The organism is Acinetobacter sp. 809848 (assembly GCF_000581275.1).
In the GTDB taxonomy this organism is placed as follows: Bacteria; Pseudomonadota; Gammaproteobacteria; order Pseudomonadales; family Moraxellaceae; genus Acinetobacter; species Acinetobacter pittii.
Window position 1 is genome coordinate 57,672 of sequence record NZ_JEXG01000010.1, and the last position, 53,692, is coordinate 111,363.

The following is a 53,692-nucleotide window of genomic DNA, read 5'->3' on the forward strand; positions in this document are numbered from 1 at the left end:
TTACAGAGCAGGCGTTGATAGTTATTTTACAGTTTTAGATGCCCAACGTTCTGCTTATGCAGCACAGCAGGGTTCACTTGCACTTGAGCAAATGAAACTAAATAACCAGATTGAACTCTATAAAGCTTTAGGGGGAGGAATATCTAAAGGCTAATATAATTTCATTTCGATCTTAAAAAAATAAGCTGCTGTATGTTTCCCAATCAGCTTATTTTTTGCTTTAGATGATGAAATTATGCGGGAAGCGATAGGTGATATTTTCCGCATGTACCCAGACATTGAAGTCATAGCCACGCAGACTTGCGTAAGCTCGACTGATACGCAAGTCGAGTTATGTTACTTAGGATACTCAGCAACGTGAATCTCTACGATTATAATTCACGTTGCTGAGCTGTAGCTACATACAGTGTTGTGTAGGCTACAGTCTTTAGACATTCTATTTAACTTATGTTCACCTAGAATCTAGTTCACAATTAAATTTATGTTTAATAAACAATAAATTTAATTATTTAGCACACTAAAGTGATAGCTTATAAAATATTTGGTTCATGAACCTAGCTATGAATACATATTTTCCTACTAAAAAGTTCTTAAGAATAGACTAAATTTGTCTAGGAGAGTGGTGTCAGTCCACCACTAATAAAAATGCTGAGGCTAGGCTCTTGATAGCTACGATTTCTGTTTGGCTTTTTGGCGTAAGACATACAAATATAAGTTTTCTACTTTTTCACGTGCCCATGGTGTGGTACGTAAGAATCGTAATGACGATTTAACACTTGGATCTATGCAAAAACATCTAATTTCAATTTTACGATTTAAGCCTTCAAAGCCACCGTAGTAATCCAATAACTCATCCAAAATATCAGCAATTTTTTTGCCATGTAAAGGGTCATTGGAGGTGTTCATAATAGATCAACCATATTTGGGGAGACCATCATTATAACCTGAGCTAGTTGAAAAATGAGGGGGTTGGAATTTAAACGCAATTAACATAGAAAATTACAGCTTATTTTGCTATCGATGTTTGCTGAAAATAGCAGGAAACATTCACTTGGGAGATTCTAGGCAGCCTTTTTGTGGAATGAGACCTCGAAGAAAACTTATTTAACTGAAGCAAACATAAAAGTGCATTACTAATTTGATAAATAATAAAACCTAATTTAATCTATATCAGAAATAATAAATAATATGACAGATGTTATTTATTTAACTTGTGGTTACCTAGAATAAAATTTATAAAGTAAAAAATAACCACATCCATTTAATTAAGGTATTTAGTTTATAAAAATAAAAATTAACTTCATGAACCAATAGGAAAATACTTGATAACTATCCAATTGAAAAAATAAGAACTTTAATTGTTCAAAAAATAAGGTTTTAAACTAATTGAATTAGTTAGTTTTGAACCAATTAGTAAAAAATAGAGTTTGTTCAGATAGAATAAATGATTTTAACCAACAATATAATAGCTACTTAAGTCTTACTAGAAAATAAAGAGTTACTCTCTTTTATACAAAGCAACTCTTTATAATTTAACTCAAGTATTCTGCTGTAGTCTTTATTTCAGCATAAGCAAAACCTAATGCAGCCATAAAAGCTGAATGTACTTGTTGTGCAGAGACTTTAGTCTCACCAAATTCCAAGTGCATGCGACCACATGCATCTTCAATTACTGTACATTTAAAGCCAAAATCTGATGCAGCACGTGTAGTAGCATCAATACAGATATGGCTCATTGCTCCAATAATAGTTATTTCTTCGATACCGTTTTTCTTTAAGGTATCTAGCAACTCAGTTTTTAAAAAAGAATTGGGATAATTCTTGGTAATGATAATTTCATTATCAAGTGGGGCGACTTCTTCAATAATTTTAACGCCATCTGTATTCGGTGCAAAAAAAGGTGATTCGGCCTCTAATGCTTCATGGCGAACATGAATAATAAAAGTATTCTTTTCACGAGCGTCAACAAGAATTTTTTTGGCGTTTTCAACAGCCTGATTAATATTCACTAAAGGAAGTTGACCCGTTGCCAAATATTCATTTTGTAAATCAACAATTACTAGAGCATGACTCATGTTATTTCTCGCTTTGAAAGGGGGATTAGAGAGGAAAGATTTAAAGTAAGTGACTTGCATGAGCAATTGCACCGCCAGCTCGCATTGCTCCGGCTAACATTGCTGCTTCTGCAATTTCTTCATCAGTTGCACCCGCTTGTTTTGCGCGTATTTTATGATCTTCAATGCAATATGGACATTGAGTTGTTAAGGCAAGGGCAATTGCCATCAGTTCTTTATATTTTGCAGGGATATGACCGTCTTTAAAAACAGCTTCATTAAAAGCTAAAAAAGTAGTAAATGCTTCAGGTGTTAGCTTACCTAATTGTTTAAGCTTTTCTAGATTTTTCATGTCGTACATAATCTATTCCTATTTTATATGTAGATCTCGATATAGCACAGAGCTTGACAAATTTTGTTAATTTGATTAATAGTCATTAATGACAAATTTATGGGGAAAAGTGACATATGGGGAATTTGGTTGAAATTGCTATATTGCTTTATCCAACTGCACATCTATCTTCAGTTGGCGGGCTTACAGATTTATTTAAATTTATAAATAATCAAGTTCCTTCTTCTCAAAGCCCTCAAGTCAAAGTAACTCACTGGCAAAGTGAAAATGACCAGATCATTAAAGTCTTTGATTCTCATGAAAATCATAAAAGCCAAATAAGTTTTGTTATTATTCCTCCTAGTTTTGAAGAGCCAGTTTCCCAGCAAGATGCTCAAATCTATGTTTTATGGCTCAAAGAGCTTTATCAACGCGGAGTAATACTCTGTTCAATATGTTCAGGTATTTTTATTCTGTTAGAAACAGGAGTGCTACAAGGGCGTACTGTTACAACACATTGGTCAAATATTACGACGCTAAAAACAAGGTCAACTCATCTGAAAGTGGATTGTAATAAGATGGTGGTTGATGAAAACGATATCATTACCACGGCAGGTCCAATGTCATGGATTGATATGGGATTTACACTAACTGAGCGTATCTACGACACTTCTTTTATGGTCAAGATGGCTCAATATCTCTTGCTTGATCCGCCCATACGAAAGCAATCATATTATAAAAATTTTGTTCCAAGCTTTGATCATGGAGACGAGGTAATTGTGAATGCACAACATTGGTTGCAAACACATTATAATGAGACGATTACAGTCGATATGCTGGTTGAGTTGACTCATTTAGAAAAGCGAACCTTATTAAGGCGTTTTAAAAAAGCGACTAATTTAACTATTGTTGAATATTGCCAAAATTTGAGAATTCAAAAAGCACAAGATCTTTTAATAACTACCAATTTGAGTTTTGATTCGATATCTTGGCAAGCGGGATATAAGGACAGTTCTTCATTTAGTAAAATGTTTTGCAAAAATATAGGCTTATCACCTATCGAATATCGAAAGAGATTTAAGTAGTTAGTTAAGGCTTTACTCTAAAAATATTGCTGTAACATAGGTTATATGAGTATTTACTTACAGCATATTCCGATAACTTAGTAAGTTGTTTTTTTATCAAGACCCAACTCCATCTCAATTCTCTGTTTATATTGTAAAAGTTGTTCAGAATACTGGTCACAATTCTTTTGAAAACGGACGGTTGGTACAGGTAATGAAATTGCAAAATTACCTACAATACTCTTGATGGCAATTGCAATTGTCATAATTCCTTCCAGAGAAATATCATCACTAATTGCAAAACCCTTATCTTGGATGAGATGGATCTTTTCCAATAAAGCTAGAATATTAGGTTTAGGATATTCAGAGCTATAATCCTGCACTGTTTCACTTTTTAAAATCTCAATAATTTGCTCATCACTTTCTAATGATAGTAAGGCAAGGCCTGCCGCAGAACCATATAGTGGAATGTTTGCTCCTAAACGTGGTGTGACTTGTAGTTCTCTGTCAGAAATGAGTCGATTAATAATTAAGAGTTGTGACCTGCTATTTATAGAAAGAACCACAGTTTCATTTGTATCGTCTTTTATATGGCGCAACCAAGTTCTAGTAATAGAAATTAATTCTGAATGACTTGAAGAAATTAAACGTAATAGTGCGGAACCTAAAGAAATGCCACGTTCACCCTCTACTCGAATATATTGAACGGATTCTAAAGTATTGACTAAACGCTGCACTGTAGAGCGAGGTAAATCGATTTGTTGAGCAATTTCCCCTAAGCTCATTCCTTCTGAATTTTTACCTAGCAAATTGAGAATATTTACAGCTTTTATAAGCGCCTGCACATTTCCATTTTTTTCTTCATCTTTTGGATTTACCACCTCATTCATAAACAACCTCTATTATTAATCTTTTAGTATTGGTACAGCATACCACATTGCGGTACAGTGAAAAAGGGTGTAGTATTTTTGGTACAGTGTACCGAAATTGAGTATTTTTTATGATTACAAATGATTTAACTCACTTTCCTTTAGTGATTACAGTTTTTGATTCAGCACCAACCATTGAGCAACAAAAGGTTTTTTTTACTCAATGGACGCGTTGGTTTAAGAAGAAACAAAAATTTGTCACCTTAAGAATATATAAAAATGAAAATGCCCTACAACGACCTGATGGAAGCGGTCAAGAGACAAAACAGTGGATGGAAAATAATCGTGAAAATATCCAACAATCCGTTGTTGCGATGGCGAATGTCCTACCAGAAACTACGGAGAATCAGCGGGGAAGTAAGTCTCGACTGGGAATCCCAAACGATAACTTCACTCAGATTGAAGAGGCAATGGATTGGTTGTTTGATCATTTAGCATTAGCAGATATCAATATTGACCGCCAATCAGTACTAAATACGATTGCAAAGTTATGATTTTTTTTATTAATTGCAATCTATCCGCAGTTTATATTTTCAAAGTGGTGTTAGCTCATGCTTAAAGAGTTTGCTATGGGCGACCTGTTATTTACTCCTATGGCGATTTTTACCATTATGGCATTGATCGCCACTATCATCACCCACTTTATTCTGCCTGAGCATGTTATTGCTCAATTTCTAGTTCAGCGAGCATGGCTCAATATTCTGTTTTTTATCTGCTATCTCGCCTTATTCATGTATGTCTTTGGAGCATAATTTCATGGCTTTCAATATACGCAGAATATTAATTACGATCATGTTGATTGTAGTTGCGGCTTTTGCACTGATGTGGATCTGGAACCATTATCTACATTCTCCATGGACACGAGATGGCAGGGTTCGTGCCAACATTATTACGATTGCACCTGATATTTCAGGTTGGGTAACACAACTTCATGTACAGGACAATCAGGATATTAAAAAGGGTGACCTAATTTTTACCATGGATAGCAAACGCTATGCGGCAGAAGTTACAGAGCGGCAGGCAAAAATGCAACATGCTTTAGAGACATGGAATTTAGCCAAGGCACAATATCAACGACGTAAATCTTTAGGTAGTGCTATTAGTGCGGAAGAATTGGATAACGCCAGAATGAATATGGCGTTAACCAAATCTGAGTATGAGTTGAGCCAGGCTGAACTTGCTACGGCTAAAATTAATCTTGCCCGTACTAAAGTTTATGCGCCAGTTAACGGTACAATCACAAATATCAGTTTAAGTCAGGGAAATTATGTTACTCAGGGAAAGGCAGCATTATCTATCGTTGAAAAAGATTCATTTTATGTGACAGGATATTTTGAAGAAACCAAGTTGCCCCTAATTCATGTTGGACAGAAAGCCAAACTTACCCTAATGAATCATACTGATCCCTTAACAGGTACAGTTCGAAGTATAGCTAAAGGAATTGCAAATAATAATACAAATACCGATCAACAATTGTTGCCAAATGTTCAACAAGCTTTCACATGGGTGAGACTTTCACAAAGGATTCCAGTCGATATTAAGTTAGACCATTTTCCTAAAAACACACTAATCAGTGCAGGGATGACCGTCTCCATAGAATTGGAGAAAAATCCATGAATAGGCAAATGCTATCTCCGACTTTAGAACATTTTTTAATGCCTAATAAAGCAACCCTTTTGTTTGCATTAAAGGGGATCGTTGCAATTGGCATGGCGTTAAGCATTGCAATGTATCTAGCTTTAGATAATCCATTTTGGGCTGCGATTCCTGCGGTGATGTTGCAGGCCAGACCCCATTCTGGTTTTGTTATGGAAAAGGCATTGTTCTTGGTAGCTAGTTCACTGGTGGGAGCAGTGTTGGCTTTTCTTATTCTGGATTATTTCATTCATACCCCTGTTTTAGCAATTGGTCTATTAACATTGATAGTTGCTATCACTTCCTATTTTGGAGTAACGGTCAGGCATGCCAATTTTGTTTTCGGTCTAGCCCTAATTCCAATTACAGCCAATATGATTGTTTTATTTGCAATTTCGCATATTGAGATGATCAGCAGTCAAACTATTTTTAATATCGCTTTTGCCCGAGTTAGTGAAGTAATGGTAGGGGCTGGGTGTGCTATATTTTCCAGTGCTTTGCTTTTTCCATTGCGCATGAAAGATATTCTAGCTTCACATACAAAGTTACTAGTCACTCATTTACAAACTTACTTAATTTTGAGTTTTGATCCCGAAAAAAATCCAGAAGATAAAGAACAACAGTTGAAAATATTATTGGGAATAATAATTCTTATTAATGATGATTCTAGCCCCAGTTTTTATGAACATCGCTCTAATATGCGACGTGCATTATATATGATTAATCAGAGTATGCAGCTAATTGCTCTGACAAAATCATTGAATGTTATTTCTAAACAACAGAAAATTAATCCTTTATTGGGTCAATTTAAAAAAGTATGCTTACAACAAAACTTAATTGCCCATCATAATGGAATTCAACTCATCAAATTACAGCTGGATCATTTAGAAGATCTATATCTAAAAAATACCCTTCATAATATATTTGAAATTTATGAAAATATTCTGTTGGCTGAGCTCGAAAGTCAACGATGGAGCTCAGATGCATCAAAGTATTATGCTCAACGTTTAAAAAGCCATCGTGATATATTATTTGGTTTTGTATCATCATTTCGAGTTGTTGTGACTTATCTGATGTGTGTTGCAATTTGGGTTGTAAATGATGGAGCTTCAAGTTTGTTAATGATGGTAATTTTACCTATTTTATTTTCCCAAATGTTTGTTCATGCTCCTAATCCAAGTCTTATTGTTATAAAACTTTGTAAAGGTGCTTTATTATCAATTCCTTTTGCTTTGTTAATAGTATTAGGAAGCGCAGCCAGTATGACTGGTTATTTAGAAATATTTTTACTGATTTTTTTACCCTTTTTATTTATTGGTTTAATGGCAATGACTAATCCATCAATAACACCTTATGGATTAGGATTTTGTTTTTCAATGATTACATTAGTTCAACCGAGTAACCATATGAAATTTGCCATAGATCAATCTTTAGTAATGGGGTTATCAATGGCTTTAAGTATGCTGATTACTGCACTCTTTTTTCAATTAATTCCGAAAATATCACCTTTTATATTGCAGAAAAGAATTATCCATGATATTGCTGAGGAAATAAAAAAAATTGGAGAATATAAAAGATATAGTCATGAGAAATTTAATAAAAATATTGGGGAAAAACTATTTTTCTTAAGTGCTTATCAAAAAAATACGATTGAATCCAACCAATTATTTAAATTGGGTATTTTGGAATTATTGGCAGCTTACATCCTATTAAATATAGAGCAAGAATTAAGACTTGAGAAACAGTCTAATATTTTTAATAACATTCGTGATTATACTTGTCAGATATTTCAACTTTCTATTGAGAATAAATATTCCTATAGACAACAAGTGATACAGGAACTTGAGAATATATTGGAAAAATTATCTGATGAAAGCTTAGGAAAAATGCAAGCCAAAAACCTAGTCCAGTATTTTAAAGAAATTTAAAAATGGTAGTAAAATTATTTTTAAAATAAAAAATATATTTAGGCTTGCCCTCATGTTCCTTTTAAGGTTCATTATCTCATTAATAGTAATTTTTCTGAAAGCATCTTGTAAAATTTATTCCCCTTCAGATAAATCTGCTGATTTTGAATGTCTAAAACCAGTAATTGGGTAGCCATATGGAGGCCCAGAGATGCAAGCTTTTCTCAGACTCTCTACTAAATCGTCATAACTTAAATTAAAAGAATTTTCACTTTTAAAAATATAAACCCTATTGTTACCTGCTTTATGTTTCGATTAGTGTAAAGGCAATAAAAAAGCTCTCAATTTGAGAACTTTTTTATTAAATAAACAATTAGGCTCTACTTTTACAAATAGACATGAAACCATTTACTTATTCATTTAAGAATATAACTAACGCATCGTCACGAACTCTTCAGATGATGTAGGATGAATAGCAACGGTATTATCAAAGTCTTTTTTAGTTGCCCCCATCTTTAGAGCGACTGCAAAGCCTTGTAGAATTTCATCCATATTCAAACCAATCCCGTGGATACCAACAATTTTTTCCTCTACACCAACACATATAAGCTTCATTTTAGTGAGTTGTTTATGTTGTGCCACTGCGTCGTACATTGCTGTAAATGAAGATTTGTATACTTTAACCATATCTTTGCCAAATTCTTCAATCGCTTGTTTTTCGGTTAATCCAACTGTTCCAATAGGCGGGTGACTAAATACTACAGTGGGGATATTGTTGTAATCTAAGCATTCATTAGGCTTGTTATTAAATAACCGTTCTGAGAGCCTACGTCCGGCAGCAACTGCAACAGGTGTTAATTCAACCTTTCCAGTAATATCTCCAACTGCATAAATACCAGCGTGTGTTGTATTTTGGAACTTATCAACTTTGATAAACCCTTGTTCATCCAATTTTATATTTGTTAATTCAAGTTGGAGAGCTTTGGTATTGGGTTTCCTTCCAACAGCCCAAATAAGACAATCTACAACTTGTTGAGTTCCATCTTTTAAATGCAACATGATAGAACCGTTTTCTAATTTTATTACTTTACTGATTTCAGCATTTTTATGAATTTTAATATTCTCACTCTGCATATTTTCTAATAATGCTTCTCCTAAGAACTGATCTAGATTACGTAGGAGTTTTTCGCGTCGAATAAAAAGCTGGACATCTGAACCTAATGATTTGAGGACACCAGCTATTTCTACTGCAATATATCCTGAACCCACAATAGCGGTACGTTTTGGTAATACTTCTAAATCAAAAAAGCCATTTGAGTCGATACCATGTTCAGCACCTTCAATTGCAGGCCAACTCGCTTCTGTACCAGTAGCTATGAGAATGTGATTAGCTGTTAATAAATCTCCGTTTACTTCAATTGTGTTTTTATCAATAAATTTTGCAAACCCGTGTATGACATCAACATTATTTTTACTGAGGATATTGTTATAAGAGGTGTGAATTCTTTCGATATATGCCTGTCTATTTTTAATAAGTTTCTGCCAATCAAATGATTTTACTTCCGTAGTGAAACCATATGACGGCGCATATTGACGAATTGCGTCAGCAATATGAGCAGCGTACCACATCACTTTTTTAGGGACACAGCCAACATTAACGCATGTGCCACCAATATCTCCCGCTTCAATTAATGCACATTTTTTTCCATACATGGCTGCTCGATTTACAGAGGCTATACCGCCACTGCCTCCACCAATTGCAATATAATCGTAATGTTTAGACATGGATAACTCCTTTATTTGCTGAATAGTAGAATCCAGCAACACCTAGAATGGGGCCAATCAATAATATCCATGCTGAATCCAAGCCAATTATTTCAAAGGCATAGGTTGTCAATGCAATAGATATGATAGTCAGTGTAAAACCAATTGAATTTTGAATAGCTAATGCCGCACCAACTTTTTCGGATGGACAAGATTGGGCGGAAAGCGCAGAGAATTGCGGTGAGTCTGCAATAACAGAGGCTCCCCAGATCGCAAATAAAACCAATAAGAACCACGCAGGTAAAAAACGCCAGCCTAGAGCAAATACCAAGCAACTAAAACCTGAGATAGATAAAGATCCTATAGCAACATATCTATTACCTATATATTTAGAAAGATATCCGCCCACCAAGCAACCAATTGCTCCACATGCCATTACAAAAAAAGTAAGGAGCGAAATGTTGTTGTATCCCAATTTTTCTGGAATACCTGATTTAGCAATAAATAAAGGAATAATCGTCCAAAAGGCATATAATTCCCACATATGACCAAAATAGCCTATAGCAGCTGCACGAAATTTTCGAATTTTGAAAACCTGAAAAGTACCACCTGATGACACTATATTTTGTGGTTTTGGAGAGACTGTTGGGTCTCCTAGCCGGTAAATTAATAAGGCTGCAATCAATGCAAGACTTGAAGAACAGATCATGACTGTTTGCCAAGCAAAATGAGTGGGGAAACTATTAATAAAATAGGGAAGAGCCGTGCCTAATGTCAGCATAGCAACTAATTTTGCTAGTGCTCGCCCAGCCTGATGAGGTGCCCATAGAACGATAAGTTTCATTCCGATTGGATAGATCCCTGCAAGACATAATCCCACGAGAAAACGATATATAAGGGCATCAATAAGTCCATGAGCGAACCATGCAAAGCAGAAATTAAAAAAGGCGCCTAATAGTGCTGAACAAACAAAAATATGGCTGGCTTTAAAGCGGTCTGCTATTTCTGTATAAGCAAATACAAAAGTTCCAATGATAAATCCTGCTTGAACAGCGTTGGTAATCCAACCAATATCTGCAACTGTTATTTGCCATTGTTGCATTAAATCTATTGCTGCACTATTTGCACTAAACCACAATGATGTGGCCAATAATTGAGCCAAACTAATAATAGTAGTGGCATGTAAGCCATAAATTTTTTTATTATTCTGAATGTTGTAACCTACCATATAGGGGCACTCCCATTTAGGTAGACTAATATTTAAAGTACTACCATAAAATTAGAGATTGTCCGATGGATATTTCATCTGACATAAAAATTAAACTAATTTTGTTGGGATAGTCATAGCGGGTGCTATATATGGACGAATATAAAGGGAATGCTTTATTTAAAGCATTCCTATATTTATTTACTTTTATTAGAAATAGATTAGATATTTGAATTAAAAAGATTTAAATATCTGAGCTAATCTTAAGAAAGCACGCCAACAATTTTTCCTATTACCTTAGGATCAAGCTCTGTCCCTTTATTCATTGCCCATCTTACAAAACTACTTCCTTCCATTAAACTCAATAATTGAAAGGCTTGCTGATTTGCATCACCTTCGGCAAGTTCTCCATTTTCTACACCTAAATGGATGATTTTTTCTATCCAAGATAATTGGATTTCAAAATACTTTCGAGTTAACTCCTGCATGCTCTCTGGTAAAACAGCCATTTCAGCAGCAAGAGCTCCACATAACGGTAACATTCCTTCAGACATTGAGCTTCTAAATAAGGAAGCAAAGGCACAAAGGCGTCCGAATGCATTAGGAAAATCACGTTCGATTTTTTCAAAATCTTGAATAGTCTGTTCAATATATGTTTCGACTATTAAAATTCCTAAATCTTCTTTTTTGGGAAAATAATGATGAATACTGGCTTTTTTAATTCCAACAATCTTCTCTAAATCAGCATAACTAAAAGCAGCATAACCTCTTGATCTCAACATAAGCTCTGCTGAGTTAATTAAACTTTGGCGAGTATCAATGGTCATATTCGTAGTTCCCAGATTAGAGAGATTTGGCGGCATACTATAGCATTGTTGTTAAAGATGAATCATCAGATTAACGAGTATGCCACCCATCACATATTATTTGTTTGCAATCACTAATTGCGGTTTCATTTGAATTGATCGTGAAAAATTGGCGAAATTTGGTGAAGTTTTAAGAACAGCACTATGTATTTCATCCAATTGTTCTTGTGTCCCATCTGTATCAATAACTACAGTGTATTGGACTTCATCATATCCAGGATTAATTTTTTCATCTAAGCCTAAGAAACCTCTGAGATCCAGCTCTCCAGAAGTATCAATTTCTAATGAATTAATCTTGACACCTTTAGTAGCAGCAATAGCTACATAAGCAACTGTAAGACATGCATTAAGTGCCGCCATCAATAATTCTTGTGGGTTAGGTGCACTATCTGTTCCTAAAATTTCATGAGGTTCATCAGCAGCTATATGGAAGTTACGTTCATAAGTCTTACCAAAAAGTTCATAAGATTTCACAGTGGAAACAGAACGTGTTTGACCCGCCCATCTTGTTTGTACGTTAAAACGAGCTTTTGAAGTGGTAGGATTCTGGCTTACTCTATCTGCAAATTGTTGAAAAGCATTTAGATCAATTTCATTCACTACATTGTTCATTATAGAACTCCAATTAAGATATAAATTTTGGTGAATGGAGAATAATTTCCCCATTACTAAGCTTGTTTATGTAACCTCTAGTGAAGTTACATTTCGTCATAAGCATCTAAAGTTCGTGCTGAGTAAACATAGGCTGCACCAGCATTTAAAGCGATAGCAGTTCCTAAAGCTGCCGCAACTTCTTCTTTTGTAGCGCCTGCTTTTTTAGCTGCGCCCGCATGAGCTGATATACAACCATCACAACGCGTAGTAACTGCTACTGCCAACGCAATTAACTCGTGAGTTTTTGCGTCGAGTACTTTATTTTCACGCGTCGCAACTTCTAAGTTGTGAAAAGCAGTGGCAACGGGTTTATTTGCTTTTGCAAAATTACCAATATTTTTAACTAATGCAGATAATCTGTTAGTCCATTCACCGTTCATTTTTGAAACCTCATCATTTATTAAATATTATTTGCCTAGTTTTCTTGATGCCATGACACCACCATCAACATCCCAAATAGCACCAGTTACCCAAGATGTTTTTTCGGAAAGAAGGAATACGATAGTTTCTGCTACATCATTTGGGGTACCATTTCTTCCTAAGGGATGAAAACTATTGAAATCTTGAAGTGCATTATCTAATTGATCTGAAGGAATAAATCTTTCGAAAATACGGGTTTCCACCATTCCAGGGCTAACAGCATTTACTCGAATTCCATGTTCTGCTAGCTCTGCAGCCACATGGCGAGTCATAGCTTCTAAACCCATTTTTGCCATTGAATAGGCAGATGCTGTGACAGTTTCGATAGCTTGGCGAGCTGCAACGGCAGAAACATTTACAATTGATCCTTCTTTATTTTGTGCAACCATTGATGAAGCAACTTGTTGAGTAATAAAGAAAAATGCGCGGTTCAGGTCTAGGAAATTGTTATAGTCACTTAGCGAATGCTCTAGGAAGCTTTTAGGATAAAAAATTCCTGCTGAATTAACTAATAAGTTAATGTCTTTATGTTCACTATCCAATTTGCTAATTAACTTTTGAACACTATCAAAATTTGTTAAATCAGCAGTCAGTGCAAAAACTTGTTCTTCACTTGTTATAGCAACTAATTGTTTACGGGCTGTCTCGGCTTTATCTGCGCGATTGCCAACAATTACTACAGTCCCACCTTGTTCAGCAACTTTCTTTGCTGTTTCTAAACCAATGCCACTAGTGCCACCAATGACGAGAAGTTTCTGGCCTTTAAATTGTTGCTCACTCATAAGATCACCTAATCATTAATATCGATTAAAAGTAGCCTACCTACTAGTTGGTTTGTAGATTATATGGGCTAATTTTAAATGTCAAGTACTAACAGAAAATAGTTTAGAAAATTATTCAGCTTTAATCTCAGATTTCGTTAAACAAAGAGTACCAATGGAACTCTTTGCTTCGTTTTTCTCATCATTGTTTGATTCAGATTTTATGAGTTCATCTAAAGCTTTTTGATAATCGGATATAGGTTTTACTCCAACAATACGATGGATTAATTGCCCATCTTTGAACATTAAAACAGATGGTAAACCCCATATATTATAACGGGTTGTTAAAATAGGTGCCTGATCAACATTAACTGTTCCGACAATTACATTATCTTCAATACTTTCCACAAAAGTATTAAATAATTTTTCGCTATTGTGGCACGGTGGACACCAAGGAGCATAAAAACGGACTACTGCTAAACCTTCTTTCCATTCAATTTCATGAAAGGTATCTTCATTAAAAGTGTGTAATTTACGCATTATAAAACTTCCTCTTTTCTGTATTTACAGATTCAGAATTCAGTTAAAGGATAGTATTCAATCAATTGCTAACCGACATTAAATTCAGGTTAAATTAAAAATACTATTGCCTACCTACTAGTTGGTTGATATAGTGGCATCAACTTGTCATTTGTGCAATAGGAATGAGGGAGTGCAAATCTTGTACTTCACAAACAGGTCATTACCTGAGTCATTCATTGATTGATGAGTGTGGTTAAAGAAATTTCTTAATTATCTGTAAATCTCTCTAGAGGTCTGTGATGAATAAATTATTCACTCCCCATAATTTGGTGGATATTCAATTAAAAAACCGAGTAGTAATGGCGCCTATGACTCGTACGCGAACATTGAACGGTGTTGCAGATGAACTTACTGCGCTTTATTACTCCCAGCGAGCTTCCGCAGGTCTAATCATTACTGAAGGCTTGCCTGTTTCTGAAGAAGGGCGTGGTTATTTATATACGCCTGGTTTATATAATGATGAACAAATGCAAGGATGGAAAAAAGTTACTGCAGCAGTGCATGCAAAAGGTGGTCGTATTTTTGCTCAGCTTTGGCATGTGGGAAGAATGTCGCATGTTTCAGTTTTACCTGATAATCAAGTACCTGTATCTTCTGGAGTTATTCCAGCAACCAACACTACAGTATTTGCATATACTGATTCGGGTGAACCCGGTCCGGTTGCGCCAAGTAAACCTAGAGCTTTAGAAACTGAAGAAATCAAACGTGTTACTCATGATTTTGTTAAATCTGCACAATTAGCAATTGAAGCAGGATTTGATGGCATTGAAATTATGGCTGCAAATGGATTCATCTTTGACCAGTTTCTCAGTACTGAGTTAAATAACCGAACAGATCAATATGGCGGAACTGTTGAGAATCGCCAACGTTTTCTTCTAGAAACTATTGATGCTATTTCCCAAGCAATTGGCCATGACAAAGTGGCTGTGCGAGTTTCTCCTTTTGGTCGTATTTATGACTTGGCGCCTTATGAAGGAGAGGTTGATACTTGGGCAAATATTGCGTCAGCTCTTGGTAAACGTAAATTGGCCTATGTGCATTTGTACTATCAACCAACTTATGAAACAGCACCTTTAGAAGCCCAAAATTTTAAAACTTTATTCAGAGAAACTTTTTCTGGAACTATTATCGCAGCTGGTGGTTTTAATCAACAAAGTGCTGAGGCGGCATTAGAAAAAGGTGAGGTCGATTTAATTGCTTTTGGTGTCCCTTATATTGCTAATCCCGATTTAGTCGAGCGGATGCAGAATAAATGGCCCTTGGCGGAAAGTGATCGCACAACATACTACGGCGTAAGTGGATCTCCAGCAAAAGGCTATACAGATTATCCAGATTATAACGGCAAATAAACAATGGGGTGCCTAGTTAATTTTTGACACTAGGCATTAAAACTTCTTTGTTTTTAAACATCTAATGAATTTACTGAGATATTTATGAAAACTCTACCTTCGCAAATTACCGTAGATATATGGTCAGATTTTGTTTGCCCTTGGTGCTGGATTGCTAAAAAAAGATTTGAGAAAGGTTTGGATGCCTTTGAACATAAGAATCAGGTAACTATCCAATATCATAGTTACCGTCTAGCAAGTGGCCTTACACCACAGCCTTTTAAAGATGCATTGTATAAAAAATTTGGTGGGAAAAGTGGCGCTGATGCGATGATGAACCATGTAAAAAGTGCAGGTGAGCTAGAAGGTCTGATCTATAACTTTAATAGTATGCTTTTTGGCGATACTTTAGATGCCCATGCCATTGTAAAGTTGGCGCAACAGAAGGGTGTTGGTGAACTATTAACAGAAAAGTTTTTTAAGGCAAGCATAACTGAAGGTAAGTCTATTTTTGATCATAAGGGGTTGGTTGAGCTTGCTAATGAAGTTGGAGTTCCTCGTGAAGAAGCTAACAGTGCCTTTAGTAATATTTCGTTGAAACAAGAAGTTTTAAAAGATGAAGCCAGTGCACATGCGATGGGTGCTAGTGGAGTGCCGCTTTTCATTATAAATAATAAATATTCAATCAGTGGTGCTCAGCCTATAGAAACTTTTTTAAGTGCATTAGAGCAGGTATGGGAAGAAAAGCAGAATGAATTAGTGATCACAGAGGGTCAAAGCTGTGGCATTAATGGTTGTAGTATTTGATTGAGTAAATTGATAGGGGTAACTTATTTGTCCCCCTATCAATTTTTAAACGCATGACTAACTTTTTTATGATTTACAGCAATACAAATTTTAGGATCAGCAGCAGAAAAAGTTTTCAGAATCGGTAAAAAATCATAAGTTTTAGAAATACATTCCGTTAATAGAAAGAATGGCCTGATTTCATCGATGAATGACCCTGTTAATATGGAATGATTGATTATGATTAGACATACTTACTCTAACGACCATAAGTTATTTCGCATAGTCCTCCTGCAGAAGCGAGACTAAAAACAATAACTTATTAATCATGGAATAGCATTGTTAAAAAGTCTTTCTATTTAACAATATCTATTTGGAGTAAGAAATGAAATTGCTTAATATATTTACCACTGTTGTTCTGAGCTCTGCACTTATTTCTACCGCATTCGCTAGCGATGGCTATCAACAAATTCGAAATGCCACTGGTAAGGTTGAGATTGCGAATAAAAAATTCCTCATTGACCCAATGTTATCAAAAAAAGATACCTATCCTGGCTTTGAGGGATCCCATAACAGTCAATTAAGATTCCCATTAATTGAACTACCGATGAGTGTTAAAGATGTCTATAAAGGTGTAGAGGCAGTTATTGTCACACATACGCATCTGGATCACTGGGACGACGAGGCACAAAAGAAACTACCGAAGGATCTTCTAATTATCGCTCAACATGAGGATGATGCGAAATTAATTCGTAGCCAAGGCTTCAAAAATGTGAAAGTCCTAAATGAGTCAATGCAGTTTGGTGATGTCACGCTTACTAAGACTCACGGTGCACATGGTACCGATGAAATGTACGCTTCACCGTTAAGTGAATTGCTAGGGGAAGCCATGGGGGTTGTGTTCAAAGCAAAAGGTCATAAAACAGTATATTTAGCTGGTGATACTGTATGGAATGCCGATGTCAACAAAGCAATTACTAAATACAAGCCAGATGTTATGATCCTGAATACTGGCGATGCCCGTAGCTTAATGTTCCCTGATACAGGGATTATTATGGGAACTAAAGATGTTCGCCACGCTTACGAAATGTCACCGAAAGCAAAAATCATAACCGTACATATGGATGCCGTGAACCATACGGCAGTGACTCGTGCTGAGATGCGTGCATATGTCAAAGAAAACAAACTTGGTGACCGTGTCGTAGTGCCGAACGACGGAGATGTGGTTACATACTAAATAGTATGGTCACCCAAGCTAAAAACCAGTCATAGATGACTGGTTTTTTTATTCCCCGTTATCAAAACAAGTAAAAAATAACACCAATTCCCATGATGCTTATAAAAACGCATAACAAATTTACCCCTTGCCCCATAACTTATGACATACAGCCATAATATAACGCCTCGCTCGCTGCGTGCATTTAAGACAATTGCTTTCATCAGCTAATTCAAACCTACTGGATTTACAGCTTCATGGCAGTGCTGAATGCGCTTGATCCCGTTACCTGCAGGAGGAATTATTCAGAGTTCCATCAAAATGAAAAGCATGAATTGCTAGAAATTGGTCGTTGCAGGTTCTCATGCTAGAAACAATCCACAAGCTGTTATTATTTAAATTATTTTCAGTGAATGGATTGCAATACAAAAAAGCCGCACAGCTAAAAACAAACTGGCTCAATACTATCGTTTCTTGTCCTTCATTAGCATCACAGTAAAAACTCTCAACATGTAATTTATATTAATCCAAAAAAACCTATAACCTCTAGGTGAAAAATGAAGTTAAATATTTTTGTTTCAAGCTTAATGCTGCTTTCTCTCCCATTTTATGTCAATGCTTCATCAAGTTGGGTAGATACCCGTTATGCCCACATTACTGGTGCTGAGACAAATCAGTATAAAATCGGTGTTGGGCATGAATTTGATAGTGGAGCGGTATTTCTTGCTTCATCACTTTATGACATGGGAAAAGACTTTAATCAGTTTAAAAGTAGCTTTCAGGAGTTTGAAGGGTGGTACCCTATTAGGCTTAGCGACAACTGGTCAGTGGTGCCCGGTGCGCTCATGGATGTCAATTCAGCAGGGACGAAAATCGCAGGTTCTGTGATGCTTAATCATATACTCTCGAATAAAATATCTATTGCAGAACGCTATCGCTATAACCATATGACGCACAGAGAAAATGATCTCAATCAGGTAAGGTCGTATAATGATGTTCATCAACTGGACCTCTTTATAAATTATCAGGCCGCCAATAATTTTAAACTTTTTTTAAACTCTCAATATAATGTTAATACTGGTAATTTTAAGGCACCTAATGGCCGAAAGGCTCACTGGGAAAATAACTTGGGCGCTCAATACTGGGTGAGTAAAAAATGGATGCCTTATACTGAACTTGCTTGGCTTGATCGGGATAAAAACCATGATAATCAGTTCCGCATACGTATAGGTATTAAATATTTTATTCCCTGAGCCTTCGGTTTATCTTTCAGCATAGTCTCAATTCCTTGAACTACTTAAACAATCTTAGGTAAAGCCTTCTGAATTTTTATTCGTAATAGTATAGGTTTTATCGAATTCTCCTAATTTTGAAAGCATTCTGCCGCCTTAGCTACCATGTATTCGTGCTTTAGCCATATCTGCTTTTGTTGATATTTATCTAATCTGAATAATATGACCCGTTTTCATTGATAATTGGCTGCTAGCCTTCTCACACATGAATGCCCACTTTTCTTATATTCCTTACCTAAACAGATTGTAGGTTCAGTTGTAAATAACATGGCTGGTGTATCTGCCTATCACTTAAACCCAGCCAATTTCTGCGTAATTAATTTCCTTGGAGCAGGCTGATGAGGATTTTACACTCTGCTCGTCTCTAATTTTGTTCCGGAGCTTAATAAAATGAGTAATATGCATCGGCAGGTCTTGATACTTGCAGGTTCGCAGGCCATATTTCAGTCGATATCAGTTCTTATAATGACAATCGGCGGACTTGCCGGAGCGCTCTTGACGCCTAACGCTTCACTAATTACTGTCCCCATTTCAATGGCAAGCCTAGGAACCGTACTTGTGATGTTTCCTGCATCTTTATGGATGAGTCGGGTAGGCAGAAAAGCGGGGTTCATTACTGGTACTCTAAGTGGAGTCGTGGCAGCCATCATTTCTATAGTGGCAATGATCCAGCATTCGTTCATGTTGTTGTGTCTCGGAATGCTCTTTCTGGGTATATATCAGGCATTTGCGCAGTTTTATCGTTTTGCTGCGGCTGAAATTGCTCCTCCAGTATTTCGCACCAAGGCTATTTCACTAGTTCTAGCTGGCGGGGTCATCGCAGCCCTGTTAGGCCCATTTCTTGCTAGCATTGGAAGTACACTATTAAGCGTGGCTTATATGGGTTCCTTCCTCTTTATGGGTATACTGGCTTCGCTGGGTTTACTTCTATTGTCACGTTTACAAATACCCATGCAGTCAAATGATTTAACTGAGCAGGTATTAAGTCGCCCGTGGATAAAAGTTATTTCTCAGCCAGCTTACCTTGTCGCCCTTTTTTCTGGTGCTTCGGGATTTGGCATTATGGTGTTGGGTCTGACAGCGACACCTATTGCAATGAAGCATTATGGTTTTGACCTCTCGCAAATCGCTGCTGTCATCCAGCTACATATATTAGGTCGGTTCATCCCTTCCTTTTTCACAGCAAAACTCATCGACCGATTTGGTGTTATTAAAATTATGCTGGTAGGAATCCTGCTTCTGATTGCATATATCATTGTGGTGCTTTCAGGAGTTACGTGGGGATTTTTTGCTGCTGCGCTAATCCTGATGGGAATAGGCTGGAATTTTCTCTACATTGGGGGTACTAGTCTACTAGCAACAACTTACTCTACAGGTGAAAAGGGCGTTGCTCAGGCGGCAAATGATATGAGTGTCTTCATCTTCAGCGTTATTTGTTCGCTGGGTGCTGGTCCTCTGCTGAATCTATTTGGTTGGAAAACCATGCACCTTATTCTAGTTCCTTGGATCATCTGTTTGGCTGTGCCGATGTTGTGGTTAACTTGGAATCAAAAGTTTACGATTAGGCTGATGCAAAAATAAGGCCGTTAGGAGTCCAATCAGCTGCAGACAGTACAGCCGAGTACTAGATTCTCTTTATTTGGCCTGATTTCATCGACTAGTGTCTCATAAGCATGTCACGATTTCCCGAGCTTACATCCTATATTAGATCCCATGCTTAGCCACGTTGCTCGTTAAAAGTGAACGGGCTGGTTGTGGCTTAAAACCTAATGAATCACTGGAGTAAGAAATGAAGTTAACGCAAGTTCGTAATGCTACTCTTCTGTTGGAATATGCTGGTAAAAAATTTTTGATTGATCCTATGCTGGCAGAAAAAGACGCTTGGGATGGTTTTGCTGGAAGTGCTCGTCCATATCTTCGTAACCCCATGGTAGCGTTACCTATAGCGGTAAAAGATTTGCTGAATGTTGATGCTGTGGTCTTAACGCACACACATGCTGATCACTGGGACGAAGCAGCACAGCAAGCTGTGCCTAAAGATATGCTTATTTATGTACAGGATGAAAGTGATGCAGTGTTGATCCGTTCTCAGGGTTTTCTCAATATTCGTGTGCTGAAAGATGAAAACCATTTCGTGGATGGGATGACAATTTACAAAACTGATGGTCAGCACGGTAGTAATGAGCTTTACACTGATGCTGAATCCGGCGATTTACTGGGGGATGCATGCGGGTTAGTATTTATGCACCATAGTGAGAAAACGCTTTATATTGCAGGGGATACCATCTGGGTAAAACCTTATGTAAAAAGTTTAAAGCGTTTCCAGCCAAATATAGTGGTGCTAAATACTGGTTATGCTGTTAACGAACTCTATGGTCCGATTATCATGGGGAAAGAGGACACACTGCGCACGCATAGGATTCTGCCAACAGCGACTATTATTGCTTCGCATATGGAGGCGGTTAATCACTGCCTGCTTACCCGTGCAGAGTTACGTGAGTTTACGCTTGAGCACGGTATCGAAGATCATGTGCTTATTCCAGCAGATGGAGAGACTCTTGCTTTCTAATAGATCATATGTATGACTTAAGGGAAATGTTATAACCGCTGGCTACCTGTTCTACGTGGTCAGTTAAAATCAGCATACCAACCACCGAAGCTCTGGTGGCTACCATTTATGGAAAGGTAAACATTATGTCTGCTTTGACAGTTGCCGTAATTGCCACGGCCGGATTCAGTCCATTTCACTTTTCAGTGCCCTGTATAATTTTCGGACCATCAATGCCAGAGCCAGATATGTTTCGCGTCGAAATCTGTGCTGAGAAGCCAGGCATGATCCAATCTGATATAGGCCTGTCTATCAATGTGGAATTTGGACTTGAGAGACTAGATGTGGCAGACATTATTATCGTACCTTATTGGAACAATCCTGCTGAAAAACCCTCTCAGGCACTGTTGGATAAACTGATCAATTCTTGGCAGCGTGGTGCGGAAGTTGTGGGGCTTTGTTTGGGTACCTATGTACTTGCTTATACAGGTTTGCTTGATGGGCACCGCGCAGCCACACACTGGGAATATGAAAACGACTTCACTGAACGTTTTCCAGCTGTTAACCTAGACAGTAACTCGCTTTATTCTAGCGATGAACGGCTTATTACTTCTGCTGGAACAGCGGCCGGTATTGACTGTTGTCTGGATATTATTCGCAGCCATTATGGTTCGGCAATTGCCAACAAAGTTGCAAGAAGGATGGTAGTTCCCCCTTATCGAGAAGGCGGTCAGGCTCAGTTTATAGAACGTCCAGTTCCAACATCTTCTCGAGACAAAAAAATGAATGAGTTGATGGAATACTTGCGCCGCAATCTAGATAAACCTCATGATCTTGACTCACTGGCCGGATTTGTCAGCATGAGCAGACGAACGTTAACGCGTCACTTTCTAAAGGGTACGGGAATGACCCTAAGTGAGTGGATTAACACAGAGCGTCTTCATCGAAGCCAAGAGCTGCTGGAGACGACAGATTATAGTATTGAAAAAGTGTCAGAGGCGATTGGGTTTCAATCACCGATTTCATTCCGACAAAATTTTAAGTCAAAATTCAGAGTCACCCCAACAGAGTGGCGCCGAGCATTCCGAGGTCCTGATTTTATTGATCGAAGAAAAAATCATTTAAAACAATGAGGTTTGATATTTTTAACTATTCTAGTACAGTGTGTTCACTAGCAAATAGTATTAGTTCTAGGGGGCTACTTTGTGGCCCAAATAACAGTTTGAAAAGTCTTTTGCTTATCAGGGATGCAAATTCGATAATATGAGAGTCTGTTTCTTATACATAACAGTCGGTCAAGTATCGACAATGATTAAATCAGTATTTATATTCAGGAATATAATTGCTATGACTTTACTCGAAATAAGTTGCATTGAGTAAATACTATTTATGTGGAACTGTTTCCGTGATTTGCCTATGTATGAGTCGTTTTAAGTTGGAGAAAACCAGAATTGTAGTACCAGCAGGCTAACCATTACTACTGATCTCACGACGAATACCATATATAGGAATTTAAGTATATAGTTGTTGATAAGTTGCACGCTTTTATTGGTGAGGAACAAGGTAAGCAATTTTAATCCTTAATGCATCAAACCTAGTTAGCTGTGAAGCGACAAGTACTAGAAGTAGAATAATCAGCAACTCTTGGAGATATGAAGCTAGCCGCTGAGTTTTTGAGCAGTAAAAATCTGGCTCGTGTGAAAATAATTATTTCTAAGGATCAGGGGCAACTATTAAAAGTTCTTGTTAAAGGGGTTTATTCACACTATACCATTTAAAAAATGGAAATACTCAAACTGTTGAAGATTCATCATTATATGTAAATTGTCAGCAAACTATTGCTGAGCATCTCTATAAATCATTAAGGAATACAAGTAATTTTTTTCAGAATTCTCATAAAGTAGTAGAGATGTATACAGACTATCTCTGTTATTTATGTGAAATTAATAATAGCCTTAATATCTTTTGGCCTCATCAGGAATAGGTTCTAGTACTTTAGCAGGACGTAGTAATGGGTGATTTGCTAAATGTTCTTTTGTTATCGTACCTTGAGTTGCTGTAGTGGTTAGCCCAAATTGATACCGTTGATTAGCTTTTACATAAATAGGCGCAATTTGTGGATATATGTATCCCCAACATGAACTACATTAAAAATGCTACCTGTAATGAATAGAGCAGCAGTTAATGTATGAATTTTCATATTACTATTATCCTAAACTAATATTTTAAGTGCTTTATCTGGTCTATTTATAACTATAAACTAGAGAGTCATCATAAGTTACCTTATTATTTTTTTATAAGAGTATTAGACATTTTATGTATTTCAGAACATTCTATTTATAGAGTCGTGCCAAAAATAAAGACCATGCTAATGCATGGTCTTCCTTTAGTAAGCTAGTTGCAGAAGCAATCTAAATATTATTGCAATAAAAAGTAAGCTGAAGATGCCAATAAGCCAAAGTAATATAAACCATTGTGATTGAGATAATCTCATCGAATTTCTCCTAATGATAACCCTCATCGCCAACACGTACTTTATCCCTAAATACCCAATATGCCATGATGGTGTAGATGATGATAATCGGGATTAGAATCAATGCACCGATCAGTGCAAATAGTTGGCTATTGGCTGGAGCAGCCGCATCCCAAATGGTAATAGAGGGTGGAATAACATAAGGGAAAATACTGATCAGAAAACCTGTATAGGCTAAGAACACTAATGCCAAAGTATATAAAAAAGGCATGGACTCCTGATGTTTTTGACAAGCTCGAATCGTTAAAAAGGTGAAAACCACTACTAGAATCGGAACTGGACTGAAATATAAAAGTTGAGGTGGATTAAACCAGCGTTCAGCAATTATTGGATGTGCCATTGGTGTATATATACTCACCGCTATAAATATCAGTAACAATGCTATGATCAGCCTTGGCATTAAACGATACATAGCGCTTTGCAATACATCATCCGTTTTCATGATGAGCCAGCCACAGCCGAGTGCAGCATAAACAACTACCACACCTACACCTGTGAACAGTGAAAATGGTGTTAACCAGTCTAAACCACCACCTGCATAACGCCCATCGACAATATTTATTCCCTGAATGTAAGCACCAAGAATTACACCTTGTAAAAAGCTAGATAATACTGACCCGCCTATGAATGCCGCATCCCATAAGGGCTTGCTACGATTTGCTTTGAAACGAAATTCAAAAGCAACACCTCGAAAAATCAACGCAATAACCATTAATATAATTGGTAGATAAAGTGCTGATAAAACTGCGGAATAGACCATTGGGAATGCTGCAAATAAGCCAGCACCACCAAGTACCATCCATGTTTCATTACCATCCCAGACAGGCGCAACGGTATTCATCATCACATCTCGTTCTTGCTGATTTTTGATGAATGGAAACAAAATACCAATACCGAGATCAAAACCATCAAGTACAACATAAATGAAAACGCCAATGGCAATAATTACAATCCAGATTAAAGATAAATCAATCATGGAGAAGCTCCTTGATCTTTATCATCAAGATATTCATTTGCGGCACTGAGTGGTCGCATAGGTGTTTTAAAATGACCGACACCGCCAATTTCATCTTGTTGGCTATAAATAAATTCAGGGCCTTTAAGCATAAGTTTCAACATGTAATAAATGCCAATACCAAAAACAATGCAATACACCACGACAAAGATAATCAGAGTTAAACCCACTTGCTCGGCTGAAACAGGAGAAAGAGCATCTTTTGTACGCATAACACCGTAGACCACCCATGGTTGACGGCCTACTTCTGTGGTAAACCAACCTGCGAGTAATGCAATAAAACCTGATGGGCCCATCAATAATGCGAAACGATGAAACCATTTACTTTCAAATAGTTTCCCTGTTTTTCTCAACCATACTCCTGTAAATGCCAGTAATAGCATCAACATGCCTAAACCAACCATGATACGGAAACTCCAAAAAACCACGGTTGAATTAGGACGATCTTCAGGTGCGAAGTCTTTTAAGCCTTTAACTGAGCCGTTCATTGAGTGCGTAAGAATAAGGCTTCCTAGATTTGGAATTGCAATTGCATATTTGGTACGTTCTTCTTGCATACTCGGAATACCAAATAAATACAATGGCATACCTTCATCATAATTGGTCTCCCAATGTCCCTCCATAGCTGCAAGTTTTGCTGGTTGATGTTCAAGCGTATTTAAACCATGTGCATCACCAACAAAGACTTGTAAGGGGGCTAAAATCAAAATCAGCCAAAGTGCCATAGAAAATGACTTTTTAACCAACTCGTCCCGACGACCTTTTAGTAAATGCCAAGCTGCGGTGGCTGCTACAAGTAAAGCTGCAACCATAAAAGCAGCAATTGCCATGTGAGCAAGCCGATAAGGGAAAGAAGGATTAAAGACAATTGCAAACCAATCTTGTGGAACGATAATGTCATTTTCAATTGTGAATCCTTGAGGAGTTTGCATCCAACTGTTTGAAGACAAAATCCAGAACATTGAAATACAGGTGCCAATTGCAACCATAAGGGTGGCAAAGAAGTGGGCTTTTTTACCAACACGTCCCCAACCAAACAGCATAATACCTAGAAATCCTGCTTCTAAAAAAAAGGCACTAAGAACTTCATAAGTGAGCAATGGACCTGTAACGCCTCCTGCAAAGCGGGAAAACTCGCTCCAATTGGTACCAAATTGATAACTCATCACCACACCTGAGACTACACCCATCCCAAAGGCAACAGCGAAGATTTTGACCCAATATTTAAATAGGTCTTGGTAGATTGGATTATTTGTACGCAACCAACGCCATTCTAAAACTGCTAAAAAACTTGCAAGCCCAATCGAAATTGCAGGAAAGATAATGTGAAACGATACCGTAAATGCAAACTGTATTCTTGCTAGTTCAAGTGCTGTTAAACCCAGAGTCATACGCGTACCTCATCTTTTTGTTGATGAGCTAAACTTATAGCTATAGACATTTCTACCCGTTTAAGAGTATGAAAATAAGGAAAAAACATAGTGATAATCTCTTGAAAATATTAATTTTTCAAAACTAGAGTTTTGAGCTTCAAGTGGAAGATCATCAAAGAGGAGGGGCACGCCCTTGTGGAATTAGAAATAGTTGCTGGAGTTGAAAGAAAACGTGAAAATTGTTTTCAACAAAAGCAAGAAACCGGACCTGAATTCGAATAAGAATTTGTTTTAGATCAAGGTCAGGTAAGGGTACAACATGGCTGTATACCACACAGTACTGACATTGATGTCCTGTATCATGGTGATGGTGGCTTGCTACTGTAATGTCAGATGAGGTGGCGTGTGCTGCATGTTCCATGTGATGAGACATGCTGTATTGCTGTTCTGATGTACTGTGGTGATCGTTACTAGAAGGTGCAACAGAATGATGAAGTTGTAATGCTTGAGCAATAGTCTCACATACTGGAGAAATTTGATATTTCTCTGGCAGTAATGGCTGTAAGAACACAGCGATTTGTAACAAGACTGCATATAATCCTAGCAATCTTCCAAAAACCATCAACACCCAATTAATCTCTTTCTAAAAATCGGTTGCGCCCTACTATAACAAAAATCTGATTATCTCAAAGTTATAATTGATATTTCTTATAAATTGAGATTTCTATCTATTGAAAATGAAGAGGCACAAACTATTTTAATAGGGGGGGATTAAACTTCTTATTTTTATTTAGGATTTATTATAAGATCGTTGTGTCTATAGTGAGACAAACTTTTACGTATAGTGTATACACTAACAATTGCTTACATTGTAAGGGCTGTGTTAAATTGTCATCGTCTCAATATTGAAAAAGCTTATCTTGAGAGTTGCTCTAGCCCTTGCCCTTATGGCAATGTTTCTGCAATCCGTTGTATTTATACAACCATTATTGCCAGCACAATACCGTATTGCGCTGGTCTGTGTCACTATTTCCGATGCTTTTTCCAATACTATAACTACTGCTCAACAACATAATTCCCATCATTTATCTGATCATTCAGATCAGCATCACATGATGCATGAAGATCAAAAAATCTATAAAGAACAAAGTATTCACCAACATGATATTGGACATGAATGTCCATTTTGTACGGTATTTGCCAATTTAACTACTGGCTTGGACTTTAGTCTTGAAGAAGTCTTTGACCGACTTTTTGTTCGAATGTTGGCATTTGAGCGTAATTTTCAGCATATTTATTTTGCTTTACAGCGTTTATATTTATTGCCACAAGGGCGAGCACCTCCTTTATTTGCTTAAATTTCAAATGTTTTATGTTTTGAGACATCCATTGGGTGTCTTAGCGGAAATTTATGCTTAAAAGGAATTGAAATGTCTCAATTCAAGTTAAACTCATTCTTAAATGGGAACTGTTTTATTGTTTCAACTCATGACGTATCAAAATCAATTTTGATTAATTCTGCTTTGTTTTATCGACTAGGTTTTACTTTTTTGGTTTCGGGATTATTTGGAACCACTACTTTTGCCTCAGATGATTTACAACAAACAGTGCAATTACCAATATTAGTTATCGAAGCGCGAAAAGATCTAAATACCGCATCTCTTCATTTAAAACAGGTGAATACAACAGAAAGTCGATTAGGATTAACCTCTCAAGAAATGCCAGCGACAGTTCAAATAATCACTCAAAAAGAAATGCAAAAGAAAGGTTTAAGAACAGTTAAAGAAGCCTTTGGGAATGTGACAGGGGCAACCGTTGGAAATGTACCAGGTATTCCGGCAGTTCTGACGATGCGTGGCTTTTCTGGAAATATGAATACTGTTTTACAGGATGATGTTCGGATTGGTACATCTACTTTTGTTACTCGTGATTTAGATGTCTGGAAATATGAAAAAATAGAAGTACTAAAAGGTCTATCATCTGTTTTATTTGGGGAAAAGGCCTTAGGCGGTGCAGTACATGCAAGTGGTTTCTATACCGAAAATGCTAATACATATTTCGTAAAAGGCTATACGACATATGATGCATCACTTGCGTATGATCTAAAAAATATGACTTTTACGCTTTGGGGAAGAAATTTAGCCGATAAGTTTTATGGCGAATACTCTGGTTATTCATCTAAGCAAATTTATATCGGGGCACCAACAAATGTTGAGCTTGATGTGACATTTAAATCTTAAAAGCTAACAAACAGTCTATTCATGAATTCAGAGTCGTATATGTCTAAATTTTTATTTCATCCACTAGCGTGGAGTATTTTTATCATTCAGTGTTCAACAAATACAGTTGCAGCTGAAAAGCAATTGAGTGTAGATGAAAGCACAGAGCGTTTACCAACGATTACGGTTACTGCTGAGAAACAAGATGAGAGGCATACTTCCTCACAGGCGATTACTCAGTTTAATCATGATTTATTGAATGTACCTTTTACAAAATCCCATGTCTCAGAAAAAGATATTCAAAACTATAATGTTCAAGGTATTAATGATGTTTTGGCTTTTGTAAATGGCGTCGTCTATCAAGATAGTTATGGTGGCGGTTTCTGGGATAACTACTCATTTCGTGGATTTAGTACTGACCCTAATATGGGAACGATCTATATGCGTAATGGTTTAAGTTCTGTGAGTGGCATTCATAGTCCACGAGATATGGTAAATATTCAAGCGGTTGATTTCTTAAAAGGTCCTATGGCTGCGATGTATGGTCAGGGAGCAATTGGTGGAATTATGAATATCACCACTAAACAACCTGAATGGCAACGTAAGAGTACTTTAAGTCTTAGCGGTAGTATTTTAGAGGAATATCGACTCTCGGTTGATACAACTGATGCCATTAATGAGGATTTTGCTTATCGTTTAGGCGCCTCTTATGAAGATAATAAAAGTTTTAGAGATCATGTAGATAATCAGCATTATTATCTCTCGCCACAATTAGCTTGGAGAATATCAGATCAAACGCAATTAAATCTTGATACAGAGCTTGCCGAATATCAAGGTGTCTTTGATCGAGGTATTCCAATGGTTGATGACAAAATTGCTGTAAATAAGAAAACATTCTTGGGTGAACCAAGTGATGGCGATATTAAAATTAAGGATCAGATGTATCAATTACGTTTGAATCATGAGTTTGACGATAATTGGAATAATACTACAGCTCTTACTTACAGCCATGGAGAGCGTGAAGGTATATCTACCGAAATTGGTTCAATTGCTGCAGATGGAAGAACAGCAAATCGCTTCCGTCGAGCTCGTGAATTTAAAACTGACACAATAAATTTTCAGTCAATTTTACGAGGTAAGTTTGATACTGGTTCTCTAAAACATGAGTTAGTAACTAATATAGAAGCTGGGCATTATACGATTGACCAAATTCAGCGAAGAAATGCAGCAGGTACAAATAGTCCGCTTGATATTTATAATCCAGTTTATGGCCAAAATATTTTAGTTCTGACACGAGTGACTAAAAATACCAAAGAAACACAAGACATGATCGGTATTAATATTCAGGATCAAGTATTTTTAAATGATCAATGGAATATCTTATTAGGAGGGCGTTTTAACCGCTTAGAACAGCAGATTGATAACCATCAAACTTTAATTTCTTCACAACAAACATTTACACCTTTTACACCACGAGCCGGTATTAATTTTAAACCAACTGACCGTCTTTCATTTTACAGTAACTGGGGTAAAGGTTTTGAACTTAATACTGGGTTAAATAAAAACAATGAACTTTATGAACCGGAAAAAACGAACAGTTGGGAACTAGGTACTAAATATCAGTTTTTACCACAGAGTTGGTTAGGTTTAACCTATTTTGATTTGGATAAGCGTCATTTGCTTACAGAAGGTATTACTGATAGTTATGTTGACAATGGTCATGTACAAAGTAAGGGGCTTGAGGTTGAATTACAGCATCAATTTAGCGACCGTCTCCGAGTGAATGCCAATTACACTTATAATGATGCTTCAGTCATTGAAAGTGAAGTGGATAAAAAGGGTTCAAGACTTAAAAATATTCCTAAGCATACAGCAAATTTAAGTGCTGACTATCAATTGAATATCTTTGGTCATGAGACAGGACTAGTCGGGAATATTAACTACTATGGACAGCGTAGTGCGAACTATATTGATAATGGAACAACTTTACCTGAATTTACAGTAGTGAACATTGGTGGTTATTTACAGATTCGTCCTGATCTACGTGCCCAACTCAATATAGATAATCTTTTCGATAAGGATTATTACGTGGCAAGCTATACTAATTTTTGGGTACAGCCTGGTGAACCATTAAAAGCAACTTTGCGCCTTGATTGGTCTTTCTGATTTTTTAAGTGAGATAGTGAAATTAAACAGATTAAGTTGAAACGTGATGAAGAAAAGATTATTAAGCTCTTTTATTTTTGCTAGCTTAATGATGGGTTGTGGCCAAAAATAATGAGAAAGCCAATTCAGAAGTAAAAAACCCTTTAGATGCCCAACTTCAAAAATGGATAGGTCATTATATAGGTGTAATTTTGCAGACCTCAAAGAATTTCTCATTTGTAGGTATTTTTCTTAGTATATTGTCAATTAATGTCTCAATTATATTCTGGAAATTAGACCAACGCACATCTTTCCTAATAAAACAATCTGAAGCCGTGTTTAAAAGATTAGAAAGAAATTCTCCAATTGATATAGGAATTTTTTGTAATGAAGAGGCTAATCTTGAAAAGAATAATATAGATAAGTGTTTTATTACCAAAATCGTTACTTACGGATTAATTTTTAGAACAATTTTCTTCATTACGGGTATGATAGGATGCCTTGGTGTACTTATTTTTTTATCAATAATTAATGGATATATGATTTTAAAATAGATATAACTTTTAATAGCTAAGTGGTGTGGCTAAATATGAGCAATTTTCAAACTTTTATGGAGGATTTGAATGGCTACTTTGATGACTGATGATGAGCTAGAGAAATTTGAAGCAGATAGAGATATTGGAGCTGAAATTTTAGAAGGTATAAAAGATATGCTTAATAACAATGCAGCTAGAAGAACAACTGTGATTGAAACAGATATTAGCCCAGCATCTAAAAATAGATCTAATGAATAGCAGGGAAGCCTTATTGATGGTTAAACGTCTTAAAGACTGTAGCATTGAAAATAAAGCAACCCATCCAGGTAGATCATGCCAAGTTTTGAGCTTTAAAGTCCTTCACTCAAGTAGAATTTAAATTTTTGATATTTTAAGTGGTTAATTCCTTTAATAAATCATTGAGAACATTAATTTTTGATTGAATTTCGACTTCTAATTGTTGCCTCTTAAAAATTAAGTGATCCAATTTATCATAGATTAATGGAAATTCCTCTGAGTATGTATTCAATACAGAAAGTTCAACTTTATTTCTTTTAAAATCATCTGCGAGTGTTTCTATTGCTTTATAGATCTTTCTATAGGCCTCATTAAGATTGTAGGATGTAGAGGTCTCTTTAAATTGAAAAATAGATGTATATCTAAAAGGAACTTTAGATCGATCAACAAAAAAGTATTCATCTTCAAGAGTATTTCTAAAATAAAAATAAGCGAGACTAAAATTAATTTCGTTATCTGAACGTTTCCTTTTTTCTACAAAAGTATTCCAAATAGATTTAAAGTCTTGATCTATAAACCTATTCTCCTTTATAAAGCTTAAAAAAACTATCTCAAGTACTTGTTTTCTATCCATAACAATTAGCCTTAAAACCAATTATCCCATTTTGGGATAATTTTGGCTGTAGTACAACATTTGTATCTATGAGCTCTATCCATGACCCTAGATACATCAATTTAATTAAATACCTTATTTCTATCCGAGAGGAGAAGAAAATTACTCAGGTAGAGTTAGCCTTTTCTTTAAAAAAACATCAGTCTTATGTTGCTAAAGTTGAAAACCGTGATCGTAGAATTGATCTCATAGAGCTACATGATTGGTTAAAAGCTATAAATGTTGATATTGTTGAATTTATTAAAATCATAGACCTAACTTAGACTATTCCCAAAAAATTTTCTTCCTTAATAAATGAGGAGCTAGAAAATGGTCAATTTGTAAATTTGTTTCATTCTTAACTTCCTTGATAATTCTTATAAGTATTTCAGTATTTTGATGTAGTTGAGCTTCTGAAAATTCAACTTGTTTACGAAGATTTTTATTACTTTTAGTTAAAGCCTCTCTAGTTTTTTTATTTATGTATAATTGTTTTTCTTTATTTTTTAATTTTAAAGGCGCAATTTGCTCAGAAATATACCAATTAATTAAAGTCTTTCTTTTGAATGTACTTAAAGTACTTAACCCCCCTGATATAAAGTTCTTTTGTTTCAGTCTATCATGTAATAATTTATGAGAAATTGGAGACTTTTCAAAACCCTCAAGTAGCATAAGCTGCAATTCTTGCTCGATTAATTCATCTAGTTTATTACCACGTAACATGTCAATTTTCCTCTGTCTCTAATTTTTTTTGCTCAATCGCAAATAGCTCACTTAAGGTAGTAGGTAGTTTAATGTTGTTTTCGCTATAGGGAAAAATTTGTATAGGAATAAGGTCTTTTTGTCTTAATAAAGCTTTTTCTTCCAATTCTTTTAAAAATCCTAAGTTTTGGGCCAATTCATTCAACATATCACTATAGGATTCATCAGATGCTAAGCTTAGTTTTAGTTCATTATATTGATTCAATAAACTTTGATGTTTTGTATGTAATGCTTCCAGCTCACCCTTGCGGCCCGTTAAAGCAAAATTTCCACACTGACTTCCAGATTGACAAGAAAGCCGTTTAGGGCAGTTGTGGACAGCGATCTCTCTCATACATCCGCCAAATGGTAAGGGATGTAAATAAGCATGTCGCTCTATAAGTTTATCTTTTTCATGTGTTTCATCTTCTATTAGCTCATTAAATGATTGAAAAATATCATCAAAATATTCAGACATTGGATTCTGTTTAATATAATTAGCTACTTCTTTTTTCGAATCAAAGCTTTGCAAATTCATTTTAAGATTATTCTCTAGATCTAAGTCTTGAGAAAAATGCATTAGTCCATCATGCTTTACAGATTCAACTGGAGTAATTGCTGGACTAGATTCCCATGAATGTGAAGAAGCTAATTCATATTTATCAAGAATACTAGAAGCTACCCTACGGTCTTTTAAAGCTAAATGCTGGTAATATTGATTTTGTTTAATATCAACACGTCCCATTAACACTGCTTGTAAATGTTCAGAAATACCACTTAGAGCAAGAAAAGTATTAATATTATGTCTCGGTATATGGCTCGTCAACTTAGAATGTTCATCTTCATTTTCTAATAAATGATATTTTTGGAACACTGAGATATTTTCATTAGCTCCCAAAAAACTATTTATAATACGGTTACTTAATGGAAGAATAATAGCTTTGTTAATTAGTGATCGTGATAGCGTAGTAGAACCATACTCATGTAGAAATAATAAATTTTCATATGGAATATTTACTGTCTCGCCTTCGTAACTAAATATATGATTAATAGGGGAGTCTATATTAAATTTTGCACGATCAATTAAATATTTATTGATTTCATTCTTAAGATAATATTTTTTCTTACGGTAGTCTTTCCATTCTTCTTTAAAAATTTTATAGCCTTTTAAAGTTTTATTTAATAAATCTCGTCTACCAGATTGACCTCTATTTGTGTCTCTAATACTAATACAATAATCAATTAAGTTATCTACCTCAATATATTCAGTTGGAATATCATCAATAGTTTTTGGTAAAAAATCTCTACACTGCTTTGATCTTAAATAGGAAACATGCTGTCTACATTCTTTAGTCAACTCTAAGACTGCGTTAACTATTGTTTCCACTAAATTGGCTGCTAATGGTTCAACCCAATGTATTCTATGGCCAGCGCCTTTCGCTCCGTAATATTTTATACCAAGCGTATATTGCTTTATACCATCAAGAGAAAGATGCTCTTTAGTAACTGGATCAAGTATAGGCTTTTTTATAATGCAGTCAGTTTGCAGAAGAATTGCTTCAGTAGAGCGCAAACCAGTTACTATTAATAATAGTAATAGGTTTAAAACAATCTTTTCTCCAACACTCTCACATAAACTTATTAACGATACTATATTGATAAATGTACGAATTGAAATTAGTTTTTCTTTATCAAGATCATCTTCGTCAAGCTCAACACTCTCAATCAACTCTTTTGTTTTGCGGGAATTAGGTGTTCTATTTTGTCGATTGATATACTTAAAACTTTTAGAAAACTCTAAAGATTGTTCTGTAAATCCATAGTGATTTATTAGTTCTTGTAATCGTTTATAAGTGCCGGCATGATCAGGTAGATTTATTTTACTAGAGTTTTCTTCTAGAATTTCAAAAGACTTATTTAAAATTGAAGTAGACAACAAGCATGGATGTAAATTACTCAAATCTTCTGCATAAAGAGCACTATACCAACGTTTTAAAATTAAGAACTCTGCATTTAGTTTTTGGGGTGATGCTCTAGAATTTGATTTCCTATAGCTAAGAATTATTAATGCCTTAATAAACTCTTGGAAAGTGCTATTAATTGGAATGTTATTCAGGCCTTTTAACTTTTTTATCGTGCTAAAAGTAAAGTGCGTTCTACCACTTCTCGAAAGCAACCATCCAGATCCGATAGTACCTCCATACCAAACTGGATCTTCCCAACTCCCATTAAAGTTAGCTTGTAAATTTTGTATAAAGTAATCTTTTTGCTCGTTGATAAATGCATTATATTCTTTGATCTTCACAAGAACTCTCCTTATACATTTTACAACGTGCAATTACAGATTCAATTTCAAACTTTGTTGACTCGTGAATTCTGATTAATGGATTTCTAGAAACGCCTATACCATCAGATAGTTTAATTAATTCTTTGATTTCATTTTGGACACTATTTAAGACTTGAATATGTTCACCATCAATGAATGGATGAAAATATATACACCCGTAACAATTCCTCACAGGTTGAAAGAGACATTTATCTTGATAAGAACAACCCCCAATACTGTGATGTATCTTGTCTCCAATATTTCCTACAATTTTTTTCTGTGACCAATCTTTTTTATGAGTTAAACGCCCAGTAAGCATCATTGCTATCATTTGTTGATATAAAGAATTCCTACCTAATGCTTGTGCTCTAATCTGTGCAAGTTCTGGGGTAGAAAAAATATAGTATCTAGCTGTTACAACAGAGGAATGACCTAAAATATATGCTATTTCCTCAGCAGAGGCACCAGCCATAGCCAAGCTATAACCAACATGATGTCTAAAGTCTGAAAATGAATATTTTTCTTGAATCATTTCACCAGCAAGAACTGCCTGTTGGTAATCTGGAGGGGCAAAATCGAATAGCTGCGTATTAATTGCATTTGAGCAGAAACGTGCAGAATTTTCTCCCATTTCAAATAATTTACTTTCTCTAGTTAACTGAAATCGTTTTATGTAAGTTAAAATAACTTCTGCAATTTCTTCAGGAAGTTTTACAGCAATCTTTTCATGTCTAAAACGACCTTGCTTAGCGTATGGGATAAGAATGCTGTAACGATTAAATTGATCTATTTCTCTGGTGCTATCTAGCCTAATATCTTCAGCTGCCAACTTTGCTAATTGGACTGGTCTTAATCCAGATGCATATATTAGCCCTAAAATTGAAGCATTTAATAAGGTTTTATTGTCTATCTGTTCCGAATGATTTTTCAATTGTGCATTAAGTGTTGCAAATCCTTGTTGAATCATTGTGGTAGTAGGATAATCAATAACATCTTCATATTCTTGATAAAATAGGTGAGAGTTGAATGCTTTAGGTCTTGGAATTATTCCAAGTTCAAAGTCATCTTCTATCTCAAAACCAGGAAAATTTTCTAGAATCAATAAACGAAGCAAAAATTTTATGTGTGAGTAATCTTTTTGATATTTTTCATTTGGTGCCAAATCTATTAAAATTGCTTTTAAATTCTCATAATTAAACAAAAGCTTTTTTTCTTTTAAAATTTTTATTAAAAAAATAAAAGAATAATATTTCTTTTTTAAGAATGAAGGCGTGTTTTTTTGGATAAAACTTATAAGAAAAAACTTGAGCAGAATCGCATCATATTCCTCAAAAATTGAAAAGTCTAAAGTTTCTTTATTACCCGAATAAAAAATTGTCCAAATCTTATCGCTAACCACCAAAAACTTATCATCAAACTTTTCAGCTAATAAGAATTTGACTATTTGAGGCAACTTTATTTGCTTAAGCGCTAGCTTTTGATTTATACATAAAATACTAGTTTCTTTGGATGGAATATCTGAGAAAAGATCTATTTGTGACATTTATGTTCAAAATTCCAAATTTTGGGCAGATATACGTTCTAAATTTATTAAGTTGGCATTATCAACAATGAAGCGTTTAGCATAGTGACTTGGCATTACACTATTAACACTCCAACCACCTAATACCCTTAAATCTTCTTGAGCCATTGTCATGGCATCCGAGATTCTAGAAAACTTTTTCAAATTTGCTTCACTTTGATATTTTTTTATAGCATAAGAAAGTGAAATATAAGCCCATGTATGTCGACACACATGAGGCGTGATTTTTTCTATTGTTCCGAATAACTGAGGATCGAAATACTTAGGATGTAACTCCTTAAACTTAATATCAATTCTTGAAAAAATCAAGTTTATAGCCGAGTAGCTTAAAGCAGAGTAGGGAGGCTTGAGAGAGGTAAATAGAATTTCCGTATCAGTATCCTTCCTAATTTTATCTATATACATGTTTATGAACTGGAAATCTTTATCTCTTAATTGGATAACTCTATAAGATTGTTCATTTTTGATATTTGGTTTTCTGGATCGATGATCATACTCATCATCCGTATTTGTAACTATAATGTTGTATATATTAGAATTTATGGATTTTTTAAAGGATTTAGTTGTTAAAAGCATCAGCTCACCAACTCTTAAACCATAATTAATCATCAAGTGAACGATTAAGAAATTTCGAAGCTGGGTGTTTTTATCAGTAAATGGATTATTTATGTTTTTATAATCTTTATTGTTAGGCTTAATTATTTCATAAAGACATTTATACATATCATTATTTAAACTTTTGAAATCATGTTTGATTTCATTTTTTACTGTGGTACTTCGAGCTGAAAATTTATTAAAAATTCTCTTCTTAGAGTTTAAATAAATATCAATTCTTTTACGCTGAGATTCTAAGTCTTTTTGTGGGATTTCTTGATATCGGATATCCCAGTATACATCCAATAAATATTTAAAATACTTCAGTAAGGACCTCATACGTTTCGTAATGGTCCTATAATCAACATTTGAATTTAGCCGTAGTCGTACTAAATTATTTTCTAATTTTTTCTCATTTTCCAAAAAAAACATAAAATTATCTATTTCTTTAATGTAAATCTTGGGATCATATTTTGTTGATAAGAATGACTCACAGAAAGTAGTAGAGTATTTTTGATACCAGAATTCATACCAATATTTAAGTGCAAGCATATCTGACTGTTGAGTTGCCAAACTTTTATCACTAAGAGCAGCTAAAGAGAACAACAAAGGATAAAGACATGGGGAGGAAGTTGCCTCATCAAACAATAAGGCAATTTTATTATTTTTCGAATTTTCTTTAGAAAGATGAATTGTTTTTGTGAAGAACATAGAGCTTACCGCAAACTTTGTGAAGTAATTAAGATATAAACATAAGTAAAAAAAGTCTATATCAAGTTTTAGGATAAGTAGTTGAATTATGGTTGATGAAGGTAGCTTATGAACTAAATGTATCATGTACTTAATTTAACATAATATACATTATACGAACAGTTGTATAATTCAATATTGTCCCATAGCTTGGTAGCTATCTTTCATTTGTTTGTAGTGCTTATTTCTTTCTAGCTATTGCGGTACTTTTAGCTATGTGGAATGAATTTTTATTCTAATTAAATTCAGCACTAGCATCTTCTGACGTTGCTATTGATGGATAATAAATAGGATTCATAAAATCTAATTAAATAGAAATTATGATTAGGTTTGGCTAATAATCGCTTGTTTGATTTTTATTGAGCTTTTCTCTACCTAGAGCTCCTAGAAATTAAAACTATATTTCGCCAGACCATTTTCCTAAAATCTTTAAAGTCTATGCTAAATTCTAATTTATTAGCTCTGATATGCTCAAATCCGCAATATAAAGCAAATTACAGATTAGTTTAATAATGTATATTTAGTCACATTTTTATTAAAATCTATATTTTATTTCTCAGTAATAATTTTGAAATATAAATTCTAAATTAAAAAATGAATTATATTTTTATTAAATATTTTAATGTATATCATGCTGTTTTAATTTGCAGTCTGTTTTTTTATTAATCATTATTTTTTAAATTTTTAAAAATAACAATAACTTAATATTGTTTTGGTGGTTTTATTATTAATAAATTTTTAGAAATTATAACTATTGCATTATTTAAAGTATTTAATGTGATTTATATCACGTATAAATTAATAATTTTTTATTATTTAAAGCTTAATGATTGTTTTTAAATTAAAAATAAGGTATCAAATATATATAAACTATTTTATAAATAGGTATATAAAATGAAAAATAATATATTTAAACTTCTTGTTTTGATAGTGCTTTCCTCTTACACACTATTTTGTTATGCAAGTAACACAATAATGATAAGAGGAAATATTGTTGAAGATACATGTTCAAGAGAACATAGCGAGATAGAATGTGTTGAGGTAAATAATTTAAATATTAAACTTGATAGTGAATATTTAAATAAAGATAGTCTTTTTAAATTAGCTCAACATACTGAGAAAATGGACACAAGCATTGAGAGCATAAGTTCTAACCACAAAGTCGTGCTTATTAATTACCATTAATATCCAAACTTATTTCTGCAGTAAGTTTGATGAAAGAGTGATTTGTCGAATTCGTCGCATGTTTTGATGAATTGATTGATGAGTCACTCTTTTTTTATAAAAAATGACTATTTGTATATTTTTTCTGTATACATATGCATAATTTATTCTATATAATTGTATTCTATGAATTTAAGCTTATTTTTCACATAATTTGTTTAATTCTTTTTTATTTACATCGTGTTCTTATGTAACTTGCTTCTCTTCATAGCTTTTCTTTTTTATAAAACAAAAAAATGTTCATAAACAATGGTATAGGCTATTGATAGCGGCTATACATCTCAAATAATAAATGTGATTGAATTAAAATTATGAAAAAATAATGTGATCTAGTTTGCATTTTGTTTAATAAGTGTTAAGATCGCCGCATTACTTTTCAAGATGTCAAACACTGGAAAAGTAAGGAAATAAACTTTTATCCAGACTTTTGAGAAAACACTATGAAAAAACTTGCTTTGATCGCTGCTCTTTCGGTTGTAGGGATTGCTAATGCTCAAGCTGCTGATGGTACAATTACAATTAATGGTTTAGTTACAGACAAAACTTGTGACATCGTTACCCCTGCTGGTAAAGACTTCACAGTTACTCTTCCAACTGTTTCTAAACAAACTTTAGCTGTTGCTGGGGATGTTGCTGGTCGTACTCCTTTCCAAATCAACCTAGCTAACTGTTCACAAGGTAAAGTAGCTACTTACTTCGAACCAGGTGCAACTGTTGACTTTAATACTGGTCGTTTACTTAACCAAGACGCTACTGGTGCTAAAAACGTTAACGTTCAACTTTTAGGTAGCAACAACAACTTCATCCCAGTACTTGCTGCGGGTGCAAACGGTGCTCAAGCTAACTCTCAATGGGTTGACGTAGCTGATGGCGCAGGTGCTGACCTTAACTACTACGCTGAATACTATGCAACTGGCGCTTCTACTGCTGGTAAAGTAACTACTTCTGTTCAATACACAATTATCTATCAATAATTAATTGGTAGCGGGGTTTCTATGTCCGCATGGAAACCCTGTTTTGTGTAACGCTTTCCTGAATCTTTCTTGGTTGAGAACTCGAAAATGAAATTGAACAGTTATAATTTTTTGTTAGGTTTAGCATTTGCTTCAGCAGTTATTGCACCTGCTACTCAAGCAGAAATTGTAATTCATGGCACTCGTGTAATTTACCCGTCAGATGCTAGAGAAGTTACGCTACAAGTTAGCAATAACGGTTCAAAGCCAGCACTTGTCCAAGCTTGGATTGATGAAGGTGACCCAAAAAGTACACCGGACCAATCAAAAGTTCCTTTTATGATTGCTCCTCCTATTTCTCGTGTTGAAGCAACGAAAAGTCAGACTCTTCGTATTACAGCTTTACCAAATGCTTCTCAGTTAAATCAGAAGCAAGAAACAGTTCTGTGGTTGAATATTTTAGATATTCCACCAAGACCTACTTCAAAAAGTGAAGATACGACGCCTGATAATTTCTTACAACTTGCAATTCGTTCACGTATTAAATTCTTCTATCGTCCTTCATCGATTAAAGAAGATGCGAATTTAGCATCAGATAAGCTTCAATGGATTAAATCTGGTCAAAGCTTAACGGTAAAGAATCCTACCCCTTTTCATATCACAATGACTTCTGTTTACCAAAAGGCAGGTGATAAAAAGGTTGATTTATTACCTCAGGGGCTAATGATTAAGCCTTTCTCTGAAGCGTCAGTTCAGCTTAAGAATGGCAACCTTCAAGATATGAGTTTTATTAACGTCAATGACTACGGTGGTCGCGTTGAGCACCCGATAAAACTTCAGTAATCAGATTTATCTTTTTAATAAATTTAAGCACCTATATGTGTAGGCGGACTTAGCTATGCCAAAAAAAAGGCAAGAATCTTATAAATTATTAAAACGCCATATTTGTTACTACTTGGCTTCTGGTGTTGTCACAATGACAATGCCTGTATTCGTGCATGCTGAAGAAACAACTACGAGTGCTCCAGTAGAGGCTGAATTTGATTCTGCTTTTTTAATTGGGGATGCTCAGAAAGTTGATATTTCTCGTTTTAAATATGGAAACCCTGTTTTACCAGGCGAATATAACGTTGACGTATATGTAAACGGTCAATGGTTTGGTAAACGTCGTATGGTCTTTAAAGCCTTAGACCCTAATAAAAATGCAGTAACCTGTTTTACAGGGATGAACCTGCTTGAGTACGGCGTTAAACAAGACGTTTTGTCTAAACACACTACCCTTCAAAAAGAAAATAATAGTTGTTATAAAATTGAAGAGTGGGTTGAAAATGCATTCTATGAATTTGATACCTCTCGTTTACGTGTAGATATTTCTATTCCGCAAGTTGCTTTGCAAAAAAATGCGCAAGGCTATGTCGACCCAAGCGTATGGGATCGCGGTATTAATGCTGGTTTTCTGTCTTATAGTGGTAGTGCCTATAAAACATTTAATCAGTCGAATGATCAAAGTGAAACAACAAACGCATTTATGGGCGTTACGGCTGGTTTAAATATTGCTGGCTGGCAATTACGTCATAATGGCCAGTGGCAGTGGCAAGATACACCTGCTGAAAACCAATCTAAATCAGATTATCAAGAAACAAGTACATACTTGCAAAGAGCCTTCCCTAAATACCGTGGTGTTTTAACGCTAGGTGATAGTTTTACAAACGGCGAAGTATTTGACTCTATCGGTTATCGTGGTATCGATTTCTCAAGTGATGACCGAATGCTACCAAATAGTATGTTAGGCTACGCCCCGCGTATTCGTGGTAACGCAAAAACCAATGCAAAAGTTGAAGTTCGTCAACAAGGCCAACTTATCTATCAAACAACTGTTGCACCAGGTAATTTTGAGATTAATGACCTTTACCCTACTGGTTTTGGTGGGGAAATTGAAGTTTCTATTATTGAAGCAAATGGTCAAGTACAAAAATTTTCGGTTCCATATGCTTCAGTTGTACAAATGTTGCGTCCAGGTGTAAACCGTTATTCTTTAACTGTAGGTCAGTTCCGAGATCAAGATATTGACCTTAATCCTTGGGTAGTTCAGGGTAAATACCAACAAGGTATTAACAACTACCTAACAGGTTATACAGGCATACAAGCTACAGAAAATTATGCTGCTGTATTGTTAGGTGCTGCTTTTGCTACACCAATTGGTGCTGTTGCATTAGATGTGACCCACTCTGAAGCTGACTTTGAAAAACAGTCATCACAATCTGGGCAAAGTTTCCGTTTAAGCTATAGTAAGTTAATTTCTCCGACTAACACAAACTTAACTCTTGCTGCCTATCGTTACTCGACGGAAAACTTCTATAAATTACGTGATGCTCTACTTATTCGTGATTTAGAAGAAAAAGGCGTAAACACTTATGCTGCTGCTGGCCACCAGCGTAGTGAATTCCAAATTACTTTAAACCAAGGACTTCCTGAAGGTTGGGGTAACTTCTATGTAGTGGGTTCGTGGGTTGACTATTGGAACCGTAGCGAAAGTACTAAGCAGTACCAAATTGGTTATAGCAATAACTACCATGGTTTAACTTATGGTTTATCTGCGATTAACCGTAAGGTTGAGTACGGTTCAAATGATGCGACGCATGATACTGAATATTTAATGACGCTTTCATTCCCAATTAACTTTAAAAAGAATTCAGTCAACATCAACGTTACTGCTTCTGAAGACAGCCGTACTGTTGGCGCAAGTGGGATGGTTGGTGATCGCTTTAGTTATGGTGCCTCTGTTTCACATCAAGACTATGCAAATCCAACATTTAACGCTAATGGACGTTATCGTACGAACTATGCAACTGTTGGCGGCTCTTATAGTATTGCTGATTCTTACCAACAAGCAATGGTTAGCTTAAGTGGTAGTGTAGTTGCACATTCAGATGGTATTTTATTTGGACCTGAGCAAGGTCAAACAATGGTACTTGTACATGCACCTGATGCAGCTGGGGCAAAAGTTAATAATACCGTTGGTTTAAGCGTAAATAAGGCTGGTTATGCGGTTATCCCGTATGTTACACCTTATCGCCTAAACGATATTACGCTTGACCCACAAGAGATGTCGAGCCAAGTAGAGCTTGAAGAAACAAGTCAACGTATCGCACCTTTTGCTGGTGCAATTGCGAAAGTAGATTTTACGACCAAGACAGGTTATGCAGTCTACATTAATAGTAAAACTGCTGATGGCAACAGTTTACCATTTGGAGCTCAAGTCTTTAACCAAAAAGATGAAGCTGTAGGTATTGTTGCACAAGGTAGTATGATTTACTTACGTACCCCACTTGCTCAAGATAGTCTCTATGTGAAATGGGGCGACGAAAGCAATGAGCGTTGTTCGGTTGAGTACAACATCAGTAATCAGTTGCAAAACAAGCAACAAAGCATGGTAATGACTGAGGCTGTCTGCAAATGAAAAGAATATTATTAACAGGTTTTTTATTTACGGCTGGTCTTGGTGTATATGGTGAAGCCAATGCTTACTGTACACTCAGTTCTGGATTCAGCACAGTTGATATATCAATGGCTGTTGGACGAGTTGTTGTTCGACCAAGTGATCCTGTTGGAAAGGTTCTAAGAAAAGCAACTTTTCCAATCAACTCAACTGGACAGGCTTCAACAGCCAAATGCACGTCATATAGTGATAGTATTACAGCGGTATTAACTCAAAGTTACCCTTTAAGCTCACTCGGTAACAGTATTTATTCTACAAATATTCCTGGGATTGGTATTCGCTTATATCGTGAAGCTGAAAATGCAACTAACTTTTCAGGGTATTATCCATATAGTCGTAGTGTGACACCAGGTACGAGTTATTTTCTTGCTTCGGGATATTTTGTTGTCGAAATTGTGAAAACAGCTGAACAGACTGGTTCGGGCACGTTAGTTCCTGGCTTATATAGTCGATACTATGTAAGTGGTTATATGAACCGCCCTTTTTTAACCAGTACTGTTAATGGTAATGCGATTACCATTGCTTCTTCTTCATGTGAAATCCAGGGTAATATTAATAAAGTTGTACAGCTTCCAACCGTTACAAAAGCTGGGTTCAAAGGCGTTGGTTCTACTCAAGGCGAACAAACCTTTGATATGAACATCTTATGTAATGGTGGTATCAACCCTACTGGCTACGAAGAGAAAAACCTCATTAGTTTAACTTATGACTTTACCCAAGACGGAACAAACACTCAGGTACTCGCAAATACTGCTCCGACATCTGAAAAAGCAAACGGCGTAGGTGTACAGTTACTCTGGAACTATCAAAATAAGAATCAAGTCATCAAAAAAGGTGACAAATTAGCCCTAGGTACATTGTCTTCTAACCAGACAATTCAATATAACGTACCGATGACTGCCCGCTACTATCAAACAGCAACAAATGTGACTGCTGGTAAGGTCCGTGCAATGGCTACTGTAACTATTGAATATGATTAATCATATTCAATAGTTTTTAAACCCAATAATTTTAAATATTAATAATAAATTTTACTTTATCACTACTTTCAAAGAATTTAATACTTAACTTAATAGGAATATTTATGAAAAAAATAGGTATAGTTGCTGTTAGTGCAATTACATTATGTTGGGCAATGTATGAGGTATCTTCTGATAATACCAATACAGTAACGCCTAATCAGGCTAGCCAAAAAGTATCATCTAAAAGCATTTCATCGACTACAAAGAATGAAAAATTAGCGTCTCAAACCCTCTTAGCTCAAACTACCTCCCTTAACTCTTCTGCTCCAGTCTGCAAATACAATTTTGACGCGACTCAAGCAGATTTCGATCTATGGAGTAATGAAAATCCTGGATATGTTCCTCTGAAGATATTCCCATCGATAGCAGGCCAAAAATTTAGTCTTAAAGTAGAACCTAGGCCAGAAAGTGAGTATGGCTACATAGATTATGTAGCTAGAAGTAAAGCTAGTCTTAATTCGTCTAATGACATTGGAGATTTCACACTTCCTCATACTGGTATTATCGCATTAGAAATAGAACTTAAAATACCAACAATAAAACTTGTTAATTCAGGATTTGAAAACAATACGTATATGTCTAGTATTTATTTTACGGGCGTGACAAATAATGGTTATACAGTTAGATCAAGCTATGGGTTTGATATGGGAAGTTATGATCCAGATTTTGGTGAAAACCCTCCTATGTTAATTTATTCTGTAAATTATCGTCTTAGCGATAATAGTGGGCCTGATCATTCCTACTACAAAAGCCAGAACATGACAAATAATACACAGGAATATCAACGATTAGGAATATATATTAACCAGAATAATGGGCAGGTCGGTTTTATTGTAAATGGTGTTGATCAAGGTTATAAATCTACTTTACCTGCTCCACTTGAAAATATAAGTTTTAATGTAGTAAGTGGTTTATCAATATATTCTAATCAGTTATTTGGGCAAGAGTTGTCTAGTGAACTCATTACTGACCGTAATGCATTACAGTTTAACTATCCTCAGGGCACAACAGACATGTGTGGTAATGCTATTTAAGATATAAAACTATAAGTGGTAAAAAAGGGCTGAATCACAGCCCTTTTTTTCTTTTATTTAGAAATGAATGACAGTACGAATTGATTTACCTTCGTGCATTAAATCAAAAGCGGTATTAATGTCTTGTAGAGGCATTGTATGCGTTACAAAAGGTTCAAGTTGAATCTCACCTTTCATAGCATCTTCGACCATTTTAGGAAGTTGTGAGCGGCCTTTTACCCCACCAAAAGCAGTACCTAACCATTTACGGCCTGTCACTAGCTGGAATGGACGAGTCGAAATTTCTTGACCTGCACCAGCAACACCAATAATAACGGATTGTCCCCAACCACGATGTGCACACTCTAGAGCCGAACGCATAACCTTGACGTTACCAATACATTCAAATGAATGATCTACGCCCCAACCTGTCATTTCTACAATCACTTGCTGAATAGGTTGGTCATAATCTTTTGGATTTAAGAAATCGGTAGCACCAAACTGTTTAGCAAGTTCAAATTTATCTGGGTTTGTATCTACGACAATAATGCGTCCTGCTTTCGCTTGGCGTGCACCTTGTACAACAGCTAAACCAATACCGCCTAAACCAAATACGGCAACAGAATCACCTTCTTGTACTTTTGCTGTGTTATGCACGGCGCCAATACCAGTTGTCACACCACATCCAAGTAAACAAACTTGTTCGTGATTCGCTTCAGGATTGATTTTAGCCAAAGAGACTTCTGCAACTACCGTATATTCACTAAAGGTTGAACAACCCATGTAATGGTAAATCGGTTCGCCGTTATATGAAAAACGTGTGGTTCCATCCGGCATTACACCTTTACCTTGAGTAGCACGTACCGCAACACATAAGTTGGTTTTTCCAGATTTACAGAATAAACACTCTTTACATTCAGCCGTATAAAGTGGAATCACATGGTCACCAGGTTTAACGCTTGTTACGCCCTCACCCACTTCAACCACAACACCTGCGCCTTCATGACCTAAGATGGCAGGAAAAACACCCTCTGGGTCATCGCCAGATAATGTAAAAGCATCGGTATGACATACCCCTGTATGGGTAATTTTTATTAAAACTTCACCCGCTTGAGGTGGTGCAACATCAACTTCAACAATTTCTAAAGGTTTTCCTGGGGCAAAGGCGACAGCTGCACGAGATTTCATCTTTGGGTTTCCTTTAAATCATTCGGTATTTATAGTCGAGCAAAATAGATTATATATCTCTAATACAAGAGCTTAATTTTGCTTAAATTAAAATTGGCTTTCATGACAATCCATCACAGCATAGCCAGTCAGATACATCTAAGCAAGCCTACATTTAAAAAAGAAGAAAACCTCTTACTTGAAGAGGTTTCTTATCAAATCATTATCTTATAAGCAGCTTTTTTACTTATAGGTAAATATCTGGTGGATATGGTGTGTTATCACTAATTGGAGAATAAAGCGTATTTTCAATAAAGAAGCCATTTGGAGCTTGAGTGGTATCAATCGTAATTGAATCATACATAACTTGTGGATATGCCCAGATAAATTGCTTCATTAACCCTAAAGAAACATTGTTTTTCATGTCACCAAAAATTCGTTGCCAAATGGGTGTTCGATATGGCTTGGTTTTATCAAAACCATAGATATAAGCAATAGAGGCATCGGGAACAAAACCAGATAAATAAATGACTTTATTGGCAGGATAGCCTAACCCTTGTATAGGTATTTGGGAAACTGCCTGATGTGCCAAGTCTAAGCGAGCTTCTAGCAACCAGTCATAAGCTTCTGTCATCATGTAATCAAAATTAGGATATGAATAATGTTGGCTTGGATAGTTAATATAAGTAGCTAATGTCTGAATTGGGGACTGAATGGAAGGAAAGAAAATAAGAGGACTAACTTTGGCAGTAGAATATTTTGCTTTGATCACGGTACGAATATTTTGACAGGTTTGACCTAATTTATTTCTAAGCCATGTTTTAAACTCATCATATGGCGTTCCTGTTTTATTCATTGCCTCATAAATAGTACCCAAATCTGGTGCATATAATCCTGTATCCGCATTAAAAGCCAATTTTGTTGGGTAGTCATACACACAAGGTAGATTGGTGTCAGTGTTATACCACCACCAAGGTTCACCAATCTGCATATTTACATCGCATCCACCCCCTACCATTGTATCTGCAAACTCAATAAAGACTTTATGTAGATATGCCAAAGCATTCTGATGACTTAAACTAAAAAAATAGCTCGGTGGTTGGTAACCTGTTTTACCTAAATTACTGTTCCAGTCACGCTGTGCCCAATATTCATTTGCGCCCAAGGAATACATTTCAAAGCTTACCCCAAAAATGGGTTGCAAACTGGCGTTATGCAAAGCCTGAGCATATTTCTCATGCCATTTACGAGTGCATGAGTTAACGACCGCCTCGCCTGTCACCAACGTATCAGGTATCTGCCATTTATTAATATCACTTTTCCATGTCATTTCTGGATAATGCGACATCCCACAATAGTGGTTAACAAAACCCTGGTATCCCAAAGCGACCATATTGTTGACTAAGCGCTGAGGATTTAAGTCATAGTGGTCATCATAGCTGGTGCAGATGCCATAGTTGTGCTGTGGCACAACTACACGGCTCAAATTTAACTTTGCATTTGTTCCAGTTACAACGGAGTTAATGAGGCGAATGTAGCCATCTTTTGGTTGACTTAAAGGTATAGCGGTTTGACCATTATAGTCACTGGTAAAGCCAGAAAATGAGATTCGCTGAATATTGGTTACTGGAAAGCTATCTGTAGCAGAGAAGCCTGCTTTTACTGTATCCCAATTAATACGAATATGCGCCGTTCGCGAGGAAGGATTATTTGCGTAATTAAATAGAACAATATATGCAATTTTATTTACGCCATTTTCATTATAGTACACCGTTAAAGTGGGCGTTAAACTTGGATTGTTAAGCATTGGCATCGTGGCAGATAACTCAATATCGAAGTCCCAAACCACCCCTGCATAGCTATATTTGGTTTGATACGCTAAAAATTTATGATCTTTAGTGTCATAAGAATCCCAAGTAATTCCTACCAAATCATTTGTCATACGTGATCTAAAAGATGCTTCAAAACCATTTCCATAGTTCGTAATGGCGAAAGACATCGTTTGCGGGCCGTCTATTCTCCAATAAATAGGGCTAAACCGATCAATAAGTGTATTCTGAGTGATTGGGCGAGGTGATGTATTAGTATTATTTTGTACATTCTGTGAGTTATTTATCATGTCTACATTCTCTTAATGTATTAAGAGATTTTATATTAAATAATAATTCCTATGTTATTGTTCAGATAAGTAACAATGACGTTTAAATTATTTACAGTTTATATTTTTCATAAAGTTCAAAATAAAATTAAACATGAAATCTTAATATTATCCTAAAATATTTTTACACTGAGGAGTTAATAAATGGAAAATTTTATACAGCCTATAAATTTTAAAGGTTTGTTTTTATTTACTCCTCTTGTATTTGCATTATCAGGTTGTACTGAAACTTTATATTCCAACACAACGTCACCCGCAAAGACCTTTTCGGAAAGTAACTCTTATCCAGAGATCGACACAGCATTAGGAGAAAAGATACAGCCTAACGAAGAGTTGCTCGCTCAAAACATAGCTCAAGTCATTGAAAAGTCAATTCGGGAACAGTATACGGCTGGAAATGCTTTACGTGATGCACATCCTAAGGCGCATGGTTGTGTTCGTGCCGATTTTCATGTCTCAAAAAATATACCTGCCCAGTTTGCTAAAGGAATGTTTTTTCCAGATCGAAGTTATCAAGCCTGGATTCGTTTTTCTAATGCTTCAAATGACGCCTCTAATGCCGACATTAAAAAAGATGCACGTGGCATAGCAATAAAAATTTTAGGTGTGTCTGGACAGAAAATTTTAGAAAGTGAAAAGCAAGCAACCACTCAAGATTTTATTATGATTAATCATCCAGTCTTTTTTGCGAATGATGCTAAACGATATCTTTCTTTTATGAATGACGTGAATAGCCATAATATGGTCAGAAAACTTCACATTCCATTTGCGTTAGGTTTTAAAGGAACAATGAATGCTCTGGGAGCACGTAATTCACAAATTGCAAATCCATTATACGCACGTTATTGGTCTATGGTTCCCTATCAGTTAGAGCTTGGCAATGATCGACAAGCAGTTAAATATTCAGTACGTGCTTGTTCAATGCAGCCAAACAATCTACCCAAGAATCCTAGTCATGATTTTTTAAGAGAAGCTTTAAAGAAAACTTTGCAAAGTACAGATGCTTGTATGGAATTTCTTATTCAACCACGAACTTCAAATCAAATGTTGGTAGAGGACTCAATGACAGAATGGGATGAAAAAGCAGCTCCTTTCTATCAAGTAGCAACTATTCATATTCCCAAGCAGAACTTTGACACACCAGAACAAAATAAGTTTTGTGAGAATCTGTCTTTTACACCGTGGCATGCCCTACCTGAGCATAAACCATTAGGCGCAGTAAACCGAATGCGCAAAGTCATTTATGAAAACATCAGCAGAGTTCGACATGATATGAATTCAGCTCTTAGACAAGAACCTTAAATACCTTATCCATTGTGGTTTGGTGTAAAAATTTTTCTAAAGATAAGAGTTTGCAATTGTTTCTTTTAAGGGAGATTTTTGCTTGTATCGATAGTGATTCGATCAATAAAATCTGCCAACCATAAAATGAAGTCATCTTCGCTTTTATGCTTTGGAATCAAACTCATATCTAACTTAATAGGAAGTTCATTTTTTACACTAATAACAACACCTTCGAAGTTCACAAAGTTATATAAAAACTTTAGTTCAGTGCCTGCAATAGCTTTTTTTATTTCTACAATAAGATTATTTAAATTTCTAAAATGATTGTTTGAATAAGAACTTTTAATATTTTTATTAATTTTTTCTGCTAATAGTAAGTATTTTGGCATTTCTATCTCCTTATTAATTATTTGTAAAATATAAGTATAAGTTGAAAGCTATAAAAATAAGTTTTTAATTTTTATTAAATTGTTTCTGTATTTTTAATTTTAATTGATAAATTATGTGCGATATAACTGTTTTATAGATTTAAAATGTGATTTGTTTGGGATTTTATTCTGATTAAATTGGTAGGTATTCTTTAATCTTATTTAAGGGTAATTAATTAAGTTTTATATTAAATAGGCTCAATATTTAAAATTTTGAGCCTATTTAATTTTTAATATTCACTTAAGACTAAAATTAAAAATTCACATCTTAAGTCAATTTTGGGAAATTCTTGATTTTATGAATTTTCCCACATTTTCTGCATTCTTTAATTTCGTCATGAGTAATATCAAAGTCATATTCCCAGACATGAATACAAAAAACTTGTCTAAGGTTGTGGAGCATAGACACCTCCTTATAAAAAACCAACTCATTAGTAAGTTCTTTATGAATGCAGTTCGCTTATTTTGATGAGTTTTCCTCTTTAGCTTTATCCTCCTTGTGTTTACAGCAGTAACCGAAAACAGCACCAGCACTAAAGAAAAACATAGCCTTGAACATACTTATCTCCAAACGATAATTAAGTAAATTTAAAATTAACATTGAAGGTTGTATCTGTTTTTAGGCCAATGAGACAGATTCTGTGCGTTATGCAAACTTTTGTGAAAAGTTATAACAATATATTTTTTATGAATAAGGTGAATAAAATTAAAAAACCGCCCCAGTAGGCGGTTGCTGAATTTACAGCGAGATATAGAAGTGTAGTGGACGATCACTTCTATATTTTTTATGTACTTATTTTTCTTGGCTTATAATTTTATTAAAGGCATCTGATTTGAAATAATTAATGATCATCTCTCCACCATCTTGTGTAGAAGATGATACTTTGGGTGGTTCCTCATAATTAAACTTATAGTCTGGAGGAATAAATTTTGAGATTGGTGGAAGCTTTGCCTCACCTCCTGTTGTAATTCTTTCAATAAAACCTGCAAGCCAGAGTATATATTCATCTTTATTTTTATAGTTAGGCATAAGGCTCATGTCTAACTTAATGGCACACTCCTCTAAAGGCTTAGTTAGGCATTCCTCAAAATCTATAAAATTGTATTTAAGTTTAAATTTGGTGCCTTTAATTTCATTACGAATTACACCAACTAATTGATTTAAGTGTTCTGCCGAGCTTTCTGAAAATAAATTTTTGTCCTCAATCTTTTTATATACATTCTCAGCGATGATTAAATATTGTGGCATCTCTATTTTCTCCCTTTTATTATTAAGCTACTCACTCGGCTCTTTAAGGAAGTATGATAGATATCATGTTTTCTAATGTAATTGTTGTACTGCCAATTGTAATTAGTGTGTTTTTGTGAAACCTGCAAGCATAACCATCCGAAAAAATTAAATTTAATGCAGACTAAGTCTCATTTTTAAAAAATTCTTTAATCAAACAATATGTTTAGTTCATTTAAAGTTGGAAGTTCATCGTAAGATTCATCTGCATCTACTATGTTTACCCAATTTGACTTTGAAACTATACAAAAATTAAGCTTTTTTAGAACAACAATATCTTTGTCTAATAAACCTAATGGAATCCACATAAAATCAGTAGTGCCTACCAAGTTAGGTACTGGTGAGCCACATTGACTGCAAAATGAAGATGTAAAGCCTGTTTCTTTTTTATAGGTACGGACAAGTTCTAAACCTGATAACCATTCAAATTTATCCTTATTTACTAATGTTGCTGCATTTGCCCCCGTTCCAGTTTGTTTACGGCAGAGACTACAGTGGCAGTGATAGACCGTGTTTATTTTCTTAGTAACTGAAAATTTGATTTCATTGCATAGACAAGAACCCACGTGACTCATCTCAAGCATCCTTAAAAAATAATGTTGAATATAGCATTAGGCATAAAAGGGTTAAATTTAACTTTATATTTTTAAATAGATATATCTCTATAAAAATAAAGAATTGCTAGCGTTGAGGCTTGGCAGAATGTATTTATAACGTTTAATATGAATTTTGACATATAAATTGAATATAAAAATGCTGTGATGTGCTTATCTTGGATGCGACTTTAAAAGCTTACATGATTAATCAAATTTATCAGCAGTATAGTAGTATGGCATTAAATGCTTGGGGCTTTACACATACACCTTCGTATAACGGTACATACGACCCTGATGAGAATGATATAGTGACGAATAGCTTTAATTGGTTGAATGATGAGCAAGCTACAAAAAAAACAGAACAAGGACTGACTGCTTTTGTGGCATTAGATGATGCCTTTATCAGTATCGCTTCTCGTATGTATCTAATTAGAAATGCAAAAGAAAAAATCGATTTACAATATTATATTTGGACAAATGATTTTGTTGGAAACTTAATGCTGCACGAGTTACTAACGGCGGCAGATCGTGGCGTAAAAGTTCGGTTACTCATTGACGATCAAAATGGAGTAAAGCTGGATGGAGTTCTTAGAAGCCTTCTCCACCACCCCAATTTTGAAATTCGATTATTCAATCCATACAAGTTTAGATATTTAAGAATTTTAGACTATATTTTTCGGTTCAAAAAAGTAAACCATCGCATGCATAATAAGTTAATTATTGCGGATGGCGTGATTGCGGTAACAGGCGGTCGAAATATTAGTAGTGAGTATTTTGACGCAAGTAGTAAATTTCAGTTTACAGATCTAGATATTTTATTTTATGGACATACCGTACAACATGCACAGTCTGTCTTTAATGATTTTTGGCAAAGTGATTTAAGTCAAAATGCTACTGAGCTAGTGGGAACATGTGCTGTTCACCATTTGCAAACACTAAGGCAGCACTACCATGATTTAATTCATGAAAGTGAGAATCATACTCAAACTGAAGATAAGCTTTACGATGCTCAA

General features: G+C 35.3%; 51 protein-coding genes (1 of these 51 running past the window's edge). 27 read left to right on the forward strand and 24 right to left on the reverse strand.

The window, feature by feature from the left end; genetic code table 11:
* Nucleotides 1–154, forward strand: partial view of a multidrug efflux RND transporter AdeABC outer membrane channel subunit AdeC gene (gene adeC, locus J536_RS11900; protein WP_032063003.1) — the final stretch only. It extends 1,244 nt beyond the left edge of the window; only the last 154 of its 1,398 coding nucleotides appear in the window; the start codon falls outside the window, past its left edge; its stop codon occupies nucleotides 152–154.
* 515 nt (nucleotides 155–669) lie between these two features.
* Here adeC and J536_RS11905 read toward each other — a convergent pair.
* The 3 genes from J536_RS11905 to J536_RS11915 all read right to left on the reverse strand — a co-directional run bounded on the left by J536_RS11905 (nucleotide 670) and on the right by J536_RS11915 (nucleotide 2,415).
* Nucleotides 670–906 carry a VF530 family DNA-binding protein gene (locus J536_RS11905; protein WP_032063004.1) on the reverse strand — a complete coding sequence of 79 codons (237 nt, stop codon included), beginning with the start codon at nucleotides 904–906 and terminating at the stop codon, nucleotides 670–672.
* Nucleotides 907–1,532: 626 nt separating this feature from the next.
* On the reverse strand, nucleotides 1,533–2,075 hold the full coding sequence (locus J536_RS11910; RefSeq protein ID WP_032063005.1) for a cysteine hydrolase family protein: 543 nt from the start codon (nucleotides 2,073–2,075) through the stop codon (nucleotides 1,533–1,535).
* A 40-nt stretch (nucleotides 2,076–2,115) separates the two neighbouring features.
* Nucleotides 2,116–2,415 carry a carboxymuconolactone decarboxylase family protein gene (locus J536_RS11915; RefSeq protein WP_032063006.1) on the reverse strand — a complete coding sequence of 100 codons (300 nt, stop codon included), beginning with the start codon at nucleotides 2,413–2,415 and terminating at the stop codon, nucleotides 2,116–2,118.
* Between the two features lie 107 nt (nucleotides 2,416–2,522).
* Here J536_RS11915 and J536_RS11920 point away from each other — a divergent pair, with 107 nt between their 5' ends.
* Complete coding sequence (locus J536_RS11920; protein ID WP_032063007.1) at nucleotides 2,523–3,470, forward strand: GlxA family transcriptional regulator; 948 nt, start codon at nucleotides 2,523–2,525, stop codon at nucleotides 3,468–3,470.
* Between the two features lie 77 nt (nucleotides 3,471–3,547).
* On the opposite strand, the gene J536_RS11925 is transcribed toward J536_RS11920, so the two are convergent.
* The gene (locus J536_RS11925) at nucleotides 3,548–4,339 is read right to left on the reverse strand and encodes an IclR family transcriptional regulator (protein WP_032063008.1); all 792 of its coding nucleotides are present in this window, start codon (nucleotides 4,337–4,339) and stop codon (nucleotides 3,548–3,550) included.
* Between the two features lie 110 nt (nucleotides 4,340–4,449).
* Between J536_RS11925 and J536_RS11930 the strand changes: the two genes are divergently transcribed.
* The 4 genes from J536_RS11930 to J536_RS11945 are packed head-to-tail and all read left to right on the forward strand — an operon-like array spanning nucleotide 4,450 to nucleotide 7,941.
* Nucleotides 4,450–4,872, forward strand: coding sequence for a hypothetical protein (locus J536_RS11930; protein ID WP_032063009.1), 423 nt, complete (start codon nucleotides 4,450–4,452; stop codon nucleotides 4,870–4,872).
* Nucleotides 4,873–4,929: 57 nt separating this feature from the next.
* Nucleotides 4,930–5,130, forward strand: coding sequence for a hypothetical protein (locus J536_RS11935; protein ID WP_050680425.1), 201 nt, complete (start codon nucleotides 4,930–4,932; stop codon nucleotides 5,128–5,130).
* A 4-nt stretch (nucleotides 5,131–5,134) separates the two neighbouring features.
* Nucleotides 5,135–5,995, forward strand: a complete 861-nt coding sequence (locus tag J536_RS11940) for an HlyD family secretion protein (RefSeq protein ID WP_032063011.1) — start codon at nucleotides 5,135–5,137, stop codon at nucleotides 5,993–5,995.
* Nucleotides 5,992–7,941 carry an FUSC family protein gene (locus J536_RS11945; RefSeq protein WP_032063012.1) on the forward strand — a complete coding sequence of 650 codons (1,950 nt, stop codon included), beginning with the start codon at nucleotides 5,992–5,994 and terminating at the stop codon, nucleotides 7,939–7,941. The genes J536_RS11940 and J536_RS11945 overlap by 4 nt, the downstream gene beginning before the upstream one ends.
* Before the next feature lie 411 nt (nucleotides 7,942–8,352).
* On the opposite strand, the gene gorA is transcribed toward J536_RS11945, so the two are convergent.
* The 7 genes from gorA to J536_RS11980 all read right to left on the reverse strand — a co-directional run bounded on the left by gorA (nucleotide 8,353) and on the right by J536_RS11980 (nucleotide 14,132).
* Complete coding sequence (gene gorA / locus J536_RS11950; RefSeq protein ID WP_032063013.1) at nucleotides 8,353–9,705, reverse strand: glutathione-disulfide reductase; 1,353 nt, start codon at nucleotides 9,703–9,705, stop codon at nucleotides 8,353–8,355.
* Nucleotides 9,698–10,912: an MFS transporter gene (locus J536_RS11955; RefSeq protein ID WP_032063014.1), complete on the reverse strand. Its 1,215-nt coding sequence runs from the start codon at nucleotides 10,910–10,912 to the stop codon at nucleotides 9,698–9,700. Before J536_RS11955 ends, gorA begins: the two co-directional genes overlap by 8 nt.
* Nucleotides 10,913–11,154: 242 nt before the next feature.
* The gene (locus tag J536_RS11960; protein WP_013197540.1) at nucleotides 11,155–11,718 is read right to left on the reverse strand and encodes a TetR/AcrR family transcriptional regulator; all 564 of its coding nucleotides are present in this window, start codon (nucleotides 11,716–11,718) and stop codon (nucleotides 11,155–11,157) included.
* 96 nt (nucleotides 11,719–11,814) lie between these two features.
* On the reverse strand, nucleotides 11,815–12,369 hold the full coding sequence (locus J536_RS11965) for an OsmC family protein (RefSeq protein WP_013197541.1): 555 nt from the start codon (nucleotides 12,367–12,369) through the stop codon (nucleotides 11,815–11,817).
* A gap of 86 nt (nucleotides 12,370–12,455) precedes the next feature.
* Entirely contained in the window at nucleotides 12,456–12,791 is a 336-nt protein-coding gene (locus J536_RS11970; protein WP_013197542.1) for a carboxymuconolactone decarboxylase family protein, read from the reverse strand.
* Nucleotides 12,792–12,818: 27 nt separating this feature from the next.
* Nucleotides 12,819–13,613: an SDR family NAD(P)-dependent oxidoreductase gene (locus J536_RS11975; protein ID WP_013197543.1), complete on the reverse strand. Its 795-nt coding sequence runs from the start codon at nucleotides 13,611–13,613 to the stop codon at nucleotides 12,819–12,821.
* Nucleotides 13,614–13,724: 111 nt separating this feature from the next.
* A complete protein-coding gene (locus J536_RS11980) occupies nucleotides 13,725–14,132 on the reverse strand; it encodes a thioredoxin family protein (RefSeq protein ID WP_032063015.1) in 408 nt (135 codons plus the stop codon).
* Between the two features lie 281 nt (nucleotides 14,133–14,413).
* Between J536_RS11980 and J536_RS11985 the strand changes: the two genes are divergently transcribed.
* The 7 genes from J536_RS11985 (at nucleotide 14,414) to J536_RS12015 (ending at nucleotide 22,477) form a co-directional block, all read left to right on the forward strand.
* Nucleotides 14,414–15,523, forward strand: a complete 1,110-nt coding sequence (locus tag J536_RS11985; RefSeq protein ID WP_013197545.1) for an alkene reductase — start codon at nucleotides 14,414–14,416, stop codon at nucleotides 15,521–15,523.
* An 84-nt stretch (nucleotides 15,524–15,607) separates the two neighbouring features.
* The gene (locus tag J536_RS11990; RefSeq protein ID WP_013197546.1) at nucleotides 15,608–16,309 is read left to right on the forward strand and encodes a DsbA family oxidoreductase; all 702 of its coding nucleotides are present in this window, start codon (nucleotides 15,608–15,610) and stop codon (nucleotides 16,307–16,309) included.
* A 364-nt stretch (nucleotides 16,310–16,673) separates the two neighbouring features.
* Nucleotides 16,674–17,525, forward strand: coding sequence for an MBL fold metallo-hydrolase (locus J536_RS11995; RefSeq protein WP_013197547.1), 852 nt, complete (start codon nucleotides 16,674–16,676; stop codon nucleotides 17,523–17,525).
* 536 nt (nucleotides 17,526–18,061) lie between these two features.
* Nucleotides 18,062–18,757: a porin OmpL gene (ompL, locus tag J536_RS12000; protein WP_032063016.1), complete on the forward strand. Its 696-nt coding sequence runs from the start codon at nucleotides 18,062–18,064 to the stop codon at nucleotides 18,755–18,757.
* A 438-nt stretch (nucleotides 18,758–19,195) separates the two neighbouring features.
* Complete coding sequence (locus J536_RS12005; protein WP_081404129.1) at nucleotides 19,196–20,377, forward strand: MFS transporter; 1,182 nt, start codon at nucleotides 19,196–19,198, stop codon at nucleotides 20,375–20,377.
* A gap of 208 nt (nucleotides 20,378–20,585) precedes the next feature.
* Nucleotides 20,586–21,365: an MBL fold metallo-hydrolase gene (locus tag J536_RS12010; RefSeq protein ID WP_032063018.1), complete on the forward strand. Its 780-nt coding sequence runs from the start codon at nucleotides 20,586–20,588 to the stop codon at nucleotides 21,363–21,365.
* A 125-nt stretch (nucleotides 21,366–21,490) separates the two neighbouring features.
* Nucleotides 21,491–22,477: a GlxA family transcriptional regulator gene (locus tag J536_RS12015; RefSeq protein WP_032063019.1), complete on the forward strand. Its 987-nt coding sequence runs from the start codon at nucleotides 21,491–21,493 to the stop codon at nucleotides 22,475–22,477.
* 1,371 nt (nucleotides 22,478–23,848) lie between these two features.
* On the opposite strand, the gene cydB is transcribed toward J536_RS12015, so the two are convergent.
* From cydB to J536_RS12030, 3 genes are all read right to left on the reverse strand, one after another.
* On the reverse strand, nucleotides 23,849–24,853 hold the full coding sequence (gene cydB / locus J536_RS12020; protein ID WP_013197552.1) for a cytochrome d ubiquinol oxidase subunit II: 1,005 nt from the start codon (nucleotides 24,851–24,853) through the stop codon (nucleotides 23,849–23,851).
* Complete coding sequence (locus tag J536_RS12025; RefSeq protein ID WP_013197553.1) at nucleotides 24,850–26,283, reverse strand: cytochrome ubiquinol oxidase subunit I; 1,434 nt, start codon at nucleotides 26,281–26,283, stop codon at nucleotides 24,850–24,852. Before J536_RS12025 ends, cydB begins: the two co-directional genes overlap by 4 nt.
* Nucleotides 26,284–26,437: 154 nt before the next feature.
* Nucleotides 26,438–26,887: a DUF2946 domain-containing protein gene (locus tag J536_RS12030; protein ID WP_032063020.1), complete on the reverse strand. Its 450-nt coding sequence runs from the start codon at nucleotides 26,885–26,887 to the stop codon at nucleotides 26,438–26,440.
* Between the two features lie 325 nt (nucleotides 26,888–27,212).
* Here J536_RS12030 and J536_RS12035 point away from each other — a divergent pair, with 325 nt between their 5' ends.
* The 5 genes from J536_RS12035 to J536_RS25675 all read left to right on the forward strand — a co-directional run bounded on the left by J536_RS12035 (nucleotide 27,213) and on the right by J536_RS25675 (nucleotide 31,423).
* Nucleotides 27,213–27,623, forward strand: a complete 411-nt coding sequence (locus J536_RS12035; RefSeq protein WP_032063021.1) for a DUF2946 domain-containing protein — start codon at nucleotides 27,213–27,215, stop codon at nucleotides 27,621–27,623.
* 72 nt (nucleotides 27,624–27,695) lie between these two features.
* A complete protein-coding gene (locus tag J536_RS25130; protein WP_032063022.1) occupies nucleotides 27,696–28,505 on the forward strand; it encodes a Plug domain-containing protein in 810 nt (269 codons plus the stop codon).
* 39 nt (nucleotides 28,506–28,544) lie between these two features.
* The gene (locus J536_RS12045; protein WP_032063023.1) at nucleotides 28,545–30,650 is read left to right on the forward strand and encodes a TonB-dependent receptor; all 2,106 of its coding nucleotides are present in this window, start codon (nucleotides 28,545–28,547) and stop codon (nucleotides 30,648–30,650) included.
* A gap of 98 nt (nucleotides 30,651–30,748) precedes the next feature.
* The gene (locus J536_RS25855; RefSeq protein WP_050680426.1) at nucleotides 30,749–31,183 is read left to right on the forward strand and encodes a hypothetical protein; all 435 of its coding nucleotides are present in this window, start codon (nucleotides 30,749–30,751) and stop codon (nucleotides 31,181–31,183) included.
* 69 nt (nucleotides 31,184–31,252) lie between these two features.
* Nucleotides 31,253–31,423, forward strand: coding sequence for a hypothetical protein (locus tag J536_RS25675; RefSeq protein ID WP_155758149.1), 171 nt, complete (start codon nucleotides 31,253–31,255; stop codon nucleotides 31,421–31,423).
* Nucleotides 31,424–31,556: 133 nt separating this feature from the next.
* Here J536_RS25675 and J536_RS12055 read toward each other — a convergent pair whose 3' ends face one another.
* Complete coding sequence (locus tag J536_RS12055; RefSeq protein WP_032063024.1) at nucleotides 31,557–32,036, reverse strand: hypothetical protein; 480 nt, start codon at nucleotides 32,034–32,036, stop codon at nucleotides 31,557–31,559.
* 68 nt (nucleotides 32,037–32,104) lie between these two features.
* Here J536_RS12055 and J536_RS12060 point away from each other — a divergent pair, with 68 nt between their 5' ends.
* Nucleotides 32,105–32,338, forward strand: coding sequence for a helix-turn-helix domain-containing protein (locus tag J536_RS12060; RefSeq protein ID WP_000094890.1), 234 nt, complete (start codon nucleotides 32,105–32,107; stop codon nucleotides 32,336–32,338).
* Nucleotide 32,339: 1 nt separating this feature from the next.
* On the opposite strand, the gene J536_RS12065 is transcribed toward J536_RS12060, so the two are convergent.
* The 4 genes from J536_RS12065 to J536_RS12080 are packed head-to-tail and all read right to left on the reverse strand — an operon-like array spanning nucleotide 32,340 to nucleotide 38,008.
* Nucleotides 32,340–32,777, reverse strand: coding sequence for a hypothetical protein (locus J536_RS12065; protein WP_032063025.1), 438 nt, complete (start codon nucleotides 32,775–32,777; stop codon nucleotides 32,340–32,342).
* A 1-nt stretch (nucleotide 32,778) separates the two neighbouring features.
* Complete coding sequence (locus J536_RS12070; protein WP_032063026.1) at nucleotides 32,779–35,100, reverse strand: hypothetical protein; 2,322 nt, start codon at nucleotides 35,098–35,100, stop codon at nucleotides 32,779–32,781.
* Nucleotides 35,081–36,664: a site-specific integrase gene (locus J536_RS12075; RefSeq protein ID WP_032063027.1), complete on the reverse strand. Its 1,584-nt coding sequence runs from the start codon at nucleotides 36,662–36,664 to the stop codon at nucleotides 35,081–35,083. The genes J536_RS12070 and J536_RS12075 overlap by 20 nt, the downstream gene beginning before the upstream one ends.
* A 6-nt stretch (nucleotides 36,665–36,670) precedes the next feature.
* A complete protein-coding gene (locus J536_RS12080) occupies nucleotides 36,671–38,008 on the reverse strand; it encodes a site-specific integrase (RefSeq protein ID WP_032063028.1) in 1,338 nt (445 codons plus the stop codon).
* A 933-nt stretch (nucleotides 38,009–38,941) separates the two neighbouring features.
* On the opposite strand from J536_RS12080, the gene J536_RS0104415 reads away from it, so the two are divergent.
* From J536_RS0104415 to J536_RS12105, 6 genes are all read left to right on the forward strand, one after another.
* Complete coding sequence (locus J536_RS0104415) at nucleotides 38,942–39,232, forward strand: hypothetical protein (protein ID WP_032057606.1); 291 nt, start codon at nucleotides 38,942–38,944, stop codon at nucleotides 39,230–39,232.
* Between the two features lie 479 nt (nucleotides 39,233–39,711).
* Nucleotides 39,712–40,245 carry a fimbrial protein gene (locus J536_RS12085; protein ID WP_002113678.1) on the forward strand — a complete coding sequence of 178 codons (534 nt, stop codon included), beginning with the start codon at nucleotides 39,712–39,714 and terminating at the stop codon, nucleotides 40,243–40,245.
* Nucleotides 40,246–40,332: 87 nt separating this feature from the next.
* Nucleotides 40,333–41,067 carry a molecular chaperone gene (locus J536_RS12090; protein ID WP_002113601.1) on the forward strand — a complete coding sequence of 245 codons (735 nt, stop codon included), beginning with the start codon at nucleotides 40,333–40,335 and terminating at the stop codon, nucleotides 41,065–41,067.
* Between the two features lie 55 nt (nucleotides 41,068–41,122).
* Nucleotides 41,123–43,684, forward strand: a complete 2,562-nt coding sequence (locus J536_RS12095) for a fimbria/pilus outer membrane usher protein (RefSeq protein WP_032063029.1) — start codon at nucleotides 41,123–41,125, stop codon at nucleotides 43,682–43,684.
* Nucleotides 43,681–44,703 (forward strand): fimbrial protein, encoded by a 1,023-nt coding sequence (locus J536_RS12100; protein WP_002113594.1) that lies wholly within the window; start codon nucleotides 43,681–43,683, stop codon nucleotides 44,701–44,703. Before J536_RS12095 ends, J536_RS12100 begins: the two co-directional genes overlap by 4 nt.
* Before the next feature lie 104 nt (nucleotides 44,704–44,807).
* Nucleotides 44,808–45,779 carry a DUF4882 family protein gene (locus J536_RS12105; protein ID WP_002113831.1) on the forward strand — a complete coding sequence of 324 codons (972 nt, stop codon included), beginning with the start codon at nucleotides 44,808–44,810 and terminating at the stop codon, nucleotides 45,777–45,779.
* Between the two features lie 57 nt (nucleotides 45,780–45,836).
* Here the strand turns inward: J536_RS12105 and J536_RS12110 are convergent, their stop codons facing one another.
* Together J536_RS12110 and J536_RS12115 are read right to left on the reverse strand one after the other, a co-directional pair.
* Nucleotides 45,837–46,946, reverse strand: coding sequence for an S-(hydroxymethyl)glutathione dehydrogenase/class III alcohol dehydrogenase (locus tag J536_RS12110; protein ID WP_002113559.1), 1,110 nt, complete (start codon nucleotides 46,944–46,946; stop codon nucleotides 45,837–45,839).
* Nucleotides 46,947–47,172: 226 nt separating this feature from the next.
* Entirely contained in the window at nucleotides 47,173–49,044 is a 1,872-nt protein-coding gene (locus J536_RS12115; protein ID WP_032057600.1) for a hypothetical protein, read from the reverse strand.
* Between the two features lie 183 nt (nucleotides 49,045–49,227).
* Here J536_RS12115 and J536_RS12120 point away from each other — a divergent pair, with 183 nt between their 5' ends.
* Nucleotides 49,228–50,385 carry a catalase family protein gene (locus tag J536_RS12120; RefSeq protein ID WP_032063030.1) on the forward strand — a complete coding sequence of 386 codons (1,158 nt, stop codon included), beginning with the start codon at nucleotides 49,228–49,230 and terminating at the stop codon, nucleotides 50,383–50,385.
* A 65-nt stretch (nucleotides 50,386–50,450) separates the two neighbouring features.
* On the opposite strand, the gene J536_RS12125 is transcribed toward J536_RS12120, so the two are convergent.
* From J536_RS12125 to J536_RS12135, 3 genes are all read right to left on the reverse strand, one after another.
* Nucleotides 50,451–50,756: a hypothetical protein gene (locus tag J536_RS12125; RefSeq protein WP_002113703.1), complete on the reverse strand. Its 306-nt coding sequence runs from the start codon at nucleotides 50,754–50,756 to the stop codon at nucleotides 50,451–50,453.
* Nucleotides 50,757–51,588: 832 nt separating this feature from the next.
* Complete coding sequence (locus J536_RS12130; RefSeq protein ID WP_032063031.1) at nucleotides 51,589–52,044, reverse strand: hypothetical protein; 456 nt, start codon at nucleotides 52,042–52,044, stop codon at nucleotides 51,589–51,591.
* Nucleotides 52,045–52,232: 188 nt separating this feature from the next.
* Nucleotides 52,233–52,667: a GFA family protein gene (locus J536_RS12135; protein ID WP_081404130.1), complete on the reverse strand. Its 435-nt coding sequence runs from the start codon at nucleotides 52,665–52,667 to the stop codon at nucleotides 52,233–52,235.
* Between the two features lie 188 nt (nucleotides 52,668–52,855).
* Here J536_RS12135 and J536_RS12140 point away from each other — a divergent pair.
* A partial coding sequence (locus J536_RS12140; protein WP_228130713.1) for a phospholipase D-like domain-containing protein occupies nucleotides 52,856–53,692 on the forward strand: 837 nt, incomplete at its 3' end.

What these genes read in the sequence shown, in the direction of transcription:
- J536_RS12095 (WP_032063029.1), top strand. Translation starts at nt 41,123, where the DNA reads ATGCCAAAAAAAAGGCAAGAATCTTATAAATTATTAAAACGCCATATT.
- J536_RS12105 (WP_002113831.1), top strand. Translation starts at nt 44,808, where the DNA reads ATGAAAAAAATAGGTATAGTTGCTGTTAGTGCAATTACATTATGTTGG.
- J536_RS12065 (WP_032063025.1), bottom strand. Translation starts at nt 32,777, where the DNA reads ATGTTACGTGGTAATAAACTAGATGAATTAATCGAGCAAGAATTGCAG.
- J536_RS11970 (WP_013197542.1), bottom strand. Translation starts at nt 12,791, where the DNA reads ATGAACGGTGAATGGACTAACAGATTATCTGCATTAGTTAAAAATATT.
- J536_RS0104415 (WP_032057606.1), top strand. Translation starts at nt 38,942, where the DNA reads ATGAAAAATAATATATTTAAACTTCTTGTTTTGATAGTGCTTTCCTCT.
- J536_RS11935 (WP_050680425.1), top strand. Translation starts at nt 4,930, where the DNA reads ATGCTTAAAGAGTTTGCTATGGGCGACCTGTTATTTACTCCTATGGCG.
- J536_RS12135 (WP_081404130.1), bottom strand. Translation starts at nt 52,667, where the DNA reads ATGCTTGAGATGAGTCACGTGGGTTCTTGTCTATGCAATGAAATCAAA.
- J536_RS12015 (WP_032063019.1), top strand. Translation starts at nt 21,491, where the DNA reads ATGTCTGCTTTGACAGTTGCCGTAATTGCCACGGCCGGATTCAGTCCA.
- J536_RS12115 (WP_032057600.1), bottom strand. Translation starts at nt 49,044, where the DNA reads ATGATAAATAACTCACAGAATGTACAAAATAATACTAATACATCACCT.
- J536_RS12075 (WP_032063027.1), bottom strand. Translation starts at nt 36,664, where the DNA reads ATGTCACAAATAGATCTTTTCTCAGATATTCCATCCAAAGAAACTAGT.
- cydB (WP_013197552.1), bottom strand. Translation starts at nt 24,853, where the DNA reads ATGATTGATTTATCTTTAATCTGGATTGTAATTATTGCCATTGGCGTT.
- J536_RS12030 (WP_032063020.1), bottom strand. Translation starts at nt 26,887, where the DNA reads ATGGTTTTTGGAAGATTGCTAGGATTATATGCAGTCTTGTTACAAATC.
- J536_RS11910 (WP_032063005.1), bottom strand. Translation starts at nt 2,075, where the DNA reads ATGAGTCATGCTCTAGTAATTGTTGATTTACAAAATGAATATTTGGCA.
- J536_RS12100 (WP_002113594.1), top strand. Translation starts at nt 43,681, where the DNA reads ATGAAAAGAATATTATTAACAGGTTTTTTATTTACGGCTGGTCTTGGT.
- J536_RS11980 (WP_032063015.1), bottom strand. Translation starts at nt 14,132, where the DNA reads ATGCGTAAATTACACACTTTTAATGAAGATACCTTTCATGAAATTGAA.
- J536_RS12110 (WP_002113559.1), bottom strand. Translation starts at nt 46,946, where the DNA reads ATGAAATCTCGTGCAGCTGTCGCCTTTGCCCCAGGAAAACCTTTAGAA.
- J536_RS11965 (WP_013197541.1), bottom strand. Translation starts at nt 12,369, where the DNA reads ATGAACAATGTAGTGAATGAAATTGATCTAAATGCTTTTCAACAATTT.
- J536_RS11920 (WP_032063007.1), top strand. Translation starts at nt 2,523, where the DNA reads ATGGGGAATTTGGTTGAAATTGCTATATTGCTTTATCCAACTGCACAT.
- J536_RS11940 (WP_032063011.1), top strand. Translation starts at nt 5,135, where the DNA reads ATGGCTTTCAATATACGCAGAATATTAATTACGATCATGTTGATTGTA.
- J536_RS11975 (WP_013197543.1), bottom strand. Translation starts at nt 13,613, where the DNA reads ATGAGTGAGCAACAATTTAAAGGCCAGAAACTTCTCGTCATTGGTGGC.
- J536_RS11945 (WP_032063012.1), top strand. Translation starts at nt 5,992, where the DNA reads ATGAATAGGCAAATGCTATCTCCGACTTTAGAACATTTTTTAATGCCT.
- J536_RS11985 (WP_013197545.1), top strand. Translation starts at nt 14,414, where the DNA reads ATGAATAAATTATTCACTCCCCATAATTTGGTGGATATTCAATTAAAA.
- J536_RS11930 (WP_032063009.1), top strand. Translation starts at nt 4,450, where the DNA reads ATGATTACAAATGATTTAACTCACTTTCCTTTAGTGATTACAGTTTTT.
- J536_RS11925 (WP_032063008.1), bottom strand. Translation starts at nt 4,339, where the DNA reads ATGAATGAGGTGGTAAATCCAAAAGATGAAGAAAAAAATGGAAATGTG.
- J536_RS12130 (WP_032063031.1), bottom strand. Translation starts at nt 52,044, where the DNA reads ATGCCACAATATTTAATCATCGCTGAGAATGTATATAAAAAGATTGAG.
- J536_RS12055 (WP_032063024.1), bottom strand. Translation starts at nt 32,036, where the DNA reads ATGGATAGAAAACAAGTACTTGAGATAGTTTTTTTAAGCTTTATAAAG.
- J536_RS12060 (WP_000094890.1), top strand. Translation starts at nt 32,105, where the DNA reads ATGAGCTCTATCCATGACCCTAGATACATCAATTTAATTAAATACCTT.
- J536_RS11905 (WP_032063004.1), bottom strand. Translation starts at nt 906, where the DNA reads ATGAACACCTCCAATGACCCTTTACATGGCAAAAAAATTGCTGATATT.
- J536_RS12045 (WP_032063023.1), top strand. Translation starts at nt 28,545, where the DNA reads ATGTCTAAATTTTTATTTCATCCACTAGCGTGGAGTATTTTTATCATT.
- J536_RS12080 (WP_032063028.1), bottom strand. Translation starts at nt 38,008, where the DNA reads ATGTTCTTCACAAAAACAATTCATCTTTCTAAAGAAAATTCGAAAAAT.
- J536_RS12010 (WP_032063018.1), top strand. Translation starts at nt 20,586, where the DNA reads ATGAAGTTAACGCAAGTTCGTAATGCTACTCTTCTGTTGGAATATGCT.
- J536_RS11955 (WP_032063014.1), bottom strand. Translation starts at nt 10,912, where the DNA reads ATGGTAGGTTACAACATTCAGAATAATAAAAAAATTTATGGCTTACAT.
- J536_RS12090 (WP_002113601.1), top strand. Translation starts at nt 40,333, where the DNA reads ATGAAATTGAACAGTTATAATTTTTTGTTAGGTTTAGCATTTGCTTCA.
- J536_RS11990 (WP_013197546.1), top strand. Translation starts at nt 15,608, where the DNA reads ATGAAAACTCTACCTTCGCAAATTACCGTAGATATATGGTCAGATTTT.
- J536_RS12035 (WP_032063021.1), top strand. Translation starts at nt 27,213, where the DNA reads ATGGCAATGTTTCTGCAATCCGTTGTATTTATACAACCATTATTGCCA.
- J536_RS11915 (WP_032063006.1), bottom strand. Translation starts at nt 2,415, where the DNA reads ATGTACGACATGAAAAATCTAGAAAAGCTTAAACAATTAGGTAAGCTA.
- gorA (WP_032063013.1), bottom strand. Translation starts at nt 9,705, where the DNA reads ATGTCTAAACATTACGATTATATTGCAATTGGTGGAGGCAGTGGCGGT.
- J536_RS25675 (WP_155758149.1), top strand. Translation starts at nt 31,253, where the DNA reads ATGGCTACTTTGATGACTGATGATGAGCTAGAGAAATTTGAAGCAGAT.
- J536_RS11995 (WP_013197547.1), top strand. Translation starts at nt 16,674, where the DNA reads ATGAAATTGCTTAATATATTTACCACTGTTGTTCTGAGCTCTGCACTT.
- J536_RS12025 (WP_013197553.1), bottom strand. Translation starts at nt 26,283, where the DNA reads ATGACTCTGGGTTTAACAGCACTTGAACTAGCAAGAATACAGTTTGCA.
- ompL (WP_032063016.1), top strand. Translation starts at nt 18,062, where the DNA reads ATGAAGTTAAATATTTTTGTTTCAAGCTTAATGCTGCTTTCTCTCCCA.
- J536_RS12125 (WP_002113703.1), bottom strand. Translation starts at nt 50,756, where the DNA reads ATGCCAAAATACTTACTATTAGCAGAAAAAATTAATAAAAATATTAAA.
- J536_RS12005 (WP_081404129.1), top strand. Translation starts at nt 19,196, where the DNA reads ATGCATCGGCAGGTCTTGATACTTGCAGGTTCGCAGGCCATATTTCAG.
- J536_RS12085 (WP_002113678.1), top strand. Translation starts at nt 39,712, where the DNA reads ATGAAAAAACTTGCTTTGATCGCTGCTCTTTCGGTTGTAGGGATTGCT.
- J536_RS11960 (WP_013197540.1), bottom strand. Translation starts at nt 11,718, where the DNA reads ATGACCATTGATACTCGCCAAAGTTTAATTAACTCAGCAGAGCTTATG.
- J536_RS12120 (WP_032063030.1), top strand. Translation starts at nt 49,228, where the DNA reads ATGGAAAATTTTATACAGCCTATAAATTTTAAAGGTTTGTTTTTATTT.
- J536_RS25130 (WP_032063022.1), top strand. Translation starts at nt 27,696, where the DNA reads ATGTCTCAATTCAAGTTAAACTCATTCTTAAATGGGAACTGTTTTATT.